This window comes from Flavobacterium sp. YO64 (assembly GCF_004119505.1).
GTDB lineage: Bacteria > Bacteroidota > Bacteroidia > Flavobacteriales > Flavobacteriaceae > Flavobacterium > Flavobacterium oncorhynchi.
Window position 1 is genome coordinate 1 of the sequence record NZ_NRQV01000027.1, and the last position, 53188, is coordinate 53188.

Annotated in this window: 33 protein-coding genes; 10 read left to right on the forward strand and 23 right to left on the reverse strand. The window is 35.2% G+C overall.

The genetic code is table 11. The annotated features are described in order from the left end of the window. The first annotated feature begins 88 nt into the window (after positions 1-88). The gene (locus BOW57_RS16570) at positions 89-376 is read left to right on the forward strand and encodes a hypothetical protein (RefSeq protein ID WP_241687463.1); all 288 of its coding nucleotides are present in this window, start codon (positions 89-91) and stop codon (positions 374-376) included. 66 nt (positions 377-442) lie between these two features. Here BOW57_RS16570 and BOW57_RS16575 read toward each other — a convergent pair whose 3' ends face one another. Next, on the reverse strand, positions 443-736 hold the full coding sequence (locus tag BOW57_RS16575; RefSeq protein ID WP_129055844.1) for a GNAT family N-acetyltransferase: 294 nt from the start codon (positions 734-736) through the stop codon (positions 443-445). 197 nt (positions 737-933) lie between these two features. Between BOW57_RS16575 and BOW57_RS16580 the strand changes: the two genes are divergently transcribed. Next, positions 934-1785, forward strand: coding sequence for an AraC family transcriptional regulator (locus BOW57_RS16580; protein WP_129055846.1), 852 nt, complete (start codon positions 934-936; stop codon positions 1783-1785). Between the two features lie 62 nt (positions 1786-1847). Then, positions 1848-2411, forward strand: coding sequence for a reactive chlorine resistance membrane protein RclC (rclC, locus tag BOW57_RS16585; protein WP_129055848.1), 564 nt, complete (start codon positions 1848-1850; stop codon positions 2409-2411). A 34-nt stretch (positions 2412-2445) separates the two neighbouring features. Here the strand turns inward: rclC and BOW57_RS16590 are convergent, their stop codons facing one another. The 10 genes from BOW57_RS16590 to BOW57_RS16630 form a co-directional block, all read right to left on the reverse strand. After that, positions 2446-2868 (reverse strand): MgtC/SapB family protein, encoded by a 423-nt coding sequence (locus BOW57_RS16590; RefSeq protein ID WP_129055850.1) that lies wholly within the window; start codon positions 2866-2868, stop codon positions 2446-2448. Between the two features lie 109 nt (positions 2869-2977). Continuing rightward, positions 2978-5929 carry an FAD-binding and (Fe-S)-binding domain-containing protein gene (locus BOW57_RS16595; protein ID WP_129055852.1) on the reverse strand — a complete coding sequence of 984 codons (2952 nt, stop codon included), beginning with the start codon at positions 5927-5929 and terminating at the stop codon, positions 2978-2980. Between the two features lie 191 nt (positions 5930-6120). After that, positions 6121-8418 carry an aminotransferase class III-fold pyridoxal phosphate-dependent enzyme gene (locus BOW57_RS16600; protein ID WP_129055854.1) on the reverse strand — a complete coding sequence of 766 codons (2298 nt, stop codon included), beginning with the start codon at positions 8416-8418 and terminating at the stop codon, positions 6121-6123. A gap of 132 nt (positions 8419-8550) precedes the next feature. After that, complete coding sequence (locus BOW57_RS16605; protein ID WP_129055856.1) at positions 8551-10683, reverse strand: beta-galactosidase; 2133 nt, start codon at positions 10681-10683, stop codon at positions 8551-8553. Positions 10684-10721: 38 nt separating this feature from the next. Next, positions 10722-12725 carry a trehalase family glycosidase gene (locus BOW57_RS16610; RefSeq protein WP_129055858.1) on the reverse strand — a complete coding sequence of 668 codons (2004 nt, stop codon included), beginning with the start codon at positions 12723-12725 and terminating at the stop codon, positions 10722-10724. Positions 12726-12914: 189 nt separating this feature from the next. Next, positions 12915-14414, reverse strand: coding sequence for a RagB/SusD family nutrient uptake outer membrane protein (locus tag BOW57_RS16615; RefSeq protein WP_129055860.1), 1500 nt, complete (start codon positions 14412-14414; stop codon positions 12915-12917). Between the two features lie 23 nt (positions 14415-14437). Then, positions 14438-16900: a SusC/RagA family TonB-linked outer membrane protein gene (locus tag BOW57_RS16620; protein WP_206734753.1), complete on the reverse strand. Its 2463-nt coding sequence runs from the start codon at positions 16898-16900 to the stop codon at positions 14438-14440. Then, positions 16816-17559 (reverse strand): TonB-dependent receptor plug domain-containing protein, encoded by a 744-nt coding sequence (locus BOW57_RS20790; protein ID WP_206734752.1) that lies wholly within the window; start codon positions 17557-17559, stop codon positions 16816-16818. Before BOW57_RS20790 ends, BOW57_RS16620 begins: the two co-directional genes overlap by 85 nt. A 158-nt stretch (positions 17560-17717) precedes the next feature. Continuing rightward, the gene (locus BOW57_RS16625; protein ID WP_129055862.1) at positions 17718-19271 is read right to left on the reverse strand and encodes an aldehyde dehydrogenase family protein; all 1554 of its coding nucleotides are present in this window, start codon (positions 19269-19271) and stop codon (positions 17718-17720) included. Between the two features lie 95 nt (positions 19272-19366). Then, the gene (locus tag BOW57_RS16630) at positions 19367-20179 is read right to left on the reverse strand and encodes a DUF1338 domain-containing protein (RefSeq protein ID WP_089053960.1); all 813 of its coding nucleotides are present in this window, start codon (positions 20177-20179) and stop codon (positions 19367-19369) included. 188 nt (positions 20180-20367) lie between these two features. On the opposite strand from BOW57_RS16630, the gene BOW57_RS16635 reads away from it, so the two are divergent. After that, complete coding sequence (locus BOW57_RS16635; RefSeq protein ID WP_129055864.1) at positions 20368-20838, forward strand: Lrp/AsnC family transcriptional regulator; 471 nt, start codon at positions 20368-20370, stop codon at positions 20836-20838. 48 nt (positions 20839-20886) lie between these two features. Here the strand turns inward: BOW57_RS16635 and BOW57_RS16640 are convergent, their stop codons facing one another. Then, positions 20887-22194: a S28 family serine protease gene (locus tag BOW57_RS16640; protein ID WP_129055866.1), complete on the reverse strand. Its 1308-nt coding sequence runs from the start codon at positions 22192-22194 to the stop codon at positions 20887-20889. Positions 22195-22349: 155 nt separating this feature from the next. Here BOW57_RS16640 and BOW57_RS16645 point away from each other — a divergent pair, with 155 nt between their 5' ends. The 3 genes from BOW57_RS16645 to BOW57_RS16655 all read left to right on the forward strand — a co-directional run bounded on the left by BOW57_RS16645 (position 22350) and on the right by BOW57_RS16655 (position 25832). Continuing rightward, positions 22350-23324, forward strand: a complete 975-nt coding sequence (locus BOW57_RS16645; protein ID WP_129055868.1) for an ornithine cyclodeaminase family protein — start codon at positions 22350-22352, stop codon at positions 23322-23324. Beyond that, the gene (locus tag BOW57_RS16650) at positions 23317-24384 is read left to right on the forward strand and encodes a proline racemase family protein (protein WP_129055870.1); all 1068 of its coding nucleotides are present in this window, start codon (positions 23317-23319) and stop codon (positions 24382-24384) included. Before BOW57_RS16645 ends, BOW57_RS16650 begins: the two co-directional genes overlap by 8 nt. Before the next feature lie 236 nt (positions 24385-24620). Next, positions 24621-25832 (forward strand): Xaa-Pro peptidase family protein, encoded by a 1212-nt coding sequence (locus BOW57_RS16655; protein ID WP_129055872.1) that lies wholly within the window; start codon positions 24621-24623, stop codon positions 25830-25832. A gap of 156 nt (positions 25833-25988) precedes the next feature. On the opposite strand, the gene BOW57_RS16660 is transcribed toward BOW57_RS16655, so the two are convergent. The 8 genes from BOW57_RS16660 to BOW57_RS16695 form a co-directional block, all read right to left on the reverse strand. Continuing rightward, positions 25989-29837, reverse strand: a complete 3849-nt coding sequence (locus BOW57_RS16660) for a M43 family zinc metalloprotease (RefSeq protein WP_129055874.1) — start codon at positions 29835-29837, stop codon at positions 25989-25991. 269 nt (positions 29838-30106) lie between these two features. Continuing rightward, positions 30107-31564 (reverse strand): SusD/RagB family nutrient-binding outer membrane lipoprotein, encoded by a 1458-nt coding sequence (locus tag BOW57_RS16665; RefSeq protein ID WP_129055876.1) that lies wholly within the window; start codon positions 31562-31564, stop codon positions 30107-30109. A gap of 11 nt (positions 31565-31575) precedes the next feature. Further along, the gene (locus BOW57_RS16670) at positions 31576-34770 is read right to left on the reverse strand and encodes a SusC/RagA family TonB-linked outer membrane protein (RefSeq protein WP_129055878.1); all 3195 of its coding nucleotides are present in this window, start codon (positions 34768-34770) and stop codon (positions 31576-31578) included. Positions 34771-35306: 536 nt separating this feature from the next. Beyond that, on the reverse strand, positions 35307-36602 hold the full coding sequence (locus BOW57_RS16675) for an aminopeptidase P family protein (protein WP_129055880.1): 1296 nt from the start codon (positions 36600-36602) through the stop codon (positions 35307-35309). A 4-nt stretch (positions 36603-36606) separates the two neighbouring features. Then, entirely contained in the window at positions 36607-37842 is a 1236-nt protein-coding gene (locus BOW57_RS16680; RefSeq protein WP_129055882.1) for an FAD-binding oxidoreductase, read from the reverse strand. A 273-nt stretch (positions 37843-38115) separates the two neighbouring features. Then, the gene (locus tag BOW57_RS16685; protein WP_129055884.1) at positions 38116-39126 is read right to left on the reverse strand and encodes a 4-hydroxyproline epimerase; all 1011 of its coding nucleotides are present in this window, start codon (positions 39124-39126) and stop codon (positions 38116-38118) included. A 3-nt stretch (positions 39127-39129) separates the two neighbouring features. Continuing rightward, complete coding sequence (locus BOW57_RS16690; protein WP_129055886.1) at positions 39130-40713, reverse strand: aldehyde dehydrogenase (NADP(+)); 1584 nt, start codon at positions 40711-40713, stop codon at positions 39130-39132. 161 nt (positions 40714-40874) lie between these two features. Continuing rightward, positions 40875-41795, reverse strand: a complete 921-nt coding sequence (locus BOW57_RS16695; protein WP_129055888.1) for a dihydrodipicolinate synthase family protein — start codon at positions 41793-41795, stop codon at positions 40875-40877. Positions 41796-41959: 164 nt separating this feature from the next. Between BOW57_RS16695 and BOW57_RS16700 the strand changes: the two genes are divergently transcribed. Then, positions 41960-42826 (forward strand): AraC family transcriptional regulator, encoded by an 867-nt coding sequence (locus BOW57_RS16700; RefSeq protein WP_089053945.1) that lies wholly within the window; start codon positions 41960-41962, stop codon positions 42824-42826. Between the two features lie 446 nt (positions 42827-43272). Here the strand turns inward: BOW57_RS16700 and BOW57_RS16705 are convergent, their stop codons facing one another. From BOW57_RS16705 to BOW57_RS16715, 3 genes are all read right to left on the reverse strand, one after another. Then, a complete protein-coding gene (locus BOW57_RS16705) occupies positions 43273-44418 on the reverse strand; it encodes an agmatine/peptidylarginine deiminase (RefSeq protein ID WP_241687464.1) in 1146 nt (381 codons plus the stop codon). 140 nt (positions 44419-44558) lie between these two features. Continuing rightward, positions 44559-45287, reverse strand: a complete 729-nt coding sequence (locus BOW57_RS16710; RefSeq protein WP_129055890.1) for a LytTR family DNA-binding domain-containing protein — start codon at positions 45285-45287, stop codon at positions 44559-44561. Beyond that, positions 45265-46254 carry a sensor histidine kinase gene (locus BOW57_RS16715; RefSeq protein ID WP_164973732.1) on the reverse strand — a complete coding sequence of 330 codons (990 nt, stop codon included), beginning with the start codon at positions 46252-46254 and terminating at the stop codon, positions 45265-45267. Before BOW57_RS16715 ends, BOW57_RS16710 begins: the two co-directional genes overlap by 23 nt. 290 nt (positions 46255-46544) lie before the next feature. Here BOW57_RS16715 and BOW57_RS16720 point away from each other — a divergent pair, with 290 nt between their 5' ends. Further along, positions 46545-48206, forward strand: coding sequence for a T9SS type A sorting domain-containing protein (locus BOW57_RS16720; protein ID WP_129055894.1), 1662 nt, complete (start codon positions 46545-46547; stop codon positions 48204-48206). A gap of 8 nt (positions 48207-48214) precedes the next feature. Next, positions 48215-53188 (forward strand): DUF5977 domain-containing protein (locus tag BOW57_RS16725; RefSeq protein WP_164973733.1); only part of this gene is annotated, 4974 nt, incomplete at its 3' end.

Genomic DNA, 53188 nt, shown 5'->3' on the forward strand with positions numbered 1-53188 from the left:
CAGTCATTTTTTTTCATAACTTTAAATAAGAGTAAAGAGAAAACATATAACCTTTTTAATTATAAAATTATGGTATTACAATATCAAGGTGAACAACACGGTAAAAGCGACTACTTTTACAATAAGAATTATTGGTAACAACTTGTCAAAAAGCAGTTCTAATTATCAAATTGATTTATTAGTAGGAGATAATAAACTGCCAACTTTTACAACTTCAATTCATCAAAGTCTATCAAATTGCTTGAAAGAAATTTACTTGTTTAGAAAACATAATGGAATCAAGTTTAATGAAGCATCAGAGAAGATAACGTCACTTTATGTACCTTATGATAAGGTTTTGTATAATTATAATAAACATGCACTATTTATGGCTTAAAAGCCGTTTAGCTGTTATATATAAAAGACTACTCGGTTTGAGTAGTCTTTTTTTGTTTTATCAGTTTTATAATTCTTTATTATGAAATAATGAATTAGCTTGATATTCTGGATGTTTGTCGATGTAAGCTTTTATGTAAGGACAATACGGTTTTACTTTAAGATGATTTTCTTCTGCGTAATCCAAAACATATTTTGCTATGTAAGCCGCTAATCCTTGTCCAGATAATTCTGGTGGAACCTCAGTATGAATATAGGCAATACCGCCATCGAATAATTTGTATTGTTCAAACGCCATATGTCCATCTATGTGAATCTCAAAACGTTTATCTTTTTCGTTGTTTATAACTGTATATTCCATAATTGTTTTTTTTTAGTATTGTAAAATTAGTAAGTATAAAACTTAGTAGACTTAATCTATGACAAGAAATTTTAGAAAAAAACAGTGTTTGATTGACCTATTCTTTTCTATTCTTTAAAAGTCAGTTCCCCAAAATAATACTATAACTTTGAGTACTGCTTAAAAACAGCAAATAGAATTTACAGAATAAATTACCAATGAAGGATAAACAAAACAATCAAAAAGGCTGTTCAGTTCAGGAATGCAGTACAGCTGATATTAATCAGTTAGGCAGTTCGCCGCTTTATACTATATTTTTATTTGAAGGCAGCGGGAAAGTAAGCGTAGATTTAGTTGAGTACTCTTTTAACGGCAAAATTGCGCTGTTTTCAACGCCATACCAAATGGTTTATTTTAATGTAGAATCTCCAATTAAAGTAAAGAAACTGCAGTTTCACGGTGATTTTTACTGCATTGAATACCATAAAAAAGAAGTCGCCTGTAATGGACTTTTGTTTAATAATATTTATCAGCAGACTTTTATAAATCTTGAGCAAGAAGACTATACTGAAATTGATTTCATCTTGAGAAAAATGATAATCGAGCTTCAAGAGACGAATACATATGCAGCAGCAGTTGTAAAAGCATATTTACAATTGATTTTGGCGTTATGCAGTAAAATTAAATCTAAAGATAATAGTATTGAAGCAGAAAAGAATGCACATCATCCGCTGATGAATTTTAAGGAACTGCTGGAAAATAATTTTCATAAAGAAAGGCAGCCCTCTTTTTATGCCGCAAAAATGGGAATTTCTCCCAATAATTTTTCGAAGATCTGCAAGCAGTATTTCTTAAAAACACCTTCGACATTAATTCATGAAAGAGTAATACTTGAATCTAAAAAGTTAATTCATCTGACTTATAAGAGTATGAAAGAAATAGCAGCTGAATTGAATTTTGATGATGAGAATTATTTTAGCCGTTACTTTAAAAAACATACTGGAATTACGCCAACTGCTTTTCGCGAAAATGTTGGAATATCAATCGTAGCAGATTTGTCCAGAGAATAGCCATATTTGTCCATTGTGGTCTAAATTGGCTCTTCTTAATTTTGTGTCTAAATACTTAGACTATGAAAATCTTAATCATTTTATCAAAATTACAAGGGCAGTTTATCAATTTTATGCGAATCGCTATTCTTATTGTTATGGTGTGGATTGGCGGACTTAAAGCTTTTCAATATGAGGCAGACGGAATCGTTCCTTTTGTAGCCAACAGTCCTTTGATGAGTTTCTTTTATAATAATCCGCAAGAATATAAAGAACATAAAAATAAAGAAGGGGAGATGGTTCAAAAGAATATTGAATGGAATCATCAAAACGGAACTTATAGTTTTTCGTATGCTTTAGGAACCGTTATTGTCATTATTGGTACGTTGACTTTTTTGGGTATTTTTAATAATCGTCTGGGACTTATCGGCGGATTGCTTACTGCAGGTATGGCATTGGTAACTCTTACTTTTTTAATTACAACTCCAGAAACTTGGGTTCCTAATTTGGGAGGCGATCTGCCAACTCCGCAATTTGGTTTTCCTTATTTATCAGGTGCTGGTCGATTAGTTGTAAAAGATATTATTATGATGGCCGGCGGTTTGATTGTCGCTTCTGATTCTGCTAAAAAGCTTCTGAAAGATTAAGAAAAAAGAATAAGAACAAGTTAATTAGAACTTACTATTTCCTGTTTTTCAACCATCTTTCGATTGGTTCGATAGCGGTATTTATAATAATGACCATAAGTGTACAAATTAAAGCTTCAACAAAATAACCAGAAGCGGCAATACAACCAATAGCAGCACTGCACCAAATTGTAGCGGCGGAGTTTAAACCATGTACATTATCGCCTTCTCTAAAAATGACTCCTGCACCTAGAAAACCAACGCCCATAACAACTTGAGCGGTTATACGAGTAACATCAACATTTGATACAGTATCGGCAACTTTTATAGATAATAATACAAAAGTTGCAGCTCCTATAGCTACCAGTGTATTCGTTTTTAGTCCCGTTTCTTTATGATTCCATTGTCTTTCAAAACCTATAATTAATCCCGCTAAAGTGGCGGCAGCAAGTCTTGTTAAAAATTCTGTAGTGCTCAAAATTATTACTTTTTAGATCATTAAAAAAAGATTCATTTTCTTGTAAAAGCTGTAACCTTAACATAAAGATATTTAAAAAATAAATATACTCAACGAGTTTAAAAAGAATCTATTTTAATGCCTCAAACAATATTTCTACTGGATGCTGTGCTTTACGGCTTGTACCATCAGCAATTTGATGTCTGCAGCTTGTTCCTGATGCAGAGATTAATGTAGCCTGCTCTTCTGAACGGATTGTTGGAAACAAAACCAGTTCTCCTATTTTCATAGAGATATCGTAATGTTCTTTTTCATAACCAAAAGAACCCGCCATACCGCAGCATCCGCTCGGAATGTTTAAAACGGTATAGTTTTTTGGCAGCATTAGAATTTTCTTTAGCGGAACTAATGATGACAAAGCTTTTTGAAAACAGTGTCCATGCATACGCACACGTTCTGTTTTATCTGTAAAACTGGCTGATGAAATACGACCCTCGTCTAATTCTTTGGCTAAAAATTCTTCGATTAAAAAGGTTTTTGTAGCAGCTAATTTTGCCTTTTCATTTAAATCGCCGCGGCATAAATCGGGATATTCATCTCGGAAAGATAATATTCCCGAAGGTTCTATTCCAATTAAAATTCCGTTTTGAGGTATGCTTTTTTCAAAATCAAGAATATTTTGTTCGGCTATTTTGCGAGCTTCTTTCAGCATTCCTTTAGAAAGATAAGTTCTTCCGCTGATGCCGATTTTCGGAATTTCAACCTGGTAGCCTAAACGATTTAAAAGTCTAACGGCCGTTTGACCAATTTCAACATCATAATAATTCAGAAATTCATCATTATACAAATACACTTTTCCATTTGTAAAATCTCCTTTTTGAGTATAGTTTTTCATCCATTTTCCAAAAGTGATTTTATGCATTAAAGGCAATTTTCTCTCGACTGCAAAACCCGATGTTTTTTTGATAATATTTCCTAAAACACCCTTCGTAGATAAATTATAAATCCAAGGTATTGCTGTAAATAAATGGTTTATTTTGGGCGTATTTCCAATCAATTTCGAACGGAATTTAATGCCGTTTTTGTCGTGATACTGTTGCAAAGTTTCGGCTTTTAATTTTGCCATATCAACATTCGATGGGCATTCAGATTTGCAACCTTTACAGCTTAAACATAAATCGAGAACTTCAAGAAGACCTTCATCATCAAATTTGTTTTCTTTTTTTGAATTCGTTATCGTTTCTCTTAAAATGTTTGCTCTTGCACGTGTAGTGTGTTTTTCGTCACGCGTTGCCATATAACTAGGGCACATTGTACCACCACTTTTTTCGGTTTTTCTGCAGTCTCCAGAACCATTACACATTTCGGCGGCACGCAAAATTCCGTTATGTTCAGAGAAATCAAAATAAGTTTCGGGCATTGGTGTTTCTTGACCAGCTGTATATCTTAAACTGGTATCCATAGGCGGTGTATTCACAATTTTTCCAGGATTAAAAACACCCCAAGGGTCCCAAACTTCTTTTATTTGAACAAACATTTGATAGATTTCTTCGCCTAACATCAAAGGGATAAATTCTCCTCGAAGTCTTCCGTCGCCGTGTTCGCCGCTCAAAGAACCTTTATATTTTTTGACTAAATGAGCAATGTCTGTCGCAATAGTTCTAAAAATTGCAGTACCTTCTTTTGTTTTTAAATCGATAATTGGGCGCAGGTGTAACTCGCCAGTTGCGGCGTGAGCATAATGCACACAGTTTAAATTTCTTTCTTTTAGAACTGCATTGAAGTCTTCAATAAAATCGGGTAAATCATTTACATCGACCGCGGTATCTTCAATTACAGCGACAGCTTTAGCATCGCCGGGAATATTAGACAATAAACCTAATCCAGCTTTTCTTAATGCCCAGACTTTATTAGTATCTTCTCCGTAAACTATCGGAAAATGATTGCCAAGATTTTTAGAGCGCATCAAAGCTTCCATTTCTATCGCAACAGCGTCAATTTCTTCTTGAGTATCACGTAAAAATTCGATTGCTAAAATTGCTTGTGGATCACCTTTTACAAAAAAGCGATTTTTGCTTTGCTCAATGTTTTCTTTTGTACATTCTAGAATATAATGATCGATTAACTCAACGCTGTCTGGATTGAATTTTAAAGCTTCAATGTTAGCTTTTAATGATTCGTTAATGCTTTCAAAATGTACGCAGACTAAAGCAGCGTGGGGTTTTAAAGCGTCGACTAAATTTAATTTTATGGCTGTAGAAAAGAACAAAGTCCCTTCAGATCCTGCAATTAATTTACAAAAATTGAACTTTTCGTTTGAATCTCCAAAAGGCATAGAATCTGCTAATAAATCTAAAGCATAACCAGTATTTCTTCTAGGAATTGATTTTTTAGGAAAATTATTTTCGAATAAAGTTCTGTTGGCTCCAGATGATAAAATATCTTTAGCTTGAAGATAAATGGCTTGTTCTAGTGGACTTACTACATTAATTCCGTTGCATTTGTCTTCGAATTCAGCATTTGTCAAAGCACCAAAAGTAACCTCGCAGCCATCAGCCAGAAAACCTTTAATTTCAAGTAAATGTTCGCGAGTAGAACCATAAACAACAGATCGTGCACCGCAGGCATTATTGCCAACCATTCCGCCAATCGTGCAGCGATTACTGGTAGAAGTTTCTGGTCCAAAGAAAAGTTTATATGATTTTAAATGAAGATTTAATTCATCACGAATAACTCCAGGTTCTACCCAAGCCGATTTCTCGGTTGCATCGACTGAAATGATTTTGGTAAATTCCTGCGAAATATCAACAATAATTCCATTTCCAACCACTTGACCAGCAAGCGAGGTTCCTGCAGCACGCGGTATTATGCTGCTTTTATTTTCTCTTGCAAAGGTGATAATTTTTTGAATATCTTCTTTAGTTTTTGGAACTGCAACTGCCAAAGGCATTTCTTTATAAGCGCTTGCATCAGTAGCATAAAGTAAGCGCATAGTATGATCGTAAAATAATTTACCTTCTAGCTGCTTTTCTAAACTTTCAAGATTAATAGAATTCTTGGAAAGGATATTATTGTTATTCATTTTAATACAGTAATTATATAGAAGATTGCCTTATCCAAAATTATTCGGATAAGAAGTCAGGAATAGTCTTTGTTTGTTTTTGCTGTTTTTTAACACATAATCCAGAAACTCAATTAGAGTTTTGTCATTTCTCCCTTCGGTCGAAATGACAATATTGTGTTCAAAAGTTTGGATTATGTGTTAAATGTTTTCTACAATTCGCTTAATGCAATGTCAAGTAAACGCACCATTTCATCGGCATTTTGTTTGCTGAATGTCATTGGTGGTTTTATTTTTAAAACATTATGCAAAGGACCGTCTGTACTGAGTAAAAAGCCATTGGCTTTCATCTTTTCGACTACAATATCTATTTCAGGAACTGCAGGTTCCATTGTTGTTCTGTCTTTTACCATTTCGGCGCCAATGAATAATCCGTGTCCTCGAACATCGCTTATTATTGGGTATTTTGCCATCAAAGTTTTAAGACCGTTCATCAAATGATTTCCTATTTCTAGTGCATGCTGCTGCATTTCTTCTTCCTGAATAACATCTAAAACGGCTAATCCTGTTGTCATAGAAACCGGATTTCCTCCAAAGGTGTTAAAATACTCTAAGCCGTTATTAAAAGAATCTGCGATTTCCTCTGTTACGATTACCGCTGCGAGCGGATGTCCGTTGCCAATTGGTTTCCCTAAAACAATAATATCCGGAACTACATTTTGTAATTCAAATCCCCAGAAATGATCTCCGATTCTTCCAAATCCTACTTGAACTTCATCGGCGATACAAACACCTCCAGCGGCTCTGACATATTCATAAGCTGTTTTTAAATAGTTTTCGGGTAACGGAATTTGCCCGCCGACTCCCAATAAAGTTTCACAAATAAATACGGCAGGTGCTTTATTTTCCTTTTTTAAATCTTCGATAATTCGTTGTACATCATCAGCATATTTTTCGCCTGCTTTTGTATCACCGTATTTAAAAGGGCCTCGATATAAATCAGGATTGATTGCTTTGTGAATCCATGGCATTTGACCAGAACCGCCTTTGCTGTCAAATTTATACGGACTCATTTCCATTGCCACAGTTGAGGTTCCGTGATATGCATGATCCAGTACAATAATATCTTTTTGTTTGGTATAATGACGGCTCATTCTTATCGCTAAATCATTTGCTTCGCTTCCAGAGTTTACAAAATAACAGACGCTTAATTTTTCGGGTAATGTTGCGGTTAATTTTTCTGCATATTCCGTTATGGTGTCATTTAAGTATCTTGTATTTGTATTTAAAGTTGCAATTTGTTTTTGCATTTTTCTAACTACAACTGGGTGGCAATGCCCAACATGCGATGGATTATTTACACAATCTACAAAGGTTTTTCCTTTATCATCATACAAATATTGCAGTGCGCCTTTAACAATTTTTAATTTGTCTTTATAGCCAATGCTTAGATTTCGACCAATTTTCTTTTTACGAACTTCGAGTAAATCGCTGTAATCATTATCATTGATTAATCCTTCAAAACCACAAGCTTTTCTAAAAGCATCTTGCGCTTTGATTGGATTAATTTGAATTAACTTATATAATAAATCCCAAGCCGGTTTTTCGGTAATAAAATGATGTTCATTATTACTGTCTAACGAAGCATTGTAAGCAGATTGTGTAACACTGATACAAAGTCTTCCCGCTATTAAATAATACAATAAATCTAATTCCTGTTCTGTAAGTGCGTACGCTTTATGATATCCTTGAACAATTGATGCCGCAACAGCAAGCGGATCTTCTTCATCAAGCATGGCATAAGTACAAGCAATGGCTAAATTATTGATAAGAGCGGTATAAACCATATCGCCAAAATCAATCAAACCACTTATGCGATTACCTTGTACTAATACATTATAGTCGTTGGCATCGTTATGTATATAAGCATGTCTCAAGCGATGTATTTGAGGCAGAACTTCTGTGTCAAATTGAAGTAGAAAATAACCTGCAATACGTCTTTTTTCGTGATTTAGAATGTGTTTTAAGTTATCTCCAGCTTCACTCGCATGACTAATGTCCCAAGTGTAATTGCGATGCATTGCAGGATGCGAAAAATCCTTTAAAGCATTGTCCATATTCCCTAAAAAAGAACCTAAATTAGAATGTAATTCAGTTGTTTTAGCTTTTTTATCAACCCAAAAAGTACCTTCTAAAAAGTTTAGAATTCGTATATAATAGATATGATTGTCAAGTACTATTTTAGTTAATTCACCGCCTTGTTTATTAATGCAAAATTGCTGAAAACAATCAGAAATATTGCTTCTCGTCAAGTGTTTTATGATTTCAACCTGCGCTTCTAAAAAAGGAAATGGATGACTTTCATTTGATACTTTTAGAATGTACTTTTCATTTTTGTCATTTGATAAAAGAAAATTTAGTTCATCATATCCATTTAATGCCTTTACGGTTACGTTTAATCCGTAATGTTCTTTTACTAAGTCTTGAATAGCTGCTTCTGAAAAAGTCATTGGTATTATATTAAATTGTTTTTGTCTGTTTTATTGTTTTTTCGTCACAAATGGCACAAATTTTTACTAATTATTATGCGTATGCTATTTAAAAAAAATCGTGAAAATTTGTGGTAAACCTAATTTCAAATTTTATTTCCAAATCACAGCTTGTGCAGGCTGTAATGGGTTTTGTCCAACTAGTATTTTACTTCCTTGAGGAATAGGCAGATTAATAGGCTCATTGGTATAATTTACGCCTACGTAAAAACCATCTCTCCATTCTATAAAAACACCTTTTGGTAAGTTTTCAATTGTAACTTTTGCACGAGAATAGGTGTCACGTACAATTTGTCTCTCTAAATTTCCATCATTGCTTTCTACTCCAATATAAGTAATAGTTCCTTTGCCTAATTTTCGAGTTACAGCTGCTGCTTTGCCTTTGTAAAACTGATCGTCATAAGTGGCTAAAACTTCTGTTCCTTGTTTAGGCGATAAAACATCTGCCCAAGTATTCCATTTGTAACTGTTGTTTCCAGCTTTAATAGTTCCGTTTACATCAGAAACTAACATGTCAAAAAAGTCAACATCAGCACCAATTAAAGGAACAATAGGGGCATTCCAATTTGCTTCGAAAAAATGACCATTTCTGTCTTTCTGTCCTGTACGGCAAGTTAGAATTAAATTTCCTCCGTTCTCTACATATTTTTGCCATTTTGCCACTAGTTTTTGATCAACAAGCTGATAAGCCGGCGCAACAATAAATGGGTAATCATCAAAATTCGCTTCTTCTGTAATAAAATCCATAGGAGCACCTGTTGATTTAATGGCCGAAGTATAAGTGTTTCTGTGTTTCCAAGTATTCCAGAATTTGGTTTGTTTCTGGTTTTCTAAATCCCAAAGATTGTCATGACTCCATAAAAAACCAGTTTTTCTTTTTGCAATTTCTTGCGGTATTACAGCTTTCGGGTTGTATTCTTTACGAAGCAGTTTCATGTCTTCAATAGATTGCACAAATTCTTTTCCGCCTTGAGTAAGTGTTATGCCATCAGTGCCAACGATTCCGTCATGATACATTTCGCTGCTTCCAAGAGGATGTCTATATCTATAAGTACAAGTAAAAGAACAGCCGCCGCCAAAAGCCTGTGAAATCCACATATGCACAGTTCCCGGAAGTAACTGCGGATTAATACTGGCCCAGTTTACCTGCCCAGGTTGTAATTCCATAACACCGGTAACGCCTGTTATTGATCTGTAATAATCATTTGCTTCTGAAATTTTGCTTGGAGAACCCATTCTAAAACTATCGCCGCCTAACGGATTTTGACCACTTACAGGATACATCGTATAGGTTATAAAATCCATTTTGTCTGCACTTCTTGGATCAGCGTCATAAATTACGTTAGTAAAGTTTGTTGTAATCCATTGTTTTGGATCAACATATTTTCTAAGTATTTCAGCTTGTCTGTTCAAGTACTGAGCTTGAGCATCAGAAGTAAATCTTTTGAAATCTAAAACAGCATGCGGACTCAATTTATCCTCAAAATACATTTCAGCATTTGGTAAAACAATCTGTTCGAAGTTATTGTAACGTGTACTCCAGAAATTTCCAACCCATTCTGTGTTTAACTTTTCAATTGTTCCGTATTTGGCTTTAAGCCAAATTTGAAATGCTTTGCGTGCCGATGGACTGAAATCTGCGGTGCCAAGAGGTTCATTGTCGATCTGCCAGCCCATGATATTTTTATTCTTACCGTATCTTTTTCCTAATTCGGCAACAATTTGATCTGTAAATTCTCTGTATTTTTCATTAGTTATAGACACATTTGCTCTGTTTCCGTGTTCTCTGCGGCGGCCGTTTGCATCTACTAAATATATCTCAGGATATTTTTCTCCCATCCATGCCGGCGGAGTTGGAGTTGGCGTACAAAGAATTACTTTTAAACCTTCTTTTTCAGCTATAGCCAAAGCATCGTCCAGCCATTTAAAGTCATAAACACCTTCTTGAGGTTCCATGTAAGTCCAAGCAAATTCAGCAAAATGCGTAAATTCAAAACCAAGTTTTTTAATGTTTTTCAGGTCGCGTTCCCATTGTTCTCTTGGCCATTGTTCAGGATAATAATAAACGCCAATCTGCATTAAATCTGGTTTTGAGAAAAAACGCTGCGGATCTTTTTTTTCTAAAGAAACTGCCTTTTTATTTTGAGCAAAAATAGGTGTGGAATGACTGCCTGCAATAAATGTTACTGCAGCAATAAATTTTGCAAGAGATATATTTTGGTTCATGATATGTTTAATCTTTAATCAATAATAAATTCTAAGTTTTAGTTTTTCAAAAGAAGCATTAAATAATGCGCCGCCGACCAGCTGAAATTATAAGCTTCAAGTCCTTTTCCGGTTAGAGGCTGATAATTTTCTCTAATAGAAGTTCCTTTGTCCAGAACACCATCAGCGTTATGAATAAGTTTATGCGCTAATTGATTTGCTTCGTTTGTGTATCCGTATTTTTCTAATCCATTGATGCCAAAATAACTTTGATCAAGCCAGATTGGTCCTCTCCAATAACCGCCTTCGGGTTTAAATTTCGGATGATTGGCTGCTAATGTAGGCAGAGGAACAAATGTGTTAAAAATAGCTGGATTTAGCATATTTTCTTTCATTAATTTAGTCTGTTCAGGAGTTGCAACTTCTGCCCAAATTGGCAGATATCCTTCGCATCCCATAATCTTTATTAACGATTTTCCATCGATTGTTGTGTCATAAAACCAACCAGTAGAGGCATCCCAAAATTGTGTTTGAATTTTAGTTTTTAGTGCTGTGCTTTCGTCTTGCCAGTCTTTTGATTCTTTGCCCAATTTTAAAACCTGAGCCATTTTGCTTAAATAGTTTTTTTCGGCATACAAGAATGAATTTAAATCGACACTTTCTTGATCTAAAGAAAAAGCTTTTTCTCCGTTTTTCAAGATTTTACTGTCATCAAAACGAACTGCATTATCCATTCCGCTTTCCCATTTTCCTGCAATTAGAGTTCCGTCTGTTGAGCCAAATTCGCATAAACCATCTTGATCGTGATCGCGTTCTTTATACCACCAGTTATGGTATAGTTTTAATTTTGGATAAAATTCTTTTAAGAAAGCAGCATCTTTTGTTTTCTCATAAATTTTCCAAATTGCCCATGCTGCAAGCGGTGCTTTTGTGTTGCGGTAATTGTTTTCTTCGATAAGATTATTTCTGTAAACGCAATCAGGAATAAAACCGTTTGGTTCTTGATAATCAAATAAAGCACGCATTTGGTTTTTTGCCAATTCAGTATCATAATTAGCTACAGCTGCCGCGTGTTTCCAGCTGTCCCACGCCCAAAATCCATGAAACCATTCATAATTGTAGCTCGGAAAAAGACCTCCGTGTTTTAATCCTTCTGCCGCAATTCTGGTATTATTTTGTAATGTCAATTCTAATTTTGCAATTAAATCAGAATAAATGTTGTCTTTGTAAATCGCTTTTTTCTTAGCAATTAATTGTGCCAATAGATTTTCTTTCTCTTTTTGTGTGTTGTTCAGCAGTGTGTTAAATGTTGTTTTAGCGATCGTTTCTTTTTCTTTCTGCCATGAATATTGTGGAAAAATATAGGTTTGAGAAACAACAATTTCTTTAGTTTCATTAGGTTTTAAAGTCAGTTTTTCAGTTTGAGCTTTGTAACCTTCTTTTGTAATTTCGATTGCAGGATTTGAATTTAAAAACTGAATGTATCCAATCGCTTTACTTTTTGAAGAAACTATTTTTAAAATTTTATTTTCATTGGATAACTTTAAATCATTTAAAAAAAGAGAGGCGTTATAAGACGGATAAAGTGTTATTGCTTTTCCTGTTTTATTGGTAATACTTGTTTTTTGAAGTGCCGAATGGCCTGATAAATAAACCAGCTGTTGTTGTACGCTTACTTTTTCGTTTTGAAACTGCTGTTCAAGATGACTGTTGTAACTGTTTTGATTTACTAAAGCATTTTTCCAGTTAATGATTTCGTTTTTATTTTCGTCAGTAAGCTGTAAAGAAACAAATGATGGACTCAGCCAAACTCCGTTTTGTTCTGTCATTAAAAATGGACCTGAAAATCCTGCCTGCGTATTGGATGTGTCCAAGAATCCAAATGCAAACCATGCGCCTTTATCTGAGAAAGCCAATGAGTTACGATCTTCAGCTTTCGCTGGATTTCCCTTATAATTTAAGCTGTTTTTTGCGGATTCTAAAATTGGAAATCTTTTTTGCGCCGAGCCGGATTGTAAGATAAAAAAGAAGGATAGAATAAAAAGTATATGCCTTTTGCCCATGTTATTTCGTCTTTATTGAATGTTTTTTGGTTTTATTTCAGCTGTTTATATGAATCGATGCTTTTCGATAAATATAATATTGTGGAGAATGGTTTATAAAAAACTATCTCCAGCAATTTGCTATTAGATAAAAAGAATAGCCCAAGAAATATAGGGCTATTCTTTTAAAAATCGTAATTATTTAATGGATTAATTTGCTTGTAATTCTGTTAACGGAATAGGGTAGAAGTTGTTTTTTGCAGCATCAAACCCAGTACGTCCCGCAGCATCAAGAGCAGTTTTTGTTTTTCCCCAACGACGTAAGTCATAAAAACGATAGTTTTCAAGCGGAAATTCAAGAATTCTTTCATGCTCGATTTGAGCTTTTACAGCGCTTGCAGTTGTTCCTGTCATTGCTGGCATATCTGCTCTATTACGAACTTTGTTGATGTACGGAATTGCTTCTGGTGTACGGCCTAATTCGTTTAATACTTCGGCCTGCATCAACAATACGTTTGAGTATCTCATTAATGGAACGTTGATTGCTGTAAATTCCTGATTCATTTTTTCTTGTGTACTTGGAATAAATTTACGGAATACTGGTTTGTCAGTGTCTCCAAATTTATCATCATAAGTAGTTCCTAATACTAACGGATTACTTGGATCATTAAAATAAGGATCTTTAAAGAAAATTGTACTGTAAAAACGAGTATCGTAGTTACCTGTAGTTGCTATTTTTCCTTCTTTCTTAAATTCGTTTATAAGTACTTTACTTGGCAGGATTTCGTCCCATCCGCCTAGTTCTGCAGCAGCCATCCAATAATGAAGAGCATTACGATAAAAAGCACCGTTTGCTGTTGTTTCTGAGAATTGCAATTCGAATATTGATTCTCTGGTATTTTTCGCAGTACCATCAAACATAGAAACGTAATCTTTAACTAAGTCATATCCTTGAACTTTATTAAGTGCAGTAAGAGACTCGTTTAAGAAAGCTTGTTTTTGAGCTGTTTCTTCATAAGCTCTCGTTAAATAAGCAAATCCAAGGTAGCTGTTTGCAGCTCCGCTTGTTGCGCGTCCGGTTTTATCTGTAGATTGTTTTGCAGGAAGTACTGCAGCCGCAGCTTTAAGTTCGCTTGTAATAAAATCCCATGCTTCAGCACGTGTTGATAACGGAATACTTAGATCGCTTTCTTTAGTAATGTATTTTTTTCTAACATAAATCTGATCCCAATTTAGGAGCAGTTTCATATGGTAATAAGCACGTAAAAAACGAGCTTCGGCTTCAATTTGTGCTCTGTCAGCATCGTTTAGGTTAGCAGCAGGAACTTGAGGCAATTTATCGATAACTTGATTCGCATTACTGATTCCTCTATAGTTAAGTCTCCAATACGTTGTAAATTGAGGATTACCATTTGTATAGGTAAATGTCGAAAGTTCAACCCAGCTTTGGTAGTTTAGGGCATCGCTTCCTAAGTCGCAAATGTCTTCACGATAAGCTTCAACGGGCCATTTTACTTCGGCAAAAGCCCATTCGTCTACGGCTGCTTCAAGTTGTGAATACGTTGCTGCCAAAGCAGATTCTGCATCGGCTTTATTTCTCCAGAAATTACCTGAGGTAAGCTGGTCTGGAGATTGCTGGTCTAGATAATCACTACAACTTGTAATAGTGAATAAGCTTATGATGGATAGTAAATAAAATATCTTGTTCATGATTTTGTCTTTTTTAAATAGAATTAAAATATATATTGAACACCTGATACAAATGATCTTGTAAATGGATAAACAAAACGATCAACACCAGTGTCAAGAACAGATGCACGAGAAAATTCTGGATCAATACCTGAGTAATCGGTGATTGTAAATAGGTTTTCAACACTTACATAAAATCTAAGTTTGTCTATTTTAGCTTTACCTAACATTTTACTTGGGATAGTATATCCTAATTGTATTTGACGCATTCTTACGAAGTTTCCGCTTTCAAGAAAACGATCAGATTCACGGCTGTTTCCGTTAGGATCTTGCAATACGGCACGCGGCATATTACTGCGGTTTTCTGGTGTCCAAGAATTTAGAGTCGAAGCCAGCATATTGGTTCCTGCACTCATAGATTCGTAAAAATATCTATTTCCGTTATACAGTTTGTTACCCCATCCGCTTCCAATTAATGCAGAGAAGTCAAAACCTTTGTAACTCGCTCCTAAACTAAGATTTGCTTCTAATTTTGGTAATCCTGTTCCAGCATAAGCTTTGTCATTTTCATCTATAGAACCATCTCCATTTAAATCTTTAAAACGAATATCTCCAGGCTGTGCATTTGGCTGTAATAAAACACCATTTTTGTTGTGTGCTTTTACTTCCTCAACAGTTTGGAAAATACCATCAGTTTTGTACAAATAGAAACCACTTATTGGACTTCCTACACGTGCTTGTGTTGGGAAATGCTCTTCTCCAAATTTCAATCCTTCACCATAAATCGTTTGTCCTTCGTTTGCCAAAGACTCTACTTTATTTTTAAGTGTAGTAAGGTTGAAACCTACATTGTATTTAAATTCCTCAACTTGATCGCGATAGTTTACTTCAAGTTCAAAACCGCTGTTGCTGATTTTACCTACGTTAAGTATCGGATTATCAATACCAGCAGATGGTGCTAATCTTTTTGTAATTAATAAATTATCAGTAACATTGTGGTAGTAGTTCATCGAACCACTGATTTTTCCGTTTTTAAGCGTAAAATCGATACCAACGTTTTTAGAATCAGTTGTTTCCCATTGCAAGTTTCTGTTTTCTAATGCAGTTGCAATACTTCCCGGCCATGGGTTGCTTCCAACACCTTGTACATAACCGTTGCCTAAACTATTTCCAGTTTTGATTAAAGTATTTGCAGAGTAATATCCTAAAGCAGCTTCGTTACCCAATTGTCCCCAGCTTGCACGTAATTTTAAATTTGAGATGAAAAAATCTTTTGGGAAGAAGTTTTCTTGATCTATTTTCCATCCTAAAGCAATCGATGGGAAAGTTCCCCAACGGCTGTCTTCTCCAAATTTAGATGAACCATCTTTTCTAACCGTCATTTGAAGTAAGTAACGATCGTTGAAAGAGTAGTTTAAACGGCTGAAAAAGGATACACGATTGTATTGAAATTTTGAACCGTCAGCAGAGTAAGTTCCTCCTTTACCTGCACCGATAGTTTCAAAATTTGGATCTAAAAATCCAGAAGGACGATCGATTGATACCAACTCTCCGTTTTCTACAGAATAGTCTGTTGTCTTTCCTTCAACACTTACTTGATTCCAGTTTGATGATTGACCATTAATAGTGTTACCAAGCATTAAACCAAAAGTATGTTTGCCAAAAGTTTTATCAACTGTGATGATATTATCTAATATCTGCTCATCCCAATGTGATCTTAATTCCGTTTGCATCGGATAAAGATGCACTTCTTTTGGATTAGCAATAAATGGCGGAAAATGAGCCATTTGCTGGTTGTTTTTCATATGGTATGAATAAGCAATTTTATACTTCAACCATGAAGTAATGTTTGCTGTAATAGCAATATTTGCTGTCAAATCTTGTCCGTTGTCTTTGCTTTTTCTAAAATGCTCTTCGGCTACTGGATTTGTTCCTGCCGGAAGTCCATTTTTACCCGTTAATCCATAGCCGTATTGCTCGTTTGAATCGTAAACAGGAACTAAAGGAGCCATTGTGTATACCTCTTTTAATTGAAAATTAGGCAGTGCATTTTGTGTTGCTATATAAGCCATTTTTCCATCTACATCAAAAATAGATTTTTTAAAGCTTACTCTTGCACTTGCTGTTTGCTGACCAAAATCATTATCGATTACAACTCCTTTTTGTTTTACGTAGTTACCATACAAAGCAAATTTAATATCACCCTGTCTTCCTTGAACTCCTAAGCCATAATTTTGTGTAAGTCCAGAACGGAAAACTTCGTCCTGCCAGTCTGTATTAACATCAGATGGAGCAGTAATATAAGCAGGAAGCGGTTTTGGTGATGTAGCATATTTGTTATACTCATCATACATTCTTTTGTGTACGGTACGATAACCGTCGGCATCTAATAAATCTAAAGTGTTAGCAACATTCGTTAAACTTAAAACGAACTGAAATCTACTTTTATACCTTCTTTTTGACCATTTTTGGTGGTAACGATAATTACACCATTTGCCGCAACAGATCCGTAAATAGCAGCAGCAGCTCCATCTTTAAGAACCTCCATCGATTCAATGTTTGTTGGGTTTATGGTTTTAATGTCTCCTTGAAAGCCGTCAATAATATAAAGCGGTTCAGTTGCTCCAAAGGTATTTACGCCGCGTATTTTTACTCTTACATCTGCGCCGGCAATACCACCGCTTTTTTGCACATTTACACCCGCTACTAAACCTTGCAGTGCTTCGGCAGGATTTGTTGTAGCCCTTGCTTCAATGCTTTCTTTTTTAACAGATGAAATTGCTCCGGTAACGTTGCCTTTTTTCTGAGAGCCGTAACCAATTACAATAACTTCATTAAGTTTATTGGTTTCTTCCGTCATTGTTACATTAATTGTAGTCCGGTTGTCTGCAGTTTCCGTTTTTTGTGTAAAACCCAAGAACGAATAAATGATTGTAGGATTTGTTAAATTTGATGGGAATGACAATGTATAATTTCCATCAAAATCCGTTGAAGCATTGTAGTTTGAATCTTTTATAGAAATGCTTACGCCTGGTAACGTATTGTTTTTATCATCAGTTACTTTTCCGGTTATGCTTTTTTGCGCTTGACCATAATGGAGAGTTGGCAGCCATAAACATAATAGTAAAGGAATAAAATTCAGCTTCCTAATTAATAGTTTTTTCATTTGGTGATAGTTTTTGGTTAATTAAAATCCGATAGTTTTTCTTTTTTTAGTTTTTTTAATTGTTATAAAAGCAGTTTACTTTTTGGCTTCGGTTTCAAACCTGATCGATAAAATGCGATGAATTTTTAATCTGTTTTTTTTAGTTTTTTAGTTTTTGCTTACAGATCAAATTTTATTCCTTGCGCCAATGGTAAACTAGTAGTATAATTGATTGTATTGGTTTGTCTTCGCATGTATACTTTCCACGCATCAGACCCAGATTCTCTTCCTCCTCCGGTTTCTTTTTCTCCTCCAAAAGCGCCGCCAATTTCAGCGCCGGAAGTTCCTATATTTACATTTGCAATGCCACAATCAGAACCTGTAACGGATAAGAACAGTTCAGCTTCTCTTAAATTATTGGTCATTATTGCCGATGATAATCCTTGCGCAACACCATTTTGAACAGCAATCGCATTCTCAACAGTTCCTGAGTATTTAAGCAAATACAATACAGGAGCAAAAGTTTCATGCTGTACGATTTCAAATGAATTATCTGCCTCAGCAATTGCAGGTTTTACATAACAGCCGCTTTCGTATCCTTCGCCAGAAAGTACACCGCCATCTACTAGAATTTTACCTCCTTCGGCAACTACTTTTTCAAGAGCATAATTATACATTTCGACAGCTTGTTTGTCGATTAACGGTCCAACATGATTGTTTTCATCCAAAGGATTTCCAATACGTAATTGTTTGTAAGCCGACACGATTGCATCTTTTACTTTATCATAAATGCTTTCATGAATAATTAATCGACGCGTAGATGTACATCTTTGACCTGCAGTTCCTACAGCTCCAAAAACTGCACCAATAACGGTCATTTTAATATCAGCATCCGGCGTTACAATAATAGCATTGTTTCCGCCCAATTCTAATAACGATTTTCCTAAACGTCCTGCAACAGTCTGTGCGACTATTTTACCCATGCGAGTAGAACCTGTCGCAGAAATTAACGGAATACGGCTATCATTTGTTAGTATTTCACCAATTTTATAGTCGCCGTTGATCAAACAGGAAATTCCTTCGGGAAGATTGTTTTCTTTGATAACCTCGGCAATAATATTTTGACAGGCAATTCCGCAAAGAGGTGTTTTTTCAGATGGTTTCCAAACGCAGACATCACCGCAAATCCAAGCCAACGCTGTGTTCCAAGCCCAAACTGCTACTGGAAAATTAAATGCCGAAATTATCCCAACAACCCCCAAAGAATGGTATTGCTCATACATTCTGTGCCCTGGACGTTCTGAATGCATGGTTAAGCCATGAAGCTGACGTGAAAGTCCTACAGCAAAATCGCAGATATCGATCATTTCCTGTACTTCGCCATAACCTTCCTGCAATGATTTTCCCATTTCATAAGAAACCAGTTTACCTAAAGCTTCTTTGTTTTTACGCAGTTTTTCTCCAAACTGACGTACAATTTCACCGCGCTGAGGTGCAGGCATTACTCTAAATGTTTTGAAAGCAGTTGTTGCGGCCTCCATTACTTTTTCATAATCTGCAGCTGTCGAAGTTTTAACTTTGGCAATTAACTGTCCGTCAACAGGAGAAAAACTTTCTAGTATTTCTCCGTTCGAAAAATGGTTTAATCCTGTTGAGGTTCCTTCGTTAATTTCCTTTATGCCTAATTGGTCTAAAGCTTCTTTTATTCCAAATTGTAATTCTGTTGTTGTCATTTTGACCTTTTTTGATTGTGTTATTCAACTCTTATCGGGCATTATAAGAAGTTGATTTATTTGATAATGTAGATTGCTGTAAATCAATCTGAATATTATGATTTTTGCAGTTTAACATCTGTACTCTCAAATATTTTATCGGCAGATGAAGCAACAAATCCTTGATACAATTCTCCGTTTGACATTGGATAACGAAGTGCAAATTCATAGTAACAAGATGGAATTTCTAGAGCTCCTTCTTCAAAATCAATTGTATACAAATCAGCCAGTGTGCTCGATTGCTCTAATAATTGTTCTGGAGTACCTTTAATTTTTCCGCCAGATTCGTTTAATTTCCAACCGCTGTTTTCTAAGAAAGTGTTCAGCTCTTCTAATGTTTCAAAATCTTTTAAAGCATTTGTATTTATAGTAAAGTGATTGGCTCTAAATCCATAAACATACATCCAGGCCGCATATTCAGATTCGCTCAATAATGATTTATAGATTTTCTGAGAATCTGCTTTCCAAACAGAACCGCTTAATACTAATTCAGGATTCTTGAATGTATCATCGTCACAACTGTTCAAAATGTCTTTTACAGTTTCCTGTAATTCAGCAGAGCATTTTTCTAATTCCAGTTCAGAAATAAAAATTCTTGGTGCATCTTTGTCTGTAGCGTGTTCGTAATGCTTGGCAAATAATTTTTTGGTTTCAAAATTGTATTCTCCTTTTGCTTCGTAACCAACATTTAAAAATGGTTTTTCTAATACCTCTATATTAATACGTTTATCATTAAAAGTTCGAATTGCGATATGGTCATTTTTTATTACTTCACCTTTTTCTTCTAATAATTCATGAATTTTTTTTGCTGATGGAGTGATAGCAGCATACTGCTCCCATAGTTTTGTAAGTAATTGATCTTTATTCATTTTGGTTGTGTTAAAAATGTGTGATTATGACACAAATCTATATAAAACGATGTTATTATAACACTGTGTGTACGTGATTATTAATAATTAGACATTTTGTGATTGTTTTTTTGTAATTTTGACACTTTAAATGCTGGAATCAGCTTTAGAATTGTCAAAATAGTATAATCAATCCAAAAAAATGAGCCATGGCAAGCATAAAAAACAATGAAAATACTGACTATTTAGATAAAGAAATCATCAAAAAACTTAGTGAAAACGGAAGAGTGCCATTTTCTGATTTAGCTAAAGAATTAAACATATCAAATTCGCTCGTACATTTGAGGGTCAGGAAATTGCAGGAGTCTGGAATTATTACCGGATTTTTAGTAAAACTGAATGCCAAAGAACTTGGTTATGAAACGGTTACCTATACAGGAATTGTTACTAAAGAAGCGCGTTTTTCTTACTCAATTGCTGAAAAATTGAAAGAAATTCCTGAGGTAATTGAATGCCATTGGGTTTCTGGAAAATATGCTTTGTTTATTAAAATTGTATCCTATAATAATGAAGAACTTCGTAAAATTTTATACGAGCAAATTCATCAAATTGAAGGTGTAGGAAGCACCGATTCTTTTTTCTCATTTGGTTCTGCATTTGAAAAAAATGTGCCTGTATAAAAATGAAAAAAATAAGGCTGAAGAAAAAAGTTTCTTCAGCCTTATTTTTTAATTTAAGTTTGGTTGTTCTGTTAACCATCTTGTTAGTGTATTCATTATTTTGTCTTGATCTTGCTCTGAAAAGTTTTTTATTCTAGTGGCATGACTTCCACCGGCTAAAACCATTTTTAAAGCATCAAGATTTGAATTAGGAGTAGGAGAACAAGATTCCCAAGTATCATAACCGCCATAAATGTATAGTATTTTGGATCCTTTATTTTCTACATAATCCCTCACTTTTTTAATGTATTTTGGATTATATGTTATTTGAACATCTTTTGGCGCGAATCGATTGTTTGAAGTACTTTTTACAGTCGTCAATAAATCTTTAACAGGTGTAAAATCAAATCCATAATACCCTAGTTCGCTCATGTGTTGGTAGTAAGATGGCAATAGATCATAATAGTTTTTGTCGTTGTAATAACCAATTCCAACAATTTTGTTCATATAATCAAACAGTGCTTTTGATGATGCTGTGTTATCAGGAATGTCTTCACATTTTCCTCCCCACTGCCAGAACGAAAAAGGAAATTCGAGAACGCCATATTCTAAAGCTTCATCAAAAGAAACCTCAGTAAAAGTCATTTTTTCTTGTTCAGCATAAGCTTTAATTTCTTTAAGAAGTGCTGCTCTGTTTTGTAATAAAGTGCGCTGAAAATCAACTATTTTTTTACGGCATTCACCAGTTCCTACAGTTGCCAGATGCTTTTCGATTCTAGGATCTTCCTGTGTGTTTATTAAAGGTGCCACATACGGAACCGCAACATCAATATCGTCAGGATACTTCGATTTGTAAATTAAGGTCGTTTCGCCGCCTTTACTAATTCCTGTCGAAATCCATTTTCCTGTATACAATTGTTTCAATTTTGTTACAATCGAGTGATAATCTTCGATCGCCTGATCATTTGTTAAATATTTCCATTGAATTGGGTTAGGTCTCGAGTTTCCATAAAAACGATATTCAACAATTACTTGATTTGTATGTAATAAAGAACTCAATTCTGTTTTTTTATAACGTGCAGCATAACCTTCGGTTTCGATCACCATTGGACTTTTGAAATCTAAATGCGATAAATACACATAATGCTTAAAAGTGCCTTTTTTCGGATTGTTATGATCTAAAGGTTCGTTAAGAACTAATTGATACGACTCGCTAAAACCGTCAAGGTCTTTGGTTTTTGTAATAACAGCATCAGGAAATAATTCTTTCAGTTTATTTTCTAAACCTGTCTGAGGTGCGGTTTCAGTTTGAGCAAAACTAGTCCAGAATGTCAAGGAAACAGTCAGTACTACTAAAATGTGTTTTAACTTTTTCATTATTGTTTAAAATTGTTTTTTATAAAAATAAGGTCATAAAGTCTAATCAATTTGTACTATATTAACCTTAAGTTAGCATATGTTATCTGGTTTTGGGGTGAAATAGTATTATCATAAAATAATCTTCTATTTTTAGTAAAATTTCAACAAAATACATGGAACCAATACAACTTATTTCAGATCATTTCATTGAAGAAAAATGCAATTTTAAAGAACTTATAGAAAGACTTCGTGCTGGGTTTTCGACTTCGGCTATCCAAGTGCCTATGCGTCATCATCATGATTATCCTAATCCTGCAGAAGAGAAAGATTCAACATTACTGCTAATGCCGGCGTTTCAAGCGGGTAGAGATTTAGGAGTAAAAATAGTAACTGTGAGTCCCAATAATGGTAAATACGATTTGCCTTCAATACAAGGAACTTATATTTATCTCGACGGGCATAAAGGAAATATAAAAGCAATTCTGGATGCAAAATCGTTAACAGGAAAACGTACCGCAGCGACATCTGCATTGGCTAGCAGTTATCTTTCTCGAAAAGAGTCTTCGTCTATGCTGATGATTGGTACAGGAGCTTTAGCTATAAATTTGATTCAAGCGCATGCAAGCGTCAGACCAATTAAAGAAGTTTATGTTTGGGGAAGAACTATAGAAAAAGCACAATTGGTTTGTGATGCACTCAAAAATTCTTCGTTTACCTGCAAGCCGGTTTCAACTGTAGAAGAAGTTATTTCTCAAGTTGATATTATTTCGGCTGCGACTTTATCGCCTGTTCCACTTGTTTTTGGAAAATGGCTGAAAGCAGGACAGCATTTAGATCTTGTTGGTGCTTATAAAAAAGATATGCGTGAAGCAGATGATGAAGCCGTTTTAAAATCAAGTTTATTTCTTGATACTTATCAAGGCGGACTTAAGGAAAGCGGTGATATTTTGATTCCGCTGACAAGTGGAATTATCACAAAAGAAACGATCAAAGCAGATTTGTTTGAACTGTGCAGCAATACAAAAACAGGTAGAACATCTGATACTGAAATCACCTATTTTAAATCCGTTGGACATGCTTTAGAGGATCTTGTTGCAGCTGGATATTTTTATGAAGAGTATAATTTAAAAACACAAAAAAATGTCTAAAACATATCAAAATATTTGTAATAATATTGATTATAAAGCAGAGGCAGATGTACTGCAGATAAAAACAATTGATATGCATACAGGCGGTGAACCTTTGCGCGTAATTGTTTCTGGTTTTCCAAAATTGAAAGGAAATACGGTTTTAGAATACCGACGAGATATAAAAGAAAACTACGATTATTTAAGAACAGCATTGATGTTTGAGCCTCGTGGTCATGCTGATATGTACGGTTGTATTTTGCTTCCGCCAAATGATGATGATGCCGATTTTGGGATTCTTTTCATGCATAATGAAGGTTACAGCAGTATGTGCGGTCATGCGGTTATTGCGATAAGCACTTTGGCTGCAAAAATGAATTGGATAACAATAAAAGAAGGGGAGAATGAATTGAAAATTGATGCTCCTTGCGGTCGAATTTTTTCGTTTGTAACCATTTTAAATGGCGAAGTAACAGGAGTGAGGTTTCATTGCGTACCTAGTTTTGTTGTAGGTTTAGATCGTATTGTAAACGTTCAGGGAGTGGGAGATGTTGTTTATGATTTGGCTTATGGCGGTGCTTTTTATGCTTATGTTGATTTGAGGAAAAATACGCATTTGAATTTCGGTTTAACCGAAGAAAATTACCGTACTATTATTCAAAACGGTGTTGATATAAAACATGCCGTAATGGATCAGGATAAAGAAATTCAGCATCCGTTTGAGGAGGATTTGAGTTTTTTATACGGCACTATTTTTATTGATGAACCGCTTGATATTTCTAATCACAGCCGAAACGTTTGTGTTTTTGCTGATGGAGAAGTTGATCGTTCCCCAACAGGTTCAGGTGTTTCTGGAAGAATTGCGATTGAAAAAGCGAGAAATGCTATAAATTTGAATGAATTTATTACGATAGAAAGCATAACAGGAAGTACTTTTACAGGATCTCTTGTTAGAGAAGAAAAATTTGGACCTTTTAAAGCTGTAATTCCGCAAGTAGAAGGAACTGCTTTTGTAACCGGAGTAAATACGTTTTTAATAGATCCAAAAGATCCTATGAAAAATGGTTTTATACTTAGATAGTTAAAAAGTGTAGTGTATTTACTAGAAACTATTTAACACATAGAAACATAGGTTTGTTTTATTGGGTAAAAGATTAAAATAAATGACACATCATTTACACATAGAGGTTCTATGTGCATTCATGCAAAGTGAAACGCCTTTTAACGCGACAAAAAGCTATGTTTCTATGTGTTGAAAGTAATCGCGCCCAACGGGTTTAGATAATGTAATTAATCAATTTAAAAAAAATATATAAAATGACAATTGGTATAGGAGGCTCAACTGCTGCTGCGGAGTTAGAGAAAATAGAAAATATGACATTGGATGTAAAGCCAATTCAACCAGAAGAATATTTAGCTCGTTTAAAAAAGGCTGTCGCTGTTATGAAAGACAGCAATGTAAAAGTGCTTTATGTTAACGCAGGAACAAACCTTTATTATTTTACGGGAACCAAATGGAATCCGTCAGAAAGAATGGTGGGCGCTTTATTGTATGACGATGGAACGCTGGATTATATTGTTCCAAAGTTTGAAGAAGGTACTTTTAAAAAATACATGCAATTAAACGGGAAAATTAATTGCTGGGAAGAGCACGAATCTCCTTACGCTTTGATGGGAGAATTATTGAAAAGTAAAAATATTGTAAGCGGAAATGTTGCAATAGACGAATCGGCTCCTTATTTTTTGGTTGATGGTGTTGTAAAAACAAATCAGTCATATACTATTATCAATGCACTTGCTATAACATCGGCCTGTCGTATGCAAAAATCGGCTAATGAAATTGCAATTATTCAAAGAGCAAAAGATATTACAATGGTTGTACAGCGTGCAGCGGCAAAAATATTACGACCTGGAATTACAGCTGCGGAGGTTACTAAATTTATAAATGAAGCGCACATAAAAGCAGGTGCTGTTGCTGGTTCTTATTTTTGTATTGTTTTATTTGCTGATGATACACAATATCCGCATGGTGTTTCTGTGCCTCAGGATTTAAAAGAAAATGGAGCAGTTATTATTGATACTGGTTGTAAGCTGGAAGGATATATCTCAGATATTACAAGATCGTATTCGTACGGAACTCCGTCTGAAGAATATAAAACGATTTGGAATTTAGAAAGAGCAACGCAGCATGCTGCTTTCGAAGCTGCTCAAATAGGAGCATCATGCGGATCTGTTGATGATGCAGCTAGAAAGGTATTGGCAGAAGCGGGCTTAGGCCCAGATTATAATTTACCGGGATTACCGCATAGAGTAGGGCACGGAACAGGTTTGGATATTCATGAATATCCCTATTTAGTAAGAGGCAGTAAAATTGAACTTCTTGAAGGAATGGTGGTTAGCAACGAACCAATGATTTGTATTCCTGGAAAATTCGGAATTCGTCACGAAGACCATTTCTATATGACAGAAAATGGACCAAAATGGTTTACAAATCCAATGGAAAGTGTTGAAAATCCGTTTGGATATTAAGCACAAGAAACACACATTAATTCGTGAAAATTAGTGTTTAAATTATATTGTTTTGCATGAAGTCTTTATGATTAATGGTATAAAATGAAAAACCGCTGAAAGAGATTCTTTCAGCGGTTTTGTTTTTTAGAATTTTATTGTAATTATTTTTTAGGATTACTTAACGATTAGTTTTTTTCTCTGAGTGAAATTACCATCAGTAAGTACTACGTGGTAAATGCCAGTTGGTAGATTTTTTAAAGTGTAACTCGATGTATTGCGAACAGTATCTATTACAGCACCAACATTATTGTAAATCGTAATTACAGCAGTTGCAATATTTATATTTTCAAAATTGAAATTTACAACATCAGTTGCTGGATTCGGGAACATTGAGAATGATTTTTTACCCATTAAAAGATTATTTCCTTCAGCTCCAGAAAGTGGCAGATTGATGTCAAGGTAATTACTCCAAGCGCTCGTTCCTGATGCATTTGCGGCTCTTACTCTGAATCGGTAAGCTGTTTCAGTTCCTTGTTTCGGAATCCATAAATAGTATGTAGTTGATGTTCCTGTAGTTGTCCATCCAGTTGCAGCTTTGTATAACTGTACTTCATAGCTGGTTGCAGTCGCAACTTCTGTCCAAGAAGCATAGAATCCAGATGAATAAACTCCTGAATTTCCAATATTTGTTGGAGTATTTAAAGTAACCGGATTAGGGTTTGAAGCTCCAAAAGTTACCGTGTAATCTTCAACTTCTCCATCGCCAATATTATCGCATGGTGTTGCAGGATTTCCGTTGTATTTCATTACAATACGCATTCTCGTTGTTCCAGTTCCATCTGCAACTGTAAAATTACCAGTAACTGTACCTGTTGACGAAAGTCCGTTGATTACTTTTTCAGAAGGTTCAAAAGTGTTGTTCTTGTTGTAATCAATCCAAATTCCCCAAGATTCTGAATAGTTAGAACCTGAAAAACCTGGAGTTAAACTTACGGCAACACTAGTATTAGGTGTTAATGTTATATTTTTAGAAGTATAATTTCCGTAACCCGAAGCATCTGCACCAGATGTAGTAGTGAAACTTCCAATTGTAACATCTTTGATATATTCGTATGAGTTGCTTCCTTGTGCTGTGCAATAAGCAGATGCAGCTTCAATAACAGCAGTTGCTACATTCGAATAATCTGAAGAAACAGTATTAGCATTCGCCTTAACTCTGTATGTATACGTGTTTCCAGCAGTTAATCCAGTGTTAGTGTACGTAACCACATTTGCTCCTAAGGTTGCAATACTGCTGTAAACACCATCCGCAGAAGCTCTTTCTACAGTATATCCTGTCTCGTTAGTGGCATTATCCGCCCAAGTTAAAACAGCTTGAAGGCTGGTTGAATTTGCTGCTGCAACTAAATTTGTTGGAGCCGCAACAGTTATTCCGCCTGTTGCTCCAGCAATAATAGCTTGATTAGGCTGTGTATTATAAGCAAATTCTGAAATCGTATAACCATCTCCGTTTGCAGTTACTTTTACCTTAAACCACCCGTAGCAAGTTCTGCCTCTTCTGCTGTATTCAAAACCTACATAAGCCGTTTGATTGTCCCAAGCAGTGTAAGATGCGGTACGTAAATCTAATTGATTAGGATATGCGCCTGGAGCCGTAAAGTTACTTGTTGCGCCTATTGATGTTCCTGCAGCAATTTTAGTTATGTTTCGTGTTCCAGTTTCAGTAACAAGTCGTTTGCCATACGTTTCAATTTTTAAAGCATTAGCAGCATATTGCCACGCGCCATACTCCGTATTGTCTCCAATTCCTAAATCAAAATATTGCCATACTGCTGCTGGTGAAGCAACATAATCTGGATTGTTCACATAATAGATTCCATAAGGAGATTCGAATTTTAAATTTATTGTTTTTGCAGCATTGTCAAGTGTTGCAATTCCACCTGTAATTGCAGCATCTTTAAACGTTACAATTACTGCAGCATCATTAGCTGGTAAATGTGAACTTGCTTTTCCTGTAAAAGTAAGAGCCGCTTTTGAGTTACTCTGCAAGGTTAAAACCGCTGTTAAACCTGCTGGCACGCCAGTAATAGTGTAGTCCGTATTTGCAGTAAAAGTACCAGAGCTTTTTGTAAAAGTTCCATTATTTGTAGACAATGAAATTACGGCATTTGTGGTAACACCTCCATCATTAGCATCTGCTTCATATAAAGTATCAGTAGAAAGAACAACAGCTGTTTTTGGAGTCATTCCAGTATAAATCGTAGCTCCCGGCTGTGTATTATAAGCATATTCAGTAATGCTGAAACCATCGCCATTTGCGTCAACCGTAACTTTAAACCAGCCATAACAAGTTAAACCATCAATAAGATAGTCGAAACCAACATATCCAGTTTTTCCGTCCCAATTGGTATACGATGCTGTGCGTAAATCTAATTGATTAGGATAGGCACCCGGAGCTGTAAAATTACTTGAAGCGCTTATAGGAGAATTAGCAGGAAGGAGTGTAATGTTTCTCGTTCCAGCTTCGCACACTAATTTTTTGGCGTAAGTTTCAATTTTTAAAGCATTTGCAGTATATCTCCATGAGCCAAAAGCGGGATCATCGCCTTTGTTTATTTTAAACGCTTTCCAAGTTTGAGCTGCAGATGCTGTTGCGTCTGGCATATCGACAAAGAAAATACCATATGGATCTACAAACTTAAAGTCGTAATTTAAGCTGGTACAAGTTAAATCTGCAGTTCCGCCTGTGAAAGCCGCAGGTAAAAATGTAATCGCCCCTTTTGCATTGTTGACAGTTTGATGATTTGCAGCATTTCCCGTTAAAGTTACCGTTAATTGTGAGTTTGAATTAACAGTGATTACAGGTGTAATTCCTGCTGGAAAAGTGTGAGAAAAATGAGTTCCAGAAGTCATTGTTCCCGATGAAAGAGCAAATGTTTTTCCTGAAAGCGTTACAATTGATGCGGTATCAAAAGAACCATTATTAGAGACAGCTTCTTTAAACGAACTCGTGTTTACCGTTAATAAACCTCCGGTCGAGTTTACTCCGGTTGCAATAAGATTGGCTGCTTGCCAAAGTGATTTTCTTGCTGGATGTTCTAAGGCAGCAACCATACGGTCAATTTGTCCTTGAGTGTACATTTTGTAACAGCCTTGAGCACCGTTGTAGCCCATGTAGTTTTCATTGTTAACTCGGTCTCCGTTGCAGTTTGTACCTTGAGTACAAGCTAAAGTATGTTTTCCGTCTTCAAGAGGAGTATCGTCTACCTCATCAGTACCTGTACAGCCTCCTTCAAAAGTATGAATTAGGTTCAAGAAATGCCCGAATTCATGAGTAAGTGTAGCCGAAAATTCTGTGCTGTAGGAGTTGTCATAAAGATAAGCTCCATTAAAAACAACTCTCGCCGTATTACTCGCAGTCATTCCAGAATCAGGATACCACGCAACGCCTGAATTATTTAAAGCTCCATCTGCGTATAAATCGTTTTGAATGTAAACGTTCATGTATTTTGTATTGTCCCAAGCATCAGCTGCGATTTGATCGTCGTAACCGCCGCCGTTACCAAAACCATTTTTAGCAGGATGAAATACAACTCCCGAAGTACAGCCGCCGTTTGGATCGATTTTAGCAAGTTTAAATTCGATTTTCAAAGTGCCTCTTCTGGCTTGAAAAAAAGGATCAACCGTTTGATAGTCGGCATTACGGCCGTTAAAATCATCATTAAGATGTTGTAAATGGTTTACTATTTTTTGATAAGTAACTGTTTTTCCGCTTTGAACATCGCCGTAAATGTGAAATACTACAGGGATGACATAAGAGGTTTCGGCCATTTTACCAGTTTTTGATTTTCTGGCCGCACTAAAGTTTTTACTAAAAGCATCAAAGTCTTGTTTTTCTTTTAGTGCATGAGGATTTGATTTGTAGATTTTTTCGTTCTCCTCGCTCGTCCGACAGGGAAGACCTTGAGCGCTCATTTTAAGCATCATAAGTAATGACGCGAATAAAAATAATTTTGTTTTCATAAATGTAGGTATTTGTTTAGTTGAACCAAAGATATTTTTATATGAAAAGACATACTTATACTATTTTATTCGGTTATGATATGAAATTATCTTAAAATTAACTTTAAAAATGTGTTATGTGTTTTTATTCAGTTAATTACGTGTGCTATTGTTTTCTTTTAATGTTTATGCAGGAAACCAAATGTTTCAGTTTATTCCAAAGAAAAAGCAGGCGTTTTTAAGGCGCCTGCTTCAATTCAATGAGATATTAAATTGCTTACTAATTCAAATTAAAACTTATCCCAGAATAATTTTGTTGTCATTTTATCACCGCCAATTGCTGTTGCGGCTGCATTGTAGTTAGCCGTATTTAAAGTAGCGTCAAATAAAGAATAAATGTTTCTTACTGGTACTTTTCCTTCTGCTTCAGTAACTGCTGTTATTGGTGCAACTAAAATAGGGAAGTCTAATCTTCTGTATTCCGTCCAAGCTTCAAATCCGCGGTTGTAGTATGCAATCCAAAGCTGATACGCTATTTTTTGTTTATCAGTTCCAAAAGCTGTAGCATAAGCAACATCTGTTCTGGCTAGGTAAGTATTGGTATCAGCAGTTGAAACTCCCCAGTAATCCATACTTGAACGAATTCCTTTCTCGTAATATTCTGCAGCTGTCGCGCCTACACTAAAACCTCTGCTGGCAGCATCTGCAAGTAAAAAACAAGTTTCAGTATAATCAAAGATTACTCCCGGATTTGTTCTTTCTTTTATTCGTACACCTACATTCGAAAAGTTTTTGTAACTAACTTGTTGTGCATAAGGCGCGCCTTTATAGGCTCCGGCAATTTTTGAAGCTGGATTAAAAAAGATGTCTCTTCTAGGATCAGATTTTCCGTTTAATTCGTTTACAAAAAATTCTGTCGGCATGATTTGGCTTTCGTTTACCAAACTGTTGTATAATGGATTTTGGTCAACGATAGTTTTGTAATATTGAAATAAAGCATTTTCGGCATTATTTCCAATTACGCCCGAGCTGTATGCAGCTTCTACCATTGCTTTAGCTTTGGCGGCATCAACATCGGCTAAGTGCATTCCTAGTTTTAGTTTAACACTATTGGCTAGTTTTTTCCATTGTGACACTTTTCCTTTGTAAATAAGATCAGCTGATCCGAAACTGTCATAACTGCTATCCATATCTGCAATAGCAGCATCTAAACGAGCAGCTAAATCTAAATAAACCGTTTTTGCATCGTCGTATTTTGGATTTGGATATTTTTCTATATCTAAAGCTTCTGAATATACAATGTTTCCAAAAAGATCAACTAGTGTTTGATAAGCCATTATAATTTGAACTTCCAAAATAGCAATTCTATTTTTTTTAACTGCTGCCTCAACAGGACCTAAAGCTTGCTCTTCGGTTATTTTCTTTTTTGCAATTACGAAATCCTGCAGTACATCTCTATAAAGTATTACAGAATGCGAGTTGCCTAGGTTTCTTTTGGCTTGATTGTAATTTACTTCGTCTGTATAAGTCGATGTAGTCCAATGCTGGGCATATCCTCTAAAATTATTATCATTAACAGAAGCATTAGTCAAGAAATAAGAATAATTTACTTGAGAACTTGTCATTAAACTTCCTGGTAAGGCTGAGGTGTATGCTTTTGTATTCTCGTTTAATCTATCGATATCTTCACAAGAAACGGCAGAACTTAGCAATATTCCTGCAAGGAGTATGGTTGTTATTTTTTTCATTTTGTTTGTTTTTAGAATTGAACTTTGATATTAAAGTTGTACTCTTTTGTTGTTGGTAATACTCCAGTTTGGAAACCTTGCATATTTCCAGATGATGTTCCAGCTTCTGGATCAGCATATGGAAGATTTTTGTGGATAATCCATAAATTGCTTCCATTTACTGCAAAAACAAGACTGTTGATGAAAGTATGTGTCAGGTATTTTGAAGGGAATTTATAACTTAAACCTACTTCGCGTAATTTTACATAAGAAGCGTCGTAAACATAAGCTTCCTGCGGCATAGAGTTGTAAGTGTTATAATCTGCAGGAACAACTGTTGTGTTAGGTGTGCCATCTGCTTTTACTCCTGGAAGAATAATTCCACCGCCATCAGCAATTGCATTTCTTATAGGGTTTCCTAAGTGATTGTTTCCAACGGTACTTTGGTAAATACCTGTAGTGTGCCCATATTGTTGATCCAGCGACCATACGCTTCCGCCTTTTTTCATGTCTATTAAAAAGTTGAATGCGAAATCTTTGTAACGGAAAACGTTGTTGATACCACCAGTCCAGTCAGGATTTACGTCACCAATTGTTGCTCCGGCTACTACTTCATATAGGCCGTTTGCTTTTACAACTCTTTCACCATCTAAGTATTTAAATCCTCTTCCAATAAATTGACCAATTGGTTTTCCAACCTCAGCAATGTATCCTACACCTTGAAACGAACTTATCGAAAGTCTCTCGGCACCATTTAGATCAATAACTTTGTTTCTGTTAGATGCCCAGTTGATTCTTGCTTCCCATGAAAAGTTTTTGGTTTGAAACGGAATCACATTCAACGAAAGTTCATAACCTTTGTTTTCAACATTACCACCATTAATCCATTGTCTGCTGTAACCCGTTTGCACCGGTACTTCGATAGATAAAATTTGGTTTGTAGTATTGGTTTTGTAGTATGAAAAATCTAAACCAATTCTGTTTTTTAAGAATTTAAGCTCAACACCAGCCTCAACACCTTTTGTAAGCTCACTTTTTAAGTTAGAATTACTTTTGTTGTTTTCATTTGAAAAACGAATTCCATCAGGACCAAAATTGCTGTTTTTTGCAAACGTTGATTGAATAACGGCAAACTCAGCGTCGTTACCAGTTTCTGCATAGTTTAAGCGAAGTTTTCCAAAAGATAACCAGTCTGCATTAAGATGTTTGCTGAAAATGTAAGTTCCAGTAATAGATGGATAAGTATAAGTATTGTTTTTCTTAGGAAGTGTAGAAGATTGATCTACTCTGTATGAACCCTCAACAAAAAAAGTTTCATCAAAATTGAAAGTGGCATTTGCATAAACACTATTTGTACCTATTGTTTCGTAAAACTCGTCAGGATAGTTAATAGGAGCAATCGTGTTGCTTAACATGTATTTACCAGGAACAATTAAGCCTCCATTGGTTCTGGCATAAGTATTACTATTTACTGAACGTCTTGTATTTCCTCCTAATAATCCGTAAAATTTAATTGTTTCTGTAATATCAGTTTTAAAGTTTAAGATTAAATCTAAATTGATTTCACGGAATGTTTTGTCATATCTAGAATACTGTCCTAACATATTTGCTGTTCTTTTAGAACCAACCGCAATGCGCTCTTCTTGCAATTGAGTGTAGTAATCAACAGATCCTTTACCTACAATGTTTAACCAGCTTGCTACATCTGTGCTTAATGCAAAATTACCAAAGAAACGATCTCTGTTTAAAGAGTTGTAATTGTTGTAACGCTGAAAGTATGGGTTGTCATGAAACTGAACACTTAAGTCCGTTGGTCCGCCAACACTCCAAGTAGTGTTTCTTTTTGTTAAATTGTAAGCATCTTCTAAATCCTGAAAATCAGCACTCATATTGTACCATTGTCTTACACTGCTCAGGTAGTTGTTTCCACCGTCTCCGTAACCCGTTTCGTTCATTCCCTTAGCGTATGCTTTCAAGTAATTTGCCGAAGCAGAAATTTTTGTTCTTGAACTAAGTTTGTAAGTTGACGAAAAGTTAAAGTTGTCTTTTTTGTTACTGCTGTTTGGAAGAATTCCTTGTGTTTGGTTATAGTTTGTATATCCAAATCTAAAATCTCCATTTTCATTTGATGCCGAAACAGCGATGTTGTTCGTATAGGTAAGACTCTTTTGGTAAAAACTGTTTGGATTCTTTTTTACAGGTGTCCAAGGCTTTGCAATACCGTACGTAGGCAATTCTGGGTAAAAAGAGTTCCAGTTGTAAACCAATAAATTTGGATCGTATTTTGGTCCCCAAGATGCATCATCTGTTGCTGCATAAGGGTGTGTACCACTGCCTAAATCTACAGTTCCGTAAAAATCACCATATCCGCTGCCGTATTGATTTTGGTATTCCGGTAATGTTTTTTTGTCTACAGATCCAACATTTACTCCACTTGTAAAAGTAATTCCTAGTCCGCCTTTAGATTTGCTTCCTTTTTTTAATGTAACGAGGATAACACCATTTGCAGCTCTAGAACCATACAAAGCAGAAGCCGCAGCACCTTTTAAAACGTTCATAGATTCAATGTCGTCAGGGTTTATATCTGATGCCGCATTTCCGTAATCGTATCCACCAGTATTTCCACCAATTTTTTGTTCGATTGAATTTGTGTTGTCGTTATTTAAAGGAATTCCGTCTACAACCCATAAAGCTTGGTTGTTTCCTGTAAGAGAAGACGATCCACGAATAATAACATTTGTTGATCCGCCAATGTTGTTGTTTCTTCTAATGTCAACACCAGCCACTTTTCCCGAAATAGAGTTGGCAACGTTTCCACTGTTAACTCTTGTCAAATCTTCGCCTTTTACTTCTTGTGTAGCATAACCAAGAGATTTTTTCTCTCTTTTAACACCTAAGGCTGTCACTACAATTTCTTGAAGCGCTGTTGAACCTCCAGACATTTTAAGATTTATCTTATTTGTAGATGCTGGAACTTCCTGAGATTTCAGTCCTATATAGCTAAATGTTAAAACTTGGTTTGCAGATGCGCTGATGGAAAAAGCGCCGTCAAAGTCTGTTTGTGTTCCTGTTTTGGTTCCTTTGATGGATACACTTACGCCTGGTAAAGGCAGTCCTGCGTCATCGGTAACAACTCCTGTCACTATTCTTTCCTGGGCAAAGATTAGCTGCGTTGCAAATACAAAAAAGAGTATCGCAATCTTTCTAAAATAAAGGTTAATTCTCATATTATGATTTTATGATTAGTAAGTGCAAATATTTTGCATTTATGGTTTTTTTTATGCCAATATATTATCATAAAATCAGATTATATTATCGTGTTTTGAGTATTGTTTATTTTGGTATTTTGCGCTTGTAAGTATTTATTTGCTTAAAGATGTTGTTGTTTTATATGTTTTAAAACTTGAAGACATTTGGTCAAGATAATCTAGATATTAAAAAAGTATAAAAACTTCATTTTCAGAATAAAAAAAACAGTTACAAAATTGCTCTTGTAACTGTTTTTTTATGATGATAAATTTAAAGCCCAACGGGACATGTGATTAAGTTAGGCTTTTAGAAAATAAAATTAATTTCGCAAAGGATTAAATTTTAGGCACAATATTGTCATTTCGACGAAGGAGAAATCTCCGTAAGAAACTCTACAAAGATTGGCCTTACGTTGCGGAGTTACTCGCGAAGATTTCTCATTCGTCGAAATGATAAAGCTTTGCGATTTTGTTCCTTAACTTAATGATATTGACCTCTGGGACTTAAAAATAAGCTATTTGCGCTGCATCAAATTTTCTATATCTGCGATTTCGATAGGCAATGCTTCCGAAAGATTTATGTTTCCATCTTCTGTAAGCAGGTAATCATTTTCTAATCGACAGCCGATTCCTTCTTCTCTAATATAAATTCCGGGTTCGCAGGTAAACACCATTCCTTTTTCTAAAACGCGGGAATACAATCCAACATCATGAACATCAAGACCTAAATGATGAGCCGTTCCGTGCATGAAATATTTCTTATAAGCAGGATAATCAGGATTTTGATTGGCAATATCGTCAGCAGTAATTAGTTTTAGTTTAATCAGCTCTTGTTCTATTAAAGCTGCCATTTGTTTTTCGTAATCGCTATGACGAATACCGGGCTTTAGCAGTTTTGAACCTTCTTTTAAACAATGCAAAACAGAGGAATATACTTCGCGCTGGCGAGGTGAAAAAACACCATTTACGGGAACACATCGCGTAGTATCTGAATTGTAGTTGGCATAACAAACACCAAAATCTACCAAAATCATATCATTTTCTTTGCAAACGGCATCATTAGTATTGTAATGCAAAGCGCAGGCATTTTTTCCAGAAGCAATAATAGGTCGAAAAGCATGACGAGAAGCACCATTTTTAATTACTTCGTAAATCAGTTCTGCCTCTAGTTCAAACTCTTTAATGTTTGGTTTAACTGCTTTTAAAAGACGTTCAAAACCTTTCACGCTGATTTCAGAAGCTTTTTCTATAAGAGCAACTTCTTCATTTGATTTTATAGGGCGTAATTCACGTGTAATTTTGGCCGCTCTGTAGTATTGATGTAATGGATATTTTTCTTTGCACCACTGAATCATTCGATCCTGACGAGTCGTCATTTCGGCGGTTACTCTTTTGATGTGTTCATTATGACCTAAATAAAAAGCATCGGCTTCAAAAGCAAAAAGTTGTAAAGTCTTTTCGAATTCATGAACCCATTTTATGTTTTTTATACCCGAAATTGCTGCGGCTTCTTCTTTGGTCAAAAAATCGCCATCCCAAAGTTTTGTGTGCTCGTTTACCTCTTTTATAAATAAAATAGTTCGATTTTCTTCTTTGTGCGCATCTGGACAAATAACCAAAATAGTTTCGTCCTGATCAATTCCCGACAGGTAAAATAAATCATTGTTTTGTGCAAATCCCATTACGTCATCTGCATTGTTAGGCATTACATCATTAGAAACCAAAACCGTAATGGTGTTTGGGTTCATTTTTTCAGAAAAACGTTTTCTGTTTTCGATGAATAAAGAAGGTGATATCGATTCGTATCTCATAAAATTACAATTGAAACATTTCTGTATTGACAGATGTGGTTTTTTCCGAAATAATCTCCGAAACCAGCTTTCCTGTTGCCGGTGCTAAACTTAATCCCATCATCGCGTGTCCTGTTGCCAAAGTTAAGTTTTTTATTTTTTTGTCTCGAGTAATTATCGGCATTCCTGATGGCGTGCAAGGTCTAAAACCAAACCAAGTTTCTTTTTCTTCCGGCATTTCGATTTTTAAATCAGGGTAAAAATCATTGATGCTGTTGACAATTCCCTGCACTCTGTTTTTGTTTATTTGAGTGTCATTTGTATGGGTTATTTCCATAGTACCGCCAAAACGAATATCGTTGTTCATAGGTGTAACAGCTACTTTTCCTTCGCATAAAATGGCAGGAATTGATGGTTTTTGTTTGGTATCTTGTAAAGTAAAACTATATCCTTTTCCGGGTAAAATTGAAATAGAGCGATGTAGTTTTTTTGCAATTTCTGGACTCCATGATCCTGTTGCTAAAACGACTTCATCTGTTTTAAAAGGTCCTATATCAGTAATTATTTCTGTAACAGAATTGTTTTTTATAACGAAATCTTCGACCAAAGTTCTATTGTAAATTTTTACATTTAATTTGTCTAATTCACCTTTTAGAAACCGCATGAATTTTTGCGGATAAAGATGTGCGTCACTTTTATAATGCACCCCGCCAATTACGTCTGTTCGAGTTCCTTTCTCAAGTTTTGTTACTTCATCTTTTGATAAAAAATCGACTTCTAATCCAAAGGAAGCGGCCAGTTCTCCTTCATGGATAATTTCCTCGCCTGTTCTTTCTGTTTTATAAAGCATTAAAAGACCTTTTTTCTCGTAAAAAAAGGAATCATTTTCTTTAGTAAAATCCTCGTACAATTCTTTGCTGAATAGTGATAAATTGCAAAGTGCCGGCATTGCTTTTTCGACATGCTGTTTATTGGCATGTTTATAAAATTGAAGTCCCCATTTTGCTAGATCACTGCTCAATCTTGGTTTTACATAAAACGGACTTTGGCTGTCAAACATCCATTTTATTCCCTGTGCGATCATTCCGGGCTGTGCCAATGGAATAATGTGCGAAGGAACAATCATTCCGGCATTGCCATACGAACAGCCGTCAGTCATGTCTGATTTGTCAAAAACAACTACTTCATAACCTTCTTTAGCGAGATAGTATGCAGAACACAGTCCTATTATTCCGCCGCCAATAATACTTACTTTTTTCATTAAAATTATGCATTTTAAAAAGCATTGGTAAGCGTAATTATGTGCTAAAACCAATGATTTTACTTGATATTAAATTAAATTGATCTGCTGGCTGTAATTTTCTTCAACGCATAGAAACATAGGCTTTTTTTGTATAATAAAAGAATATAAAAGAGAAATACATTTCTCTCACTAAGCTTACTTTGTGTATTTAAAATAAGTGAAACGCCTTTTTTGGGGATTAAGCATCTATGTTTCTATGTGTTAAATAATAGTATTAATAGGCAGAAAAAATTAGATTACTTGAAATCCAAATGCGTAAGGATCATCTTCTTCATCAATAATTATATTGTTGTAACCATATACTTTTGCCCATCCTTGAATACTTGGTACAATGGCTTTAATATCTCCAATAGAAGTTTCTTCTTCAACTCTTCCTATAAATTTACTGCCAATAAAACTTTCGTGAATAAAATCTTCGCCTTTTTTCAGTTTACCTTTCGCATGAAGCTGCGCCAATCTGGCTGAGGTTCCTGTTCCGCAAGGTGATCGATCGATTGCTTTGTCTCCATAGAAAACTGCATTTCGTCCAGATGATGAAGAATCTAACGGATCTCCTGTCCAAAGCATATGACTTACATCTCTAATAGTGCTGTTTTCTGGGTGAATAAACTTGTCAGGATATTTCTCGTTGATGCGTTTGCGAACTTCCTGACTGTATTGTACAATTTTTGCTGCCGTAAAATCTTGTATTCCCGAAAAATTAGTCTGCGGATCTACAATGGCATAATAATTTCCGCCATAAGCAACATCAAAAGTTATTTCGCCAAGTTCAGGACAATCAATAGTAAGTCCTTCGGCAGCGAGATATGATTTTACATTGGTTAAACGTACCCAATCTACTTTTTTTCCTGTTTGCTGATATTCAATTTGAACTAAACCAGCGGGCGCTTCCATTTTTATTTTACCTGGAATTTTTGGAGTAACTAATCCTTCTTCAACAGCAATTGTAATTGTTCCGATAGTTCCGTGGCCGCACATAGGCAAGCAGCCGGAAGTTTCGATAAACAAAATACCAAAATCATTATCAGGATTACTTGGCGGATAAAGTATACTGCCGCTCATCATATCATGACCTCGGGGTTCAAACATCAGTCCTTTGCGAATCCAGTCGTATTCTTTTAAAAAGTGCTGGCGTTTTTCGCTCATATTGTTGCCAATTAAATTTGGACCGCCGCCGGCAACCACTCTCACTGGATTACCACAGGTGTGTGCATCGACACAAAAAAAAGTTTTTCTTGGCATAAATTAAATAGGTTTGTTTGTTATTAAGTCATTAACAGTTCTATTGATATTTAATGGGTTTTTATTTTGAAGTGCTTCCGGAAGTAATTCATCCGGCCAATTTTGATAGCTAAAAGGACGTACCCATCTTTTTACAGCATGAATTCCTACAGCGGTAAATCTAGAATCTGACGATGCAGGGTAAGGACCTCCGTGCAGCATTGAAGCACATACTTCAACACCAGTTGGAACTCCGTTAAAAATTAAACGACCAACTCTGTTTTGTAAAGCACTTATAACAGTGTCGTAATTTGAAATTTCGGCAGATTCTGCAATTATAGTTCCAGTCAGCTGTCCGTCTAATTTATTAATAATTGCAGTAAGTTCTTCTAGATTTTCGCATTGAACAATAATAGAAAACGGACCAAAAACTTCATGACTTAATACTGTATTTTTTAAGAATGTTTTGCCGTCTACACTCAATACGGTTTGCTGTGCATAATTAGGTGCAGTTTCTTCCTTATATTCAGCAACAGTTGTAACTCCGTTTTGAGATCTGATTTTTTCTCTGCCTTTATTAAAATCAGCTTTAATCGACGGATGCAGCATACAAGAAGGCGCTATTTTTTCGATTTCGTCTGCTAATTCTTTTGAAAACTGATCTAAATTTTCTCCTTTTATTCCTAAAAGCAACCCTGGATTGGTACAAAATTGTCCCGTTCCCAGTGTGATTGAACCAGCATAAACGGCTGCCCATTTTTTACTGTTTTTTTCTAATGCTTCTGGTAAAATAACAACAGGATTAATGCTTCCCATTTCGGCAAAAACAGGTATTGGTTCTGGGCGTTGTGAAGCCAGATCAAATAAAGCGCGTCCTCCGTTTATACTTCCTGTAAATCCAACAGCTTTTACAAGCGGATGTTTTACTAAACTTGTACCAAGTGTTGTACCGCTGCCAATTAAATTAGAAAAAACACCTTCGGGCATTTGGTGTTTTTTAGCCGCTTTTATAACAGCAGAGGCAACCATTTCGCCGGTTGCAATATGCATCGAATGGCTTTTTACAATTACAGGACATCCTGCAGCTAAAGCTGATGCTGTATCACCTCCTGCGGTAGAAAATGCAAAAGGAAAATTACTAGATCCAAAAACAACAACTGGACCTAACGGAACCAGCATTTTGCGTAAATCTTCTTTCGGGAGCGGCGATCGATCTGGAATTGCAGTATCTATAGTCGCTTCAAGCCAGCTTCCTTCTAAAAGCATATTAGCAAAAGAACGTAATTGAAAAATAGTACGTCCTCTTTCAGATTCTGCTCTGCCTTTTAAAAAACCTGATTCGGTGCAGTATATTTCTAATAAAGCGTCGCCCAATTCCAGAATTTCGTCTGCAATTGAATTTAAAAAAGCAGCTTTTTTTGCCGCTGGATAATTTTTATAAATTTTAAAAGCATCATCAGCCAAAGCAACCGCCTGTTCGATTTCTTCAGGAGAAGCTTCTGTAAATGTCCAGGGATTTTCGATATTCCACTGCGGGTTTATGGTTTTATATGTTTTGGTTCCGCTCGCCAAAAGCTGGCTTCCCACATAATTTTTTCCTGTAATCATTTTTTTATATGTTAAGATTAAAGTTAAATCCAGATTTGTTAAAAATTACAGTGTTTTTGTGTGCTGGTTATTAATGTAATAACCAGCTCAAAAACAAACAAACTAAATCAACCAAATTAAACTTTTTGAGAAAAAAGATTAATTTTCTGTTTAATACAAGCTTATAATACTATAGACTTGTAATCTGGAAGTGTAGGTCTTGTGCGAAGGCTTTCGTTGATAATAGCCAACACTCTTTCTCTTTCAGCTCCGTGAAGCGGTAATCTTGGTGCACGAACATGTTCTGTTCCTAAACCTGTGGCAACTTCAGCCAGTTTTATATTTTGTACTAAAAGCGGATTAATATCTAATTCTAAAAGAGGTAAAAACCATCTGTAAATAGCCAAAGCTTCTTCGGCTCTTCCTGCTTTTGCCAGTTTGAAAATCGCTACAGTTTCTGCAGGGAAAGCATCCACTAAACCAGAAACCCATCCGTCAGACCCCATGAAGATACTTTCTAGTGCCAGCGTATCAACTCCTGATAAGATTTTTAATCTTCCGTTAAAACGGTTTATAATTCTAGTTACATTCGAGATGTCTCTTGTAGATTCTTTTACGGCTTGAATGTTGTCGAATTTTAAAATTTCTTCAAACATATCTAATGTTACTTCTATTTTATAATCTATAGGATTGTTATAAATCATGATAGGAAGTGAAGTGCTTTTTGCAATTTCAGAGAAATAAGTTACGGTTTCGTGACTTGCAGCATTATAACGCATAGGAGGAAGTAGCATTAAACCTTTTGCTCCATTTTTTTCTGCTTCATTAGCAGCAAGAATCGCGGCACGAGTAGTTTGCTCGGCTATATTCATAATTACCGGAACTTGCCCGTTAACGATATTGATTGTTTCTTGAATTAATTCTTTTTTTTCATCTTGTAATAAAGTGCTTGCCTCGCCAAGTGTACCTCCTAAAATTATTCCAGAAACACCTGCTTCGAGTTGAGCTTTAACATTTACTCCAAACATATTGAAGTCTAATTTGTCATCGGCAGTAAATTTTGTGGTTACTGCTGGCATAACGCCTTTCCATTGAATACTCATAATTACGATTTTAATTTTTTCAAAAATATTTATAAGTAGTAAATATGTGCTTAGGGAAGTTATCATAAAAAGATACTATATTATCCGGTTTAGTATTAATTTTTAAAATTATTACTTAATATGTGTACATTTTTTTATATTTATCACATGTAATTAAATTGATTATGAAAGTATTTCCATTTAAAATTCCAAAAACTAAAGAAGATTCGCTGATTTATCAAGAGGATATTGAGTTTGTTTTCTATGATAAATTGCATCAGCACGAAGAAATACAAATCAGCTACATTGAAAATGGCGAAGGAACCATTTTTGTAGGTGATACTATTTCACCCTATCAAAAAGGCGATGTGGTAGTTATAGGCAGTAATTTGCCTCACGTATTTAGAAGTGATGCCAATACAGAAGAGTTATCTGTGATGTTAACATTGTTTTTTACCGCCAACTCTTTTGGGAAGGATTTCTTTTCATTGCCCGCATTAAAAGAGATTCAACCGTTTTGGGAAGGCTGTAAAAATGGCTTTGTGGTTAATAATCCATCTAATAAAGTTATTAAATCCTTTAAAAAGATTAAATCGGTTAATGAATTTGATCGGTTTATGCTTTTTTTAGAAATAACAAAAAAGCTTTCGCAGGATAAAAAAACGCCGCTTTCGAGTTATATATATGATAAGAAAATCACGGACAATGAAGGCAAGAGAATGCAGACGGTTTTTGAATATGTAATGACTAATTTTCAAAAGAATATTACGCTCGACGAAATTGCTGCTTTATCGAATATGACCAAAAATGCGTTTTGTAAATATTTTAAAGTGCGGACAAATAAAACCTTTTTTCAGTTTTTGATCGAAATAAGAATTGAAAGAGCAGGGAAGCTGTTGTCGAAATCGCATGAGCTTTCGGTTCTGGAAGTTTCAGAATTGTGCGGCTTTAATAATATTTCGAATTTCAATAGAAAGTTTAAAGAAATCAAAGGAGTCTCTCCTTTAGTTTATCGGAAATCTCAAAGATTGAAGTGGAAACAAAAGGTATAAACGTTGGCTGTAATTTTCAAAAAAAATGTTTAAAACACATAGGAACATAGGTTTTATAGCTGGAAAAAGATGCGTAAAGAAATACATTTCTTTCGCATAAGGCAATATTATTAGGTGAAGAGATTTTAGATTGAAGATTAACGATTGCTGATTTCTATGTTACTTAATAATAAAACCGTTGATTCTATGTCATTTTGTAATTCTGAAATCAAAAATCGTTAGTCAAAAATCTTAAATCATTTTTAAATCATTCTTTAACTTAATAACATCGCACATAGGCATGCTTTGTGTATTTAAAACAAGTGAAAGGCCTTTAATGACAAAGAAATCTATGTTTCTATGTGTTAAAAACACATCAATGCGGGAATAAAACAATTGATCATATAAATGAAAAAAGCTCCTTAAACATAGTTGTTTAGGGAGCTTTTGAGTTTTGCGCGTTTTTATTATTGAGGCTGCTGCTGTGTTACACAGTGAATCATTCCTCCGTTTTTGTATAAATTTCGAACATCAATACCTACAACAGTTCTTCCTGGAAATAAGCCGGCAATAATGTTATTGGCAACAGCATCGTTTGGATCGTTATAGTTTGGAACTAATACTTTTCCGTTGGCAACATAAAAGTTTATGTAACAGCCTTTGTATCCTAGATTGGTGCCATTTGTAGTCACAACATCATTTTTTGATAATGGCAGAAATACTTTAGTGTAGGCTTGATTATTTTTGTTAGAAGCACTGTACAATACGTCTATGTCGTTTTGTGTTAAACCCCAGTTCAATAAATCATCATTATTCATGGTTACCATTTTATTACCTGGAACAAATTTAGCAATACCGTCAATATGCATATCTGTTACATCTTCTTTGCTGAATCCGCCTTCTAACCAGATGAATTTTGTTGCACCGTAATATTTTGTAAAATTAGCTTCGGCTTGAGCCTGCGTCATACCAGCATTTCGAGTTGATCTGTTCTTTTGGCTCAGGATAGAACTTTTTGTAGCCATCATTACACCATTGCCGTCTAATTCTACAGATCCGCCTTCGTTTACCATTGGTACATTTACCGCTTTTATACCAATTTCACCAGCGATAAATGATGGGACTTTATCACATTTTTTATAACCAAATTTTTCTCCCCAGCCATTAAATCCCCAATCTTGAAGCACTAATTGACCAGATTGGTCTTTTGCAAAAATAGGTCCGTTGTCTCTCACCCAAACGTCATTTGTTTGGTGTATTTTAAAATTTACGTTAGTTAATGGCACGCCGGCATTTGTCAGCAGAGTTTCAATTCTTGATTGTTCTGCAGCGTCATAAGCTATAATATGAACTTTTTCTGTTGATTGAAGGGCTTTTGTCATTGCCACCCATGTTGCATCTAAACTGTTTCTGTATGTTACACCATATTCATACTGATGCGGCCATTGCAGCCACGTGCCTTCGTGCGGTGCAGATTCTTCTGGCATTGTATAAAGAACATTAGTAACTGGTAAAGTGGGATCAGGATTTTGTGTTGATCCTTCTATTTCATTGCTGTCGCAAGCTGAAATTAAAATGGCAAAAGTCATTGATAAAATTGCTTTGTTGTACATTTTGATGTTTTAAATTATTGAATAAATGCGTTCAGGGTTCTAAAAATTACTCGACAAAGAGAATAATTTTTAAAACCCTGATAATTTTTTTTCTCCCAAATGAACTAGTTTGGGTACAGAAAGTTTATTTAACGCTTAATTTACCCAATTTTCTTACCTAATTTGGCAAGAAGTTCCTGTTTGTTTAATTTGCTGATGGGTATTTTATGAGTTCCAATAATGGCTAAATTTCCATCAATCAGCTCCACTTTACTTAAGTTGACAATAAAAGAGCGATGACAGCGGTAAAAAAGCTGTTTTGAAAGTTCTTCTTCCATCGCCGTAAGAGCAATTAAAGTAGTATATGTTTTTTTCTCGGTTACTATTTTTACATATTTATGAAGCCCTTCAATAAACAATATGTGGCTCAAAAGAATTTTGATATGCTGATGACTGGATTTTATAACTATCGATTGATCTATAACAGAGGCTTCAGCGTCATCTTTGCTTTCGTTTTCTAATTTTAATAATTCAAGTGCTTTGGCTGCAGCCTTATAGAAACGTTCAAAAGTTATGGGTTTTAGTAAATAATCTATAATGTTTAATTCGTAACCATCTAAAGCAAATTCAGAGTAAGCTGTTGTAAAAATTACTTTTGGCGGATTTTGAAGCGATTTCAAGAAATCGATTCCAGACAAATGCTGCATTTGAATGTCTAGAAACAGTAAATCGACTTTATTTGTTTTTAAATAATTGCCGGCCTCAAGTGCCGACGAGCATTCATACACAATTTCGAGCTCAGGAATATGCATTAAATGAGTGCGTATTAAAGTACGAGCTAAAGTTTCATCATCGACGATGGCGCATTTATATATTGTCTTTGTTTCCATAAAAACTTAAACTTACTTTAAAGATTGAATCGATGTCTTCGGCACTTAATTGGTAATTGTCTCCAAACAGATTTTTGAGCTGCGATTCTATATTTTTCAATCCAATACCTTGATTTTTTGATTTAGGCTGAAAAGAATTAACAACACTAAACTCAATTTTATTGTGGACAGCGGTAAGAATTATGTCGACAAAACCATTTTGATTTTCAATAATATCTCCATGTTTAAAAGCATTTTCTATTAGGGTGAGAAGCAATAAAGGAGGAACCTGCGGAACAGAGTTGTCGTTAGAAATGGTAAAGCTAATATTTTTCATTCCTGCAATTTCTCGGTATTCCTGAATTTGAAGGTATTTGTGAATTATTTCTATTTCTGACAGCAGAGATACGCTTTTCTTGTCGCCTTCATACAGAAAATAACGAAGTATATCAGCTAAACAAGCAAGCATTTTAGGAGCATTGTCACTTTTTATCAATGTTAGTGCATAAATGTTGTTAAGTGCATTAAAAAGAAAATGCGGACTGATTTGTGATTTTAACAGCATCATTTCAGTTTGCAGTTTTTCATTTTCTGCCTGCAGGCGAAGTTGTTTTTCTGTAAAATATTTATTGAAAAACCAAACAATATAAGAGATGAAAAGATAAAGGGAATGGTTTAGAAGGAATGAAATAAATGATTTTAGCAAATCATCGTCATACAAAACAACATTCAATCCAGTGCTGTAATAGATTAAAAAGCTAAGACTTAACAGCAGAATTAAAGCTGAGACATAAGCTGTTTTTCCTTTTTTGTTCAAAACAAAAGGCAGCAGAATGAATAGGTTAATGTAAAATTCAGAGCAAAAAGCAGCAACTTCAAATGAAGTATAAAGAATACTCTCTTTTAGATTGTAAAATGAAGCTATGTAATCAAATACATACAATGAGATAAACAACCAAAAAAGCAGATGGTAGTAAATTTTATTCATTTGGCTCTTAATTTTATGCAAAGTAATTAAATTATTAAAGAACATTAGGTAAAAGAGGATAATTTAAAGACTGCTTAATAAGTGTTAGATTTTTTTTGTACCAATATGAAATTATGGCATCCTGTTATAAAGTTAAAAATAACTTTTTTTTCATCGAACCTCCTTTGTTTGTTGATGTGATTAAAAAATTAAGATTTGATTACGGGAAACCGTAAAAAATTAACATTTCACCTTACTATGTTTGTGGGTGCAATATTACCTTTTATTTAAAATTTACCCCCAAATTGAAGATGAAAAAACTTTACTTACCATTATTTATTCTATTACCGTTTTTAATTTATTCTCAAGATATTCTTTGGGAAAAGTCTTATGGCGGTATTCATGCAGACTACCTTTTTGATGCCCAGCCCACAGCCGATTATGGATTTATTCTGGCAGGAAGTTCTCTATCTAATAAAACCGGAAATAAAACTGAAAATAATCATGGAGATTTAGATTATTGGATTTGGAAAATGACGGAAAAAGGAGAACTGGACTGGCAGAAGAGTATAGGCGGAAATGGTTTCGACCTGCTTCAAAGTATAAAAGGCACTAAGGATGGTGGTTTTATACTTGCAGGAACTTCAAGCTCTGGAAATAGTTTTGAGAAAAAGGAAGACTGTAAAGGACTTACTGATTTCTGGGTTATAAAACTCGACGCATCAGGTAACGAACAATGGCAGCGTACTATTGGCGGCGATGGCCAGGACGAATTATTATGTGCTTTTCAAACCAAAGATGGAGGCTATGTATTAGGAGGTTCTTCCAGCTCAAGTCCATCTTCAATTACGAACGTAAAAGCAGAAGGAAAAACAGCTGAATCTTCAACCATAGATTTATATGGAAAATCCGAAAAAAGCCGTGGTAATATGGATTACTGGATTGTAAAATTGGATAAACTGGGAGTAATAGAATGGCAGAAAACTTATGGAGGCCGTTATGCTGACTTGTTAAGAAGTATGGAGCAAACAACAGATAACGGATATATTCTGGCAGGATATTCAAATTCGCCGTTGTCCGGAGATAAAACAGACGGTAACAAAGGAGTAGGCGATTATTGGATTGTAAAAATTGATGATATAGGCACGATTCAATGGCAGAAAACCTATGGAGCAGATGGAGACGATCAGCCATATGTCATTCACCAAACAATTGAAGGAGGTTATATTGTTGGAGGTAATTCTAATAGTAAAAATGCTTTAACCTCTCTTGGGGGTATTGTTGCTAATGGAACCGATTTTTGGGTTTTAAAGCTGGACTCAGAAGGAGGAGTTATTTGGAGTAAAACCTATGATTTTGGAAAAGTAGATATTCTAACTTCCCTTGTCGAGAATAAAGATCATACGTATTTGATAGGAGGTTATGCAAAAGCTGAAAGCAGACAGTCAACTGTTGGTCAAGTGGCAAAAATGGCTGGTATTGGTAAAGATAAAGAAGGAATTAATGATTACATCGCATTGAAGATTGATGAGAATGGAGAAGAATTTTGGAATAAAACGGTTGGAAGCAGCGGAGAAGATATATTAAGAAAACTTATTGAAACCAGAGATGGAGGCTATTTAATGGCTGGGACTTCAAATTCAAATTCATCTATGGATAAAAATTCAAATATTGGAGGCAACGATTTTTGGGTAGTAAAACTTAAAGATAAAGCCAAAGTCGAGAAAGTAAAAGCCAGTATTGAAGCCATTCCTAATCCGGCAGTTACCTATACAAATGTGATTATTGGTTACGATTTTAATGATGGCACCGCTTCTGTTATTGATATTTTAGGAAGAGTTTTACAAAACTTCAAGATTAGCAGCAGGACAGTCCCTGTAGACCTAAGTCATTATGCAGAAGGAATCTATATTATAAAGATTCAAACTGATGTTAAAACGGAGTCGGTAAAGGTTATTAAAACTGTTAGATAAAAAATACAATGAAAAATATTATTATAGTCTTATTCGTTTTAGTTTCTAAAACACTATTTTCCCAAGTGGGAGATGTAAATAAAATTATTCCTTTGTCTCCAAATGCAGCAGCTTTTGCAAAATATGGAGAAATTCCAGTAAGTAACTTTACTGGAACAGCCAATGTTTCAATTCCAATTTATACTATTCAAACCAAAGAATTTAACCTTCCTTTAGCGTTAAGTTACCATACTGGTGGAAATAGAGTTGAAGATGTTGCTTCTTGGGTTGGTTTAGGCTGGTCTATGGGGACAATACCGATGATTTCCCGTTCCGTAAAAGGCATACCTGATGAAGTAACAGGTGGTTTTATGAGTAAATTTCTGGGATATACTGTTCAAGAATTATATTTTTTACCGGAAGAAGATCAAAAAAGAATAAATTTTTTGAATGCATTAAAAGAGGGAACTGCAGATTCTGAACCTGATGTTTTTAATTTTAATATACTGGGAAAAAGCGGGAAATTTATTTATGATCAGCAAAATAACAAATTTGTTACACTAGAAGAGTCGCAGGTTAAGATTTCATATGACAATGGTTCTTTTAAGTTAGTTACTGAAGAAGGGGTGGAATATTTATTTTCTGAGCGAGAAGTAACTTTTTCCAATGGAGAAGATACAACAGCAGGGTGGTCTGTTTCAAGAATTTCGTCGCCAAATAAAAATGAGAACATTTTGTTTGATTATGATTTAGAGGTGCAGACATTAAAAACATTAACACCACGAACTAAATTAATTTTTGCAGGAGGACTTCCAGGTGATACAGGGGTTCTCACTTCTGGACCAATAACAACAATTAGTACAGTTCATGCCAATCTAATAAAAAAAATATCTTTTAGTGGCGGTACTGTTGAGTTTACCAGAGATACAAACGAACGTTTGGACTTGCAGGGCGGCTATAGTTTAAAGGCTATAAAAGTCAAAACTCTTAACGGACAAGAGGTCTTTAAGTATGATTTTGAATACAAATTTATCAATGGAACGAATTGTTATTCTAATGAAACCTATACTAATAAATGGATGCTTCTTGAAAAATTTAAAAATACATCTTCTGTACAAACGCCAATAGAGCATTCTTTTTTATATGATGAATCATCAATCCCGCCATGCAGGAATAGTCAAGCGCAGGACTATTGGGGGTATTACAACGGAGCCAATGATAATTTAAATTTAATTCCAACTGTATTTTATAAATCACAAGTAATTGATGGTGCAAATAGATTTGTAAATCCTGATAAAACGCAATTTGCAATTTTAAAAAAGATAGTCTATCCAACTGGGGGGTATACTGAATTTGATTTTGAAAATAACAGATCAAATTCTACCAAGCTGCCAGAAGTTTATCTTGATGAGAGTTCTAGTATAGATGAAAGTTCTACAACAGGACTCGAAAGTTACTATGAAACAACTTTTACCATAAATAACCCTCCTGATGCTTTTTTAAACGGAGGAAATTCTCTAGGAGGATCGTACGCAGATTTAGCAATGGGATGTGACGGTTATGAATTAAAAGAAGGAATTGCAGATGCGAATGTTAACTTTCGTTTAATAAGAGAGGATGCTTCAAATTATCCAATTAGTTCTTTTTATATTTCTAGAAGCAGTGCGACATATTATCTGCAAAACGGAAACTATAGATTGGTAGCTTCGATTAATCCTCCTCCTGGAGAAGATTTGACTGTGAAAGGTTTTTTTGTGATGGTAAATTGGAAAAAGAAAAACCCTAATACAACTCCAGAAAATACGGATAGATATATTGGGGGGTTAAGAGTTAAAGAAATCAGAAGTTATGCAGATCCGCTTTCTTTACCAATAGTAAAAAGATATAAATACACAGAGGGATATGACTCCCAAATAAGTTCAGGAAAAGTATTTAGTGAGCCAAATTTTGTTTTTGAAGATGATGTTTTATTAGGTGATGGTGATTGTCAAGGTGGTATTTGCGCTGGGCTTTATCATCGACTTAAATCTTATAGTAATGTGCAGCAAATAAGTTATTCAGGCTCCACATTAGGATATGAAACGGTAATAGAAGAATCTAATGATCCTGCCAAAACAGGAGTTACAATTTACAAATATACCCATTCAATGGATAATGTAATTAAGAGATTCCCGTATCCGCCTCCAATCAGTATGGAGTTGTACAGAGGTCAGCCTAAAGAAATTACACACTATAAAAAAAATGGCATACAATTAATTCCTGTCGAGAAGAAGGAGTTTGTATATAATGCAGAGATAAGCAATGCTCAGAGAAGTCTTTTCGAAAATATGTTTGCTTTTAAGATAGGTAAATTTGGATATTTTGCAGCAGATTATGATTTTACAAATGCCTTTGCTATAGGATCATATGAAATTAGTACAAGTATTGATTTATTAGCGTCAGAAAAAACAACGACCTATTTTGATAGTGGGAATGTAAGTACCACAAAAACGTATAACTATGGAGGAACTAATCATATTCAGTTGACCTCACAGAGTTCAATAAATTCTAGTCAAGAAAATCAAGAAGTAAAATATTATTACCCTCAAGACCCAGAAATGTCTTCTCAGCCATTTGTAAATGAGTTTATTGCTGGTAATAGATTGGCTTTGGTATTAGATACAAAAACGCTCAAGTCTGGTGCAAAATTATCGGAGCAATTAACGGTTTATGATAAAAGTACAGCAACTAGTAATTTGTTATTGCCAAGTAAGGTCTATGAAAACAAAGGCGACGCTGCTATAAATTTAAATTCTGATGGAAAAATTATCTATGATCTTTATGATGAAAAAGGAAATATTTTACAATATACACTAGAAAACGGAATGCCGGTCTCAATAATTTGGGGTTATCATAAGACACAGCCAATTGCAAAGATTGAAAATGTACTATATTCTAGTATTTCTTCCCAAACTATATCAAATCTTCAAACGCTTTCGAATGTTGATAATGATAATTGTATGTCAGACAATTGTACAGAACAAGTATTAAGAAATGCGCTGAATCAATTTCGAATAGCATTGCAAGATGCTTTTGTATCAACTTATACCTATGATCCATTGGTTGGAGTAACAAGTATTACCGATGTGAAAGGAATGACTTCTTATTTTGAATATGATTCTTTTGGCAGGCTGAAATTTGTAAAAGATAAAGACTTAAATGTACTTCAAAAATATTGTTACAATTATAAAGGCCAGCAGACAGACTGCAGTGATAATTCTTCAACAAGTGTCTTACTGTATAAGAGTATTGCGAGAAGCGGTTCATTTACAAGAGCCAATTGCGGAGCAGGCGGAATTGCTTCTAGTGTAGTGTATAACCAGCCGGCTGGTGCTGTTATTTCAACAATTTCTCAAGCTGATGCTGACTCTCGTGGATTTGATAAGTTTAATATTGATGGTTTAACAAATGCAAATGCAAATGGAGAATGTACATTCAGTAACATTGCCAAAAGTGGTTCGTTTATAAAAAATAATTGCGCTGCTGGAGGGATTGGTTCGGCAGTTGTATACTCAGTACCTGCAGGCAGACATTCATCGACAATTTCACAAGCTGCTGCTGATGCAATAGCTCAAGATGATGTCAACAATAACGGTCAGGTTTATGCCAACACAAATGGGGAATGTACGTTTAGTAATATTGCTAAAAGCGGGACATTTACAAAAAATAATTGTGCTGTGGGAGGAATTGGCTCTAATGTGGTCTACACAGTTCCTGCCGGTAAGCATTCATCAACGAGTTCACAAGCGGCTGCAGATGCATTGGCTCAAGATGATGTCAACAATAATGGTCAGGCTTATGCCAACACAAATGGGGAATGTACGTTCAGTAATATTGCTAAAAGCGGGACATTTACAAGAAATAATTGTGCTGTGGGAGGAATTGGTTCGAATGTGGTCTACACAGTTCCTGCGGGCAGATATTCATCAACAAGTTCGCAAGCGGCTGCAGATGTATTAGCTCAAGATGATATTAACAATAATGGGCAGGCTTATGCCAATACAAATGGTTCATGTATATTTAGTAACATTGCAAAGAGTGGATTATTTACTCGAAATAATTGTTCGCCTGGCGGCAGTCCTGCAAGTGTTTGGTATACGGTTCCCGCAGGAAGATATAGTTCTACAGACTCTCAGGCTGCTGCAGATGCATTAGCCCAAGATGATGTTAACAATAATGGACAGGCTTATGCCAATGTAAATGGTTCATGTACATTTAGTAATATTGTGAAAAGTGGATTGTTTACTAGGAATAATTGTCCATCTGGAGGAAGTCCATCAAGTGTTTGGTATACAGTTCCAGCAGGAAGATACAGTTCTACAGATTCTCAGGCTGCTGCAGATGCATTAGCCCAAGATGATGTTAACAATAATGGACAGGTTTATGCCAATACCAATGGTTCATGTACATTTAGTAACATTGCGAAAAGTGGATTATTTACTCGAAATAATTGTTCACCTGGCGGAAGTCCTGCAAGTGTTTGGTATACGGTTCCCGCAGGAAGATATAGTTCTATAGACTCTCAAGCGGCGGCTGATGCATTAGCTCAAGATGATGTTAACAATAATGGTCAGGCATTTGCAAATAATGATGTCAATGCAAAATGTACTTTTTGGAATTCCGTACAAAGCAGGCTAATTACAAGAAACAATTGCGAACCTGGAGGTACACCAGCTAGTACTTGGTATACTGTTCCGGCATTGAGATATTCTTCGGAAGTGTCTCAGGCAGATGCAGATGCTAAAGCACAGGCAGAAATTAATGCCAATGGTCAGGCATTTGCAAATAATGATGCCAATGCAAAATGTACTTTTTGGAATACCGTACAAAGTAGGCTAATTACAAGAAACAATTGCGAACCTGGAGGTACACCGGCTAGTGCTTGGTATACTGTTCCCGCATCAAGATATTCTTCTGAAGTATCTCAGGCAGATGCAGATGCTAAAGCACAGGCAGAAATTAAT

What these genes read in the sequence shown, in the direction of transcription:
- BOW57_RS16575 (WP_129055844.1), bottom strand. Translation starts at nt 736, where the DNA reads ATGGAATATACAGTTATAAACAACGAAAAAGATAAACGTTTTGAGATT.
- BOW57_RS16580 (WP_129055846.1), top strand. Translation starts at nt 934, where the DNA reads ATGAAGGATAAACAAAACAATCAAAAAGGCTGTTCAGTTCAGGAATGC.
- rclC (WP_129055848.1), top strand. Translation starts at nt 1,848, where the DNA reads ATGAAAATCTTAATCATTTTATCAAAATTACAAGGGCAGTTTATCAAT.
- BOW57_RS16595 (WP_129055852.1), bottom strand. Translation starts at nt 5,929, where the DNA reads ATGAATAACAATAATATCCTTTCCAAGAATTCTATTAATCTTGAAAGT.
- BOW57_RS16600 (WP_129055854.1), bottom strand. Translation starts at nt 8,418, where the DNA reads ATGACTTTTTCAGAAGCAGCTATTCAAGACTTAGTAAAAGAACATTAC.
- BOW57_RS16605 (WP_129055856.1), bottom strand. Translation starts at nt 10,683, where the DNA reads ATGAACCAAAATATATCTCTTGCAAAATTTATTGCTGCAGTAACATTT.
- BOW57_RS16610 (WP_129055858.1), bottom strand. Translation starts at nt 12,725, where the DNA reads ATGGGCAAAAGGCATATACTTTTTATTCTATCCTTCTTTTTTATCTTA.
- BOW57_RS16615 (WP_129055860.1), bottom strand. Translation starts at nt 14,414, where the DNA reads ATGAACAAGATATTTTATTTACTATCCATCATAAGCTTATTCACTATT.
- BOW57_RS20790 (WP_206734752.1), bottom strand. Translation starts at nt 17,559, where the DNA reads ATGAAAAAACTATTAATTAGGAAGCTGAATTTTATTCCTTTACTATTA.
- BOW57_RS16625 (WP_129055862.1), bottom strand. Translation starts at nt 19,271, where the DNA reads ATGACAACAACAGAATTACAATTTGGAATAAAAGAAGCTTTAGACCAA.
- BOW57_RS16630 (WP_089053960.1), bottom strand. Translation starts at nt 20,179, where the DNA reads ATGAATAAAGATCAATTACTTACAAAACTATGGGAGCAGTATGCTGCT.
- BOW57_RS16635 (WP_129055864.1), top strand. Translation starts at nt 20,368, where the DNA reads ATGGCAAGCATAAAAAACAATGAAAATACTGACTATTTAGATAAAGAA.
- BOW57_RS16640 (WP_129055866.1), bottom strand. Translation starts at nt 22,194, where the DNA reads ATGAAAAAGTTAAAACACATTTTAGTAGTACTGACTGTTTCCTTGACA.
- BOW57_RS16645 (WP_129055868.1), top strand. Translation starts at nt 22,350, where the DNA reads ATGGAACCAATACAACTTATTTCAGATCATTTCATTGAAGAAAAATGC.
- BOW57_RS16650 (WP_129055870.1), top strand. Translation starts at nt 23,317, where the DNA reads ATGTCTAAAACATATCAAAATATTTGTAATAATATTGATTATAAAGCA.
- BOW57_RS16655 (WP_129055872.1), top strand. Translation starts at nt 24,621, where the DNA reads ATGACAATTGGTATAGGAGGCTCAACTGCTGCTGCGGAGTTAGAGAAA.
- BOW57_RS16660 (WP_129055874.1), bottom strand. Translation starts at nt 29,837, where the DNA reads ATGAAAACAAAATTATTTTTATTCGCGTCATTACTTATGATGCTTAAA.
- BOW57_RS16665 (WP_129055876.1), bottom strand. Translation starts at nt 31,564, where the DNA reads ATGAAAAAAATAACAACCATACTCCTTGCAGGAATATTGCTAAGTTCT.
- BOW57_RS16670 (WP_129055878.1), bottom strand. Translation starts at nt 34,770, where the DNA reads ATGAGAATTAACCTTTATTTTAGAAAGATTGCGATACTCTTTTTTGTA.
- BOW57_RS16675 (WP_129055880.1), bottom strand. Translation starts at nt 36,602, where the DNA reads ATGAGATACGAATCGATATCACCTTCTTTATTCATCGAAAACAGAAAA.
- BOW57_RS16680 (WP_129055882.1), bottom strand. Translation starts at nt 37,842, where the DNA reads ATGAAAAAAGTAAGTATTATTGGCGGCGGAATAATAGGACTGTGTTCT.
- BOW57_RS16685 (WP_129055884.1), bottom strand. Translation starts at nt 39,126, where the DNA reads ATGCCAAGAAAAACTTTTTTTTGTGTCGATGCACACACCTGTGGTAAT.
- BOW57_RS16690 (WP_129055886.1), bottom strand. Translation starts at nt 40,713, where the DNA reads ATGATTACAGGAAAAAATTATGTGGGAAGCCAGCTTTTGGCGAGCGGA.
- BOW57_RS16695 (WP_129055888.1), bottom strand. Translation starts at nt 41,795, where the DNA reads ATGAGTATTCAATGGAAAGGCGTTATGCCAGCAGTAACCACAAAATTT.
- BOW57_RS16700 (WP_089053945.1), top strand. Translation starts at nt 41,960, where the DNA reads ATGAAAGTATTTCCATTTAAAATTCCAAAAACTAAAGAAGATTCGCTG.
- BOW57_RS16705 (WP_241687464.1), bottom strand. Translation starts at nt 44,418, where the DNA reads ATGTACAACAAAGCAATTTTATCAATGACTTTTGCCATTTTAATTTCA.
- BOW57_RS16710 (WP_129055890.1), bottom strand. Translation starts at nt 45,287, where the DNA reads ATGGAAACAAAGACAATATATAAATGCGCCATCGTCGATGATGAAACT.
- BOW57_RS16715 (WP_164973732.1), bottom strand. Translation starts at nt 46,254, where the DNA reads ATGAATAAAATTTACTACCATCTGCTTTTTTGGTTGTTTATCTCATTG.
- BOW57_RS16720 (WP_129055894.1), top strand. Translation starts at nt 46,545, where the DNA reads ATGAAAAAACTTTACTTACCATTATTTATTCTATTACCGTTTTTAATT.